Source organism: Sorangium sp. So ce185 (assembly GCF_051526825.1).
Lineage (GTDB): Bacteria > Myxococcota_A > Polyangia > Polyangiales > Polyangiaceae > Sorangium > Sorangium cellulosum_D.
Genome location: NZ_CP150316.1, coordinates 3,394,715 through 3,452,385, shown reverse-complemented (window position 1 = coordinate 3,452,385; position 57,671 = coordinate 3,394,715). Strand labels below are relative to the sequence as shown.

The following is a 57,671-nucleotide window of genomic DNA, read 5'->3' as shown; positions in this document are numbered from 1 at the left end:
TCTACAGGTCGTGGCAGCACTCGAACCAGCCGATCGCCGTCGCCTTCACGGCGCGGGGCCGTCTGGTCGTCCAGTTCCGCGAGTCGGCGAGGATCGAGGTGCGCGATCTCGACACGCTCGATCGCGTGGGCATCGACCTCCCCGGCGACAGCGTGAGGGACCCGGGACACGCGCTGTTCCACAAGCCGCCGCTCGGCTCCCGCGGCATCGCGTGCGCCTCCTGCCATCCGGAAGCGCACGAGGACGGTCACACGTGGCGCTTCGACAAGCTCGGCCTCCGGCGAACCCAGACGGTCGCGGGCGGCGTGCTCAAGACGGCTCCCTTCCACTGGAGCGGCGATCAGAGCGACCTCACCCACCTCATGCGGGAGGTCTTCGTCTCGCGCATGGGCGGCTCATGGCCCGGGAATTGGAATGTCGAGCAACTCGAACGCTTCCTCGACAGCGTGCCGGCGTTCCCCGCCTCGCCCCCCGACGACCTGGCCGCCGTCCGGCGAGGAGAGGCCCTGTTCCATGACGCGCAGGTAGGCTGCGCGAAATGCCACGCGGGGCCGATGCTCACGAACAACCTCAACGAGGATGTCGGTTTCGGCGAGGCATTCCAGGTGCCCTCGCTGATCGGCCTCTCCGCGCGAGCGCCGTTCATGCACGACGGCTGCGCGAGGACGCTCCGCGACCGGTTCGACCCGGCCTGCGGCGGCGACCGCCACGGCGACGTCTCCGCCCTCGCCCCGGCGCAGCTCGACGATCTCGTGGCGTACCTCGGGTCGCTCTGACGCCACGGAGGACGCTCCGCCGCTCAGGCCGAACGCCGCTCCCTGCGCGTCGTCATTGGAGCATGCGCTGGTGGAGTGCTACGGTATCCAGATGATCTGGACCGGCATGGATCGCAGCACCTACCTCCGTGAGGATTTGTGGCGGGGCGATTACTTCGAGCTGGCGCTCGAGATCGGGCCAGCAGGAGATGACCGTCGTGCCAAGCGCGCGCTCGAAGCGCTATGGCAGCACCCGGCGCTGCGCGGGCCATGGGAGCGCGAAGACGCGTTCGGCTCTGATCCGATCGTGCCTGTGCTTCACCAGTCGACTCTCCTGGGGTGCTTGAGGTTCGACGATGTGGAGCTCGGCAGCATGTCGTGGCTCATCCGGGAAGAAGCGGGCTCCGATTGGATTGACCTCTCGATTCCCACCGGGATGCTCGAGGCTGCATTCGGGGCTTCGTACCCTCTCGATCCGCAGAAGGATCCCTGGCTCGTGCGCCTGGAGCGTTTCCTCGCGACGATTGGCGCGCGCATCTTCGAGGTGGAGCCCTTCCAGCTAGGTCTGCTGGGGGAAGAGGCGTCTGGTGTGAGCAGCGCGTCCGACCTCACTGTCGAGGAGTGTGAGCAGGGCGGGATCTTGGTCCCGCTGCAGCTCTGGGAGTCACGTGGATCCAGGCGGGCTTCGGAGCTGATCGGGCCCGGTCTGGTGTTCGTATCGCTCTTCGGCCCGCACATCGCGTCCGGCGGCTGATCAGCGCTTGCTGCGGACGATCCTGCGCTCGCCGCCGAAGCGCCGGTACCTCAGGCTCACAGCGCGAACCCCGAGCCCCCGCGGAGTCTGGCCGCCACGTCTTTGCTGGCGTGAGACCCGTGCGGCGCGGCTCGCTGCGACCGGCCAGGCCGCGCCTTGCGGTCGCCACGCGGGTCCCTGTCGCCTTCGGTGTGCCTCGTCGCGGGGCTTGTGGGGGCGCGAGCGCATCACTCGGTTGATTCGTCCATCGTCGACGCCGAGGCCCGAGGTGGATCCCGGTCGAGCGATGCAGTTCACGCGCGCGGCGCGCTGTCCGGATCGCGCGTAGTGAGCTGACGCCAGACGACGCCCGCGGAGGATTCGGCGGAGCTGTCGGTCACGGCGACGATCGCACCGGAGGCCAGCCGGTGCCGTATTGAAATCTCCAGGGCCGTGCTCTAGGTCCAAACGGCAGCATGTGGAGCGCACCCGCCAGGGACCGGCGGCAAAGAAACGAGGGCTGTCATGAGTAGCCGCGCACAGGTGCTGTTTCAGGTGGGCGCGTGGGCGTGGGTCGTCACCGGGATCGGGCACCTCGCGATCACCGCGCTGCTGCTCGGTCGCCCCGCGGCGCCCGCCGCGGAGACCACGAGCTCCCCTCCGCCGACCCCGCCCAGCTCTCCGCCTTCGCCGCCCCCTCTCCCGAGGCCCGCCTCGTCGCCCGCGGGGCGCGCTCCTCAACGACGCCGCCCGCGTGGCGCGGTACTTCGGCCCGAGGCTCGCCTCCCTGGTCCACGAGGAGCTCTGGATCGCCGCGCTCGACGCCAACGGCCGCGTCCGCGAGACGCGCCTGCTCGCCCGCGGTTCCGACGACGCCCTCCACGTCGGCCGCTCCACCGTCCTGCGCACGGCGCTGGACATGGCCGCCGTCAGCTTCGTCCTCGCCCACAACCACCCCAGCGGCGACCCCACGCCGACCCCCGAGGACGAAGCGATGACCCTGGAGCTGCGCCACCTCGGCTCGGAGCTGGAAGTCCCGCTCACCGCCCACGTCATCGTCACGCCCAGCGGCCGCTACGGCGCCGTCCACGAGTACGCCCTCGCGAGGCGCAGCACCCCGCCCCGTCGCCGGCGCGCGGCGCCGCTGCGGTGGTGCGCCCCCCGCCCCCGCGCATCCAGCCGAAAGCCTCCCGCGCACCGCCCCAGCCGGCAGCCCCGCCGCGCGTTCGCTCTCGTCATCGCGGCTGGCCGGGGAGGAGCCGGGGGGCTCCTCGTGCTAGGCTCGACGGCGAAGCGGGCTCGCCTCCCGCGTCCACCCCAGCGCGATGTCGACCGCCACCGTCACCCTCGCTCTCCTCGAAGCGCTCTACCAGCGCTCAAGGGGACTGTGCTCGCGACCCGACAGCCGCTCGAAGCCGTGATGCTGCGGGCGCTGAGCCTCGGCAGCCCTCCCGCCTGGGAAGACGCGCCCCCGGAGTTCCAGGTCGACCTCGCCTGCCTGGACAAGATGGACGACCAGGCGCTCTGGCAGATCGCAAAGAGCCACAGGTCCGAAGCAGAGCTCGCGCGCTACGACGAGCTGCTCGAACGGAACACCCAGGGGCTCCTCACGCCGGCCGAGCGCATCGAGCTCGAGCGTCTTCGCCACGAGAGCGACCTGTTCATGCTCCGCAAGGCGCACGCTGCGGCGCTCCTGCGATGGCGCGGGCACGCCGTCGCTTCTCCGTAGCGCGCGCCCTCCACGAAAAGGAAGACGGACTGCGGTGTCAACCTACGTCTCCGAGCTGCTCCGTTCGTCTCCGAGCTGCTCCGTTCTCGTATCGAGGAGGCCGACCGGCGCCGCTGTCAATACTGCCTGACAAGCGAGGCCAATAGCGGAATTCCCCTGACTTACGATCACATCACGCCGATCTCGAAGGGCGGGCCGACCTCGTTCGAGAACGTATGCCTCGCATGCCGCCCAGGCAACGAGTTCAAGGCAGGCGCCACAGAGTCGGTCGACCCGCTGACGGGAGAAGTCGTGCCGCTCTTCAATCCGCGCCTCCATCGCTGGAGCGATCACTTCACGTGGAGCATCGACGCGACCAGGGTAGAGGGCGTGACGCCGTCCGGTAGAGCAACGGTCATCGCGCTCCGAATGAACCGCCCGACGATCGTCGCCGCACGTCGGCGCTGGGCCGAGGTGGGCTGGCACCCGTCAGCGTAGAGCTGGCGACCCCTTCATCGCTCGGCGGAGCTGCACGTCCCGCTCACCGCCGACGTCATCGTCACGCCCAGCGGCCGATACGCCACCCTGCGCCGGCCCCAAGCCTCGCCTCTCGATAAATCCCATATCGATCATCAACGGAAACATCGCCGAAACGCAGCCACGTCTACATTCCGTGGCACGTCGAGGGAGCTCGATCGCTCCGGCACACGCCGGGGGATCCGCTCGCGCTGCCGCCCAGGCCGCGCCGGCCAGCGCGGCGCGGCCGGCCAGGGGCGGGCGCGCCAAGCTCGAGCCCTCTCGCCGTCACGTCTTCACGGAGGAAAGCCAAGCTTATGTCCTATTTGGCGCCGACAGAATTTGTCACCAAGATGGTCGACGCGGGCGAATCCAAGGTCTTCATGTCGACCCGGGACACGTTGATCCGAGCCTACATGGCCGGCGCGCTGCTCGCGCTCGCCGCCGTCTTCGCGGTGATGGTCACCCAGCAGACGGGCTACCCGATCATCGGCGCGATGCTGTTCCCGGTCGGCTTCTGCATGCTGTACCTGCTGGGCTTCGATCTGCTCACGGGCGTGTTCGTGCTGGCGCCGCTCGCGCTGATCGATCGCCGCAAGGGCGTCACCCTGGGCGGCGTCCTGCGCAACTGGGGCCTGGTCTTCGCGGGCAACTTCGCCGGCGCCTTCACCGTCGCCGTAATGATGGCGATCGTCTTCACCTTCGGCTTCTCCACGGAGCCGAGCGCCGTCGGCAAGGCCATCTCCGGCATCGGCGAGGCGCGCACGCTCGGCTACAAGGAGTACGGCGCCGCCGGCATGCTGACGCTCTTCGTGCGCGGCGTGCTCTGCAACTGGATGGTCTCGACCGGCGTGGTCGGCGCGATGATCTCCAACACCGTCGGCGGCAAGGTGACGGCGATGTGGATGCCCATCATGCTGTTCTTCGCGATGACGTTCGAGCACTCCGTGGTGAACATGTTCCTGTTCCCGTCGGCCATGCTCATGGGCGGCAAATTCTCGATCATGGACTACATCGTGTGGAACGAGATCCCGACCGTCGTCGGCAACATGCTCGGCGGCATCACCTTCACGGGCCTCACCCTGTACGCCACCCACCTCAAGACCGCCCCCAAGCTCGTCCCCGCCGCCAGGGCGCGCGAGCTCCCCGCCGAGCCGCTCCGCGCCTCCGCCAGCTCCGCCTCCTGACACGCCCGCAAGCAAGCGGCCCGCCCCGGGCGCTGCGCACCTCCAGAAGCCACGTCCGCAGCCCCTGGCAGCACAGGCCGTGCGTCCGACGGCGGCTGGGCCCCGGCGGCAAAGCCCATCACCACACGTCGCTTCCGCGCGCGGATGTGCAGCGGATCAAGCAGGCGCGACGCCGCGGGCAGCGCCGGCGACGATGGGGAGCCCGGCGCACCAGTCGAGCACCTCGGAGAACCGGCGAGCGACGAGGACGCCGAAGAGCGGATGGCGCGCGAGCTTGGCCTGCGTGGTCGCCGGGCTCGAGAGGCCGCAGAGGAAGCGCGCCGCCTGGCGAGGGTGACCCAGGGCGGCCCCGTGCGCCGCGCGCAGCGCCGTGAACGCGGCGACGTCGAGCCCCGCCGGCATCGGCGGCGCGCGCGGCGGCTCCGGCAGCCTCAGGGCGACCCGCGTGCGGCAGAAGGTGCAACGCCCGCACGCGGCGTCGAGGCGCTCGCCGAAGTACTCGGCGAGCGCGGCGGCGTGACAGCGCTCCGCGGTGAACAGCTCGATCACCTGCCGCACGCGCGCGATCTCCGCGTCCTCGCGCCGCGCGAACCGCGCGAGGAGCTCGCCGACGAGGGCGGGCGCGTCGTCCGGCGGCGCGACGCGCACGAAGCGGTGCCGCAGGTCCGACGCCTTGAGCTCCGCGAGCCCCTGCCGCTCGAGGTACTCGAGCGCGCGCACCACCCGCTCGCGCGGCTGGTCCAGCGCGGCGGCGGCGGCCGCCGGATCGATCGCGTACAGGACTCGCCCCTTCTTCGCATGGCCGAAGAGCGCCTCGAGGAACCGCGCCGGCTCGCCCTTCACCGTCGCGACGACCTCCTCGAGCTTGCGGTGGAGCCGCACCTCGTAGCCGGCGTAGAACGGCGTGAGCTGCCGGACCGCGCCCATCAGCTCGAGGTAGGTCAGCGCGGTGCGGAGCACGAGCGGCCGGACGTCGTGGCGCGCCGACAGCGCGTGCAGGCCGATCTCCACCTGGGGCGCGTCGAGCACGGCGCCGACCACCCCGTGGAGCGCCTCCGCGGTCGGCGTATCGCCGTAAGCGAAGTTCTCGAGGACCGGCAGATCGTCGCCGCACACGAAGAGCTCGACCGCCGAGGGCGCCTGATCCCTGCCCGCGCGGCCGATCTCCTGGCTGTAGCTCTCGAGGCTCTTCGGGAGATTGTAATGGTCGACATACCGCACGTCGGCCTTGTCGATCCCCATCCCGAACGCGATGGTGGCGACCACGACGCCGCGGTCGCTCTGCATCCAGTCGTCCTGCACGCGCGCGCGCTCCTCCGCGTCCATCCCGGCGTGGTAGGCGCGCGCCAGAAGCCCCGCCGAAGCGAGCTGCTCGGCCACGTGCTCGGCGGTCTTCTGGAGCGTGACGTAGACGATGGTGGAGCCGGGCGGCCGGGATCTCAGGCGCTCGATCAGGATCCGGTCGCGCGCGGGCGCGCTCACCGCCGTCGCGCGGATCTCGAGGTTCGGCCGGTAGAAGCCGGTGATGACCGCGTGCTCCTCGCGGATGCCGAACGTGGCGCAGACGTCGCGCACGACCCCGGGCGTCGCGGTGGCCGTCAGCGCGAGCACGCGCGGCACGCCGAGCGCCCGGGCGGTGTCCGCGAGCCTCAAGTAATCGGGGCGGAAGTTGTGCCCCCATTCCGAGATGCAGTGGGCCTCGTCCACCGCGAACAGGGCGATTTTCAGCTCTTTCAGCAGCGCCATGAAGCGCTCGCTCACGAACCGCTCGGGGGCGACATAGAGCAGCTTCGTCTTGCCCGAGCGCAGATCCCTGTGCGCCTCCGCCGCGTCGTCGGCCGACAGCGACGAGTCGAGCCGGACCGCGGCGATGCCGCGCGCCGTGAGGAAATCGATCTGATCCTTCATCAGCGCGATCAGCGGAGAGATGACGATCGTGACCCCGTCGAGGAGCAGCGCGGGGAGCTGGTAGCAGAGCGATTTGCCGCCGCCCGTCGGGAAGACCGCGAGCGCGCTGTGGCCCGAGAGCAGGGCATCCATGACCGCGCGCTGGCCTGGGCGGAGATCGCGGAACCCGAACCGCGCCTCGAGCACGTCGAGAAGATCCGGGCGGGGGGGCGTCGGCTGGTCCAAGGGGCGCATCCTACACACCCTGCGCGCCGAGGGGGGCTGCCCCGCTTCCGTGGACACCCCCGGAGGCACCGGGAGGCAGGGATGGGACGGAGAAACAGGAGGGCGCCCGAGCCCGGCGGCGGCGGGCGGACGACCCGATCGGGGATCGGTGTAGACTGCGAGGCCGGAGCTGGGCGATGGGCGGCAAGCTGTTCAACCTACCGAGGATGCCCCGAGGCGAGTACCTGGCGATCGAGGCCGAGGTGCGGCGCTACCTCGACGTCAAGCTGCCGGGACAGTACCGCATCCCGCGCTACTACGGCGACAAGCCGGACTTCGGCGACATGGATGTGATCGTCGCGTCGCGGCCGGACTGGGGCGAGGTGCGCGCCGAGATCGCGCGCGACCTCGGGGTCACGCAGACCAAGGCCGTGGGGCACGTGTTCTCGACGGTGTGCCGCGGGCTGCAGACCGATTTCTTCCCGGTGCCGGAGCGCTACCTCGACATCGCGTACAGCTTCATGTGCTTCAACGACGTGGGGAACTTCATCGGGCGGATCTGCCGGCGTTTCGACCTCAAGTACGGGGAGCGCGGGCTCGCCTACGTGTACCGGCGCGAGGGGGGCAATTACCGGGCAGACCTGGAGGTGACGCGGGATTTCGAGCGGATCTGCGGCTTCCTCGGGCTCGATCACGGGGCGTGGCAGGCGGGGTTCGCGTCGCTGCCGGCGGTGTTCGACTGGGTGATCGCGAGCCCTTATTTCTCGGTGGCGCCCTACCTCGACGATGGCGAGAGCCCGCTGCGGGAGCGCGCCGGCGTGCGGTCGACCGTGGCGCGGTTCATCGACTACCTGCGCGCCCGGGGGATCGACAAGCGGCCCACCCTCGGGGACCGGCGGTCGTACCTGCCCATGATCCTCGCCGCGTTCCCGGAGGCCGATCTCGGCGGGCAGATCGAGCGCGAGCGTGCGGCCGAGGCGCGGCGGGCGCAGATCGACGCGAAGTTCAGCGGGAAGCGGGTGATGCGGCTCGTGCCGGGGCTGGAGGGGAAGGCCCTCGGGGAGCTCATCACGCGGTTCAAGGGATCGTTCGACGACTTCGAGGGATGGGTGCTGGCGACGCCGGAGGAGGAGATCGACCGTCGCATCACCGAGCTCGCCGCGCTGCTTGATGCGGAGCTGCATCGTCCCGGCTCCTGAGCGGCCCCGCCGCGCGAGCTCGGGTAGTGCTCCAATTTACCCGGAGAGAGCTCACATGAAGGCGGGAAGGCGGGAAGATCATTGATCTTTTCTTCCCGCCTTCCCGCCTTCATGTTCAATTTCGAGCTCGCCGGGCCGCCTCAGGCCCTCGCGCGCAGCAGCCGCCCGTGGCCGCGGCGCGTCCCCACCTCGGGCAGCACCTGCCCGTCCTGCACCGCGAGGCGGCCATTCACCAGCACCGCGCGCACCGCGCGATCGTTCCTGCGCACCAGCCGCACGACGCCATCGAAGCCCTCGACCGGCGCCTCCGCGACCCGATCCACCTCGCCGTCGATGCCCTCGGGATCGAGCACCACCACGTCCGCCCGCCCGCCGACCTCCAGCCTGCCCGCGTCGATCCCGAGCCAGTCGCCGATCTCCGCGGTGAGGCGCTGGATCGCGCGCTCGATGGGCATGATCGCGCGGCCCTCGCGGGCGGCGTCCTTGACCAGCCGGAGCATGCGCAGCGGGAAATTGTAATGCGCCATCTGGCGGAGGTGCGCCCCGGCGTCGGAGAAACCGATGAGCGCGTCGGGGTGCCGGACGATCTCCTCCAGCGGCCCGGGCCGATCGTTGCCCATGACGGTGTACCAGCGGAGCGCCGGGCCGTGCTGCGCCACGAGGTCGAGGAAGACATCGACGACATCGCGCCCCTCCTCCTCGGCGACACGGGCAAACGACTTGCCCACGAGGCGCTCGTCCGGACAGCGCAGGATCTCCGACTGGTTGAAGTCGCGATGAAATAGCTTGGGCAGGAGCCTCGACCGCCACTGTGCCCGGAACCGCGCCCGGTACGCGGGGTCGCGGAGCAGCCGGGCGCGGGCCGCGGGGTCGTCGAGGTGCAGCGCCGCCGCGCCGGCGCCGAACTCCTCGAACACGACGAGATCGATGCCGTCGGCCCAGAGGTCGAACACCTCGGGCAGCGCCTGGAGCCGGAAGTCGGCGCCGAGCCAGGTGTTCGCGATCCGCGCGGCGAGGCCGACGAGGCGGTAGACCAGCCGGTCCGCGCGCAGGTCGATGAGGGAGATGATCGTCGTCTTGAGCGGGGCGCGCACCAGGCCGGCGCTCTCCAGCAGAAAACGGAGGATGTTCACCTTGGTCGCCGCGTCGGGCACGCCCTGGAAGACGCGCCCGCGCTCGCGCAGCAGGCCGCAGAGCCTGTGGACCTCCGACCAGCGCGCGTAGGTGGACGGCAGCGGGCGGCTACGGATCGGCCGGCTGCCGCCGATCTTGTCCCATTTGAGCGTCATCACGCTCATGCCGAGGTAACCCGCGTCGAGCGCCTCCCGCAGGATACCCTCCATCCGCGCGAGCTCGCCCTCCGTCGGCCGCGCGGTCCGGTCGAGCGAGCGCTCGATGCCCATCACGTGCGCTCGCATCGCCGAGTGCCCGAGGAAGGAGCTCACGTTGGGCCCAAGAGGCAGGGTGTCGAGGTGCTCGAAGTACTCGGCGACCGTGCTCCAGGTCTTCCGCTGCTCGAGCATCCGCCGGACCACGTCGTACGGGATCGCCTCGACACGGCAGAACTGGTCCGCGAGATCCTCCGGCGTGCCGATCGCGAGGCTCAGGCTGCAGCTGCCGAAGACCACGGTGGTGACGCCGTGGCGCAGCGACTCGGAGAGGGACGGCGCGAGCTCGACCTCGGCGTCGTAATGGGTGTGCAGATCGATGAACCCCGGGGTCACCCAGCACCCCGCGGCGTCGAGCACCCGAGTCCCGGGCCCGCGCGGCAGGGGCGCCTCGCTGATGGCGACCACCCGCCCGCCGCGGACGCCGAGGTGCCGCGGCGCGGGCGGGGAGCCCGTCCCGTCGAAGAAGAGGCCATTCTCGATCGTCACGTCGAAAGGCGCGCTCATCCGATCGAGGCTATCACGGAGCGCGCCGGCGCCGCGGCGGGAGGGGCGCGCCGCGCTCCGGTTCGATCATCCTGCAGGTCACAAGCCAGCACCGCACGTATCGTGCAGCGAGAACATAACGAAACCTGCTTGCCAGAGCGAAGCCTGCTTGTGACGCCCTCTCGCCAAGGCACGACGGCTCGCGCGCCCTCGGTGGTGCCGCGAGCCACCACCAGACATGGAGGCGCGTCCCTCCAGCCCGCGTCCCGCGCGCCGCGCCCCTCCCAGGATCTCAACTGAACCAGCCTCGCCGCTCGACCCGCTCCCCTCGTGGGCCCTGGTACGCCTCATGCAGTGTCCGCCGGGTCTCCGCACGAAGGAAGCCGCCCGCGAGACTTGCTGCAACGATCAAGGAGAGACGATGCTGCCCACGAACACGACCCACAAGACCCGCTCCCTCGTCCTGACGCTCACGATGGCCGCCGGCCTGGCCGTTACAGCGTCCACGTCCCCTGCGGCGGCCGGGCCGCTGCCGACGCTCTCCGGATGGGGCGTGCGCGGCCATGCCAGCTTCATGGGCTCGGTGAGCCAGCAGGTCGACGGCTCGCTCCGAGGGCATTTCACGATCGTCATTCACAATCCCGGCGAAGACCCCGTCACCTGCCGCTACCTGCGCTTCCGTCCCCATACCGTGAGCGGCGGGAGCTGGAGCTTCGATGGCCATGGCACGTGCTGGACCTCGGGCGGCACGTTCGCTGCGGCGAACCGCTTCACCTTCTCTGACCTGGGCAGCCCAGGCGCGGGCGTCGACGCCGTCGACGTGAACTACTACGGCTCGGTCGGCGTCTCGATTCCCGGCGGCTTCTTCGATGAGGGCGACATCGTCTACACGCCTTGAGGCCAGCCGCGATCCGGCGAGCGTGTCAGGCTGCGCTGGCGCTCGCGCCGCTGCGTCGGCCGCGCGATCCGGATGATCGGGCGCCCGGCGCCGGCGGCGCGACGCTCAGCGCCCTCGCCCCGCGGCGCGCGGCTCACGCCGCCGTCGCCTCGAACTCGCCGAGGATGAAGGTCGCGGCGACCGCCGGCTCGAAGAGCTCGGCGCGCACGGCGAGGTACTGCGCGTCGGCGAAGAACCGCTCCCGCGCCGCGCGGTCGGGGAACAGGAGGGTGAAGACGCGGTTGATGCCCGCTTCCCCCTTCAGCACCCGCGCCACGACGAAATCGTGGCCGAAGGCGCCGCCGTGGGACGACAGGATCGGCATCATGCCGGCGCGGTAGCGGGCGTAGGACGCCTCGTCCGCGATCTGGAGCCCCACCAGGAGCACGTGCTGTCGGCCGTCAGCGCCCATGGGAGTAGCCTCCATCGACGTCGAGCGTCGTGCCTGTCACGAAGCCGGCCCTGGCCAGGAACAGCGCCGCTTCCGTCGTGTCCCGCACCTCGCCGACGCGCTGCAGCGGGTGGATCGAGGCCAGCGAGTCCGCACCCTCGCCGATGAGCGGCGTGCGGATGACGCCGGGCGCCAGCGTGTTCACGCGGATGTTGTGGCCGGCGAGCTCGGCGGCCAGCGAGACGGTGAGCGCGTGGACGCCGCCTTTGCTGGCCATGGCGGCCGAGGCCGGCATCCGCGCCATGGCCTGCTGGACGAGCACCGTGCCGACATTGATGATCGAGCCCCCGCCGCCCTCGATCATCAGCGGCACCGCCGCCTGCGTCATCAGGAACGTCCCCTTCACGTTGGTGGCGAAGAACCGCTCCAGGTCGTCCTCCGTGCTCTCGAGGAACGGCTTCACGCCGAAGATCCCGGCGTTGTTGATCAGCACGTCGACGCCGCCGAAGCGCTCGCGCGCGGCGGCGGCGACGGCCCGCGCCGTGGCCCGATCGCTCACGTCGCCCGGCACGGCCACGGCGCGCGCGCCCCCGTCGAGGCTCCGCGACGCCCGCTCGAGCTTCTCCGGGTCGCGCCCGTTCAAGACGACGCTCGACCCCTCGGCCAGGAAGCGCCTTGCGAGGTCGAGGCCGATACCGCTGCTGGCGCCGGTGATGATGACGCGATCGATTCTGGTGGACATGGAGTGTCGCTCCTTTCGCGTCGACAACCTAGGACCGCCCCTCGAACCAAGAAAGTGGTATGTTTCTATGGACTCCATAACTCCAGGTTCTGATCCTGCCGGGCCGCCATGACCTACGATCAGCTCGTCGCCTTCCTCGCCGTCGCGGACGAGGGCACGTTCAGCGCCGCCTCCACGCGGCTGCACAAGTCCCAGCCGGCCGTGAGCAAGCTGGTGCGCAACCTCGAGCGCGAGCTGGGGGTCGAGCTGTTCGACCGCCGGGAGTACCGCGCCACGCTCACCGACGCCGGCCGCCTGTTCCACGAGCGCGCCGCGGCCGTCATCGAGGGCACCGAGGCGCTGCGCAGCTTCGGCATGCGCCTCTCGGGCAAGGCGGAGCCGATCGTGCGGCTCGCCGTCGACGCGGTGACGCCGCTCGGCCCCATCATGGACATCTTCCGGCGAGCGCAGGCGCGTCATCCCCTGGTGCGCATCGAGCTCGGCACCGAGCGGCTGGCGGGCACCGCCGACGCGCTGCGCGAGGACCGCGCCGATCTCGCCGTCGCCACGAGGCTCGGGATCGACGCGTCCGCGGTGGAGATCGCGCGCTTCTGCGACGTGCGGGTGATCCCGGTGGCGCGCTTCGATCACCCCCTGGCGACCTGCGGCGCGCCGATCCCGCCCGCGCTGCTGCGGGCGCACGCGCAGATCATCCTGCGCGACAGCGCCAGGGGGAGCGCCTCGCCGTCCCTGAACGTGCTGGGGGGCGGCCTGCGCTGGACGGTCACCGACGTCGCCGCGAAGAAGGAGATCATCCTCGCGGGCATGGGCTGGGGCGGGCTGCCCGAGCACGTGGCCGCCGGCGCGCTGGCGACGGGCGAGCTCGTGGCGCTGCAGGTCCCCGAGTTCGAGGCCGACACCATGGAGCTGTTCGTGATCCGCCGCCGCGACCGCCCGCACGGCGTCGTCGCGCAGGCGCTCTGGGAAGAGCTGCGGCGCTGCGGCCCCGGCGCCGGGGCGGCGGCGCCGGCGGGAAAGGCCCCGCGCCACCGGAGGAAGGCGTGAGGGTCTATCGACGCGATCGGTGTCCTAGCGTTGCAGGAAGACGAAAGCGCCCTTCTTGTTCGAGATGACGATGTCCGGCCGACCGTCTCCGTTACCGTCCGCGACCGTGAGCTGGGTGCCTACCCCCGAATCGTCGTCGATGAGAACGGGCTGGAAGTCGATGCGTTCCGCCGCTCGCGCCTGCTCGAACCAGTAGAGCCGGGCCGGCGCGTCGAAGTCCGGCATGCCGGCAGGCACATGACCCCAGAAGCGCTCGCCGCTCACGAGGTCCTCGAGCCGGTCACCGTCGATGTCGGCGTGAGCGAGCGCGTGCGGCTCGTGCATGAACACGCTCGACGCGGCGTCGGGCGTGGTCCCCGGAACGACGACGTGCTCCACGAACGCGGCGCCGGCCACGTTTGGGACCTGCTCGAACCAGGAGAGCCCGTAGCCGTGAGCGGCCAGCGTGGTCGCGATGTCCGCGTCGCCGTCGCCGTCCACGTCGACCACAAGCATCTGCGCTCCCCCGGCGCCGAACGGCTGCTCGACGCGCGTGAACGGCAAGCCGTCGGGCGACCCTGGGCTCTGCGTGAAGTAGCCGCTCGCCTCGACCAAGTCGCTCGCGCCGTCCCCGTTGACGTCGCCTGCGCCGAGGCCGTGCGTGAACGCGCGGTACCCCCGATCCTCGGTGAGCGCCCGGAAGACCCACGGCGCGGTCGGGTCCACGCCGGGCGACGACATCCCGAGCGCGCCCCCCGACATGTGCACGAGCTCGGGCACGCCGTCGCCGGTGATGTCGGCGAACAGGGGCGCCTCGTTGTCGATCGGCCACGGCAACGTGTCGTGACGAGCCCAGAGCGCGTCGCCGTCGCCGGGGTTCTGGTACCAAGCCGCGGGCATCCCCGGAAAGCCGACGACGAGGACGTCGGTGAACCCGTCGTGGTCGAAGTCGTAGGGGAACTCGAAAAAGCAATCCGAGTAGCCGTGCGGATCGAAGGCTTCCCTCGGCCACACGGGATGGCTCGCGCCATACCCCGGACCCTCGTACCAATCCGGGCCCGCGATGACGTCCGTCACCCCGTCGCGATTGAAGTCCGCAAAGCTCGCCCCCTCGCAGGTGAACTCGCGGTGCAGCGTGATCTTCACGAAGCGTGTGTCGAGGGCGGCCTCACGCGGGAGCGGTGGGGGCGCGGTGACGGTGCCCGCGGGCGGCGCGTCGGTGCCCGCGTCGACGGGCGCGGGCGAGGATTCGTCCGCGCAGGCGATCATCAAGGCGAGCGGTGTGCAGCACAATAACGCCATTCCCGAAGCCATCTCCGAGCGCTTAGCACGTCGTGGCCTCCTCAACATCCCGGTCGGAAGGACCGGATTGGCGCCGCTCGCCTCAAACGCCCGCCGCGAACGCTCGCACCCGGTCCCGGAACCAGGTGAGCGCCGGGTGCCTGGCTGTCCTGTCGTGCCACACCATGGCGATGGCAAAGCCCGACACCGGGACGGGGGGCGTGAGGATCTGGAGCCGGCCGGCGCGGTCGCGCGCCACGCGCTCGGGGACGAGCGCCGCCATGTCCGAGCGCGCGACGATCTCCGGCACCACGAGGAACGAGGGCACGGACAGGACCACGCGCCGCTCGCGCCCGTGCGCGGCGAGCGCGGCGTCGGTCGCGCCCGCGAAGCCGCCGCCGCGCGGGCTCACCACCACGTGGTCGAGCGCGCAGAGCTGGTCGAGGCTGATGGCGCGCGACACGAGCGGGTGCTTGCGGCGGACGATGACGACATAGCGCTCGTCGAGCACCTTCCTGCTGCGCAGGCGCTCGGGCGCGGTCTCGGGCGTCATGAAGGCGAGGTCCACCTCGCCGCGCTCCGCCTGGTCCGCGAGCTGGGCGCCGTCGAGGGCCCGCCACGCGAGCCGCACGCCCGGCGCCTCGCGCCGGAGCTGAAACGCGAGCGGCATCAGCAGCGCGTACTGCACATAATCGGACGCGGCGACCGCGACGGTCATTTCGGCGGTCTCCGGGTCGAAGCCGACCCCGGCGGCGAGCACGGCGCGCACGCCCTCCAGCGCCTCGTGCAGCGGGGCTTGCAGCTCCAGCGCGCGCCGCGTGGGCGTCATGCCGCGCTGCGCGGGGAGCAGCAGCGGGTCGCCGACGATCTCGCGCAGCCGCTGGAGCTGCGCGGACAGCGCCGGCTGGCTGAGGTTGAGCCGCCTGGCGGCCCTCGTCACGTTGCGCTCGGCGAGCAGCACGTCGAGCGCGACGAGCAGGTTCAGGTCGAGGCGGCTGCTATCCACCCGGGTGATAGCAGCACAGAAGAACCGCGTTTTCAACGATGCCGGGGAGAGGCGTAGTGTTCGAGGCGTCGACCCGGCCGCGCCGCGGAGGCCCGGAGCTCCGCCGCGCGAGCCGACGAACACGCCTCGGAAAGGACATGCCATGAACATCCTCATCGTCTACGCGCATCCCGAGCCGCGCTCGCTCAACGGCGCGCTCCGCGACCGGATGGTCGCCACGCTCACCGCCGCCGGGCACGAGGTGCTCGTCTCCGACCTCTATGCCCAACGCTGGAAGGCGGCGCTCGACAGCGCCGATTTCCCGGCCGAGGTTGAAGGCGCCCGCCTGCGCCTCATCGACGCCTCCCACCGCGCGTTCGCCGAGGGGACGCAGACACCGGACGTTGTCGAGGAGCAGCGGCGCCTCCTCTGGGCGGACGCCGTCATCCTCCAGTTCCCGCTCTGGTGGTTCTCCATGCCGGCGATCCTGAAGGGCTGGGTCGAGCGCGTGTTCGCGCACGGCTTCGCCTACGGCGTCGGCGAGCACTCGGACCGGCGCTGGGGCGACCGCTACGGCGAGGGCGTGTTCGCCGGCAAGCGCGCCATGCTCGTGCTCACCGCCGGCGGCTGGGCCGATCACTACGCGGAGCGCGGCATCAACGGGCCGATCGACGACCTCTTGTTCCCGATCCAGCACGGGATCCTCTTCTACCCCGGCTTCTCGGTGCTGGATCCGTTCGTCGTCTACCGCGCCGAGCGGGTGGACGAGGCGCGCTTCCGGACGATCGCGGCCGACCTCGACCGGCGCCTCGCGGGGCTGTTCACCGATCGGCCGATCGCCTACCGGCCGCAGAATCACGGCGACTACGAGATCCCGTCGATGAGGCTGAAGGACGGGCTCGGGGCGGGACAGCAGGGCCTCCGGCTGCACCGGGCCTGAGGGAATCGTCGTGGGAACACGGTAGGAGTATCGCCGCCTGCTGCCGGCCGTGCGCGGCGTGCCTGGCGCGCGAGGTGCGCGTATCCAAGGATGGACGCTTCGGCTAGTCTCCGGGCCGAGGTGACGTGATGAACGAACGGCGACTCATCTGTATCGCGCTGTTACCGGCTGCGTTCTCGGCCGCGGCCTGCGCCGCTGCGGAGCCGGATGAGCGCCCGACCGCGACCGCGCGCGCGGCGCTCGACGTCGCGGAGGATCAGCGGCTCGCCGAGCCGGCTCCGGGCGCTCAGCACCTCTTCGGCCATTCCGTTGCAGGGAGCGGGAGCACGGTGCTGATCGGGGCGCCGGACGAGAGCGGCCTGACCCGAGGCGCGGTGCACGTGTACACCGTGGCCGGGGGGGCCGCGACATTCTCCACCACCCTCGTGCCGAGCGATGGCGATGACGGCATGCGGTTTGGCCGCCAGGTCGCGATCGACGGCGACACCGCCGCGATCATGGCTGGCGCCGACTACGAGGCGAGCGCGATCGAGGAGCGCATCTATGTGCTCGTCCGGGGCGACGATGGCTGGTCCGAAGAGGCGCTGCTGACCATCCCGGAGGTCATCACGGGCGGCCTGTCGACCATGGCCGTGGCCGTGGACGGCGATACCGTCGTGGCGAGCGATGTATGCGAGGATATCGACGTGGCCGTGGGCCGGGCGTTCGCGTTCACGAGGACGGGCGGCGTCTGGTCGCTGCGCGCGGAGCTCGTGCCGCAGGACAGCCCTCGCGGCCTCGGCTGGTCGGTCGCGGTCTCGGGCGACACCGCGCTGGTGGGCGCGGCGCAGGACGACCCCGACGGGCGCTACAGCGCCGGCTCCGCGTACGTGTTCGTGCGCGAAGGCGGCGCGTGGACGCAGCAGGCCAAGCTCGTGCCGCCCGACAGCAGCGTGAACCTGGCCTTCGGCACGTCGGTCGCGATCGAGGGCGACACCGCGGCGATCGGGGCCAGGGACGCCGTGTACATCTATGCGCGCGAAGGCGCCGCGTGGACGCAGCGAGCGAAGCTCGTCCCGGCGCTGACCGGGGCGGCGGCGACCGGGGTACAGTTCCTGGGCACAGCGGTGCTGGCGGGGTTCGTCGGCGTGAGCGATCAGAAGGGCGTCGCCTCGGTGTTCTACGGCGGCGGATCTGCCTGGACGGAGGCGCGCACGCTGGTCGCGTCGGACGGTCAGCCGTTCGATTTCTTCGGCTGGAGCACCGGAGTTGCCGGAGGGAGCGCGATCGTCGGGGCCCCGTACCTCGGCAATGCGCCGACCCGCACCGGCGCGGCGTACGTCTACGCATTGCCGTCCCTCGATGGTGCGAGCTGCGCTGTAGATGCGGATTGCCTGAGCGGCTCCTGCCAGACGGGCGAGTGCGTCCCTCCCGACGGCAGCGGCGCTGGCGGCAGCGGCGGCGGTGGCGGCGGCAGCGGCGGTGACGGCGGCAGCGGCGGCGACGGCGGCAGCGGCGGCGACGGCGGCAGCGGCGGCGACGGCGGCAGCGGCGGCGACGGCGGCAGCGGCGGCGACGGCGGCAGCGGCGCCGCCGCGAGCAGCGGCGCCACCAGCGACAGCGTAACGGCTGCGGGCTCAGGCGGTGGAGACAGCGAGCCCGGCGGCGGCAACGGATGTCAGATGGGCAGATCGGATCCGCCGGCGCGGCGCGCTCCGGCGTTCGCCGTCGCCCTCTTCGCGCTGGCCGCCGTGTCAGCGAGGCGATCTCGCCTCGCTCACCGGATCGCGAGTGGAATCCCGGGCGAGCCGGACGCGCCCCGGAGGGGCAGCGGGCTGTAGACGTAGAAGAACTCGTACGGGCTCTTGTGGCCGTGCGTCCGGTCCTTGAGCTCCGCGGCCAGATCCGCGGCCAGCTCCGAGAGCACCATCGCCTCCTGCATGAAGATTCCGCTCTTCACCAGCAGGTGATGGTGCACCGGGAAGACCACCCCCGGCGCGACCGGAGGCTTCGGCGGGGTGACCTCGATGCCGAAGTTGTCCGACCCGACGCAGGCGATCCCCTTCGAGGAGAGCCACTTCGCGACCTCGAGCCCGATCCCCGGCTGGGCCATCCCCACGCCCGGCTGCGTGTAAAACCCCTCGGTGCCGAGCTCCCAGTTCTCCTCCCAGCCCGTGAAGATCAGCACGACGTCGCCGACGCCGATGTCGCGCGCGTCCATCTTCTGCGCGCGCAGCGTCTTCATCACCATGGAGAGCGTGATCTCCTGGCCCCACGCGAGCGTCTCCCCGCCGTTCGCGTAGCGCTTGACGTCGAGGAGCACGCCGCGCGTGACGAGGGGTTTCACGTTCTCGACGCCGAGGTGCGCGAGCCCGTCTTCGGTCATGACCTCGGCGCCCGTGAACTGGTTGTAGAACAGCGCGTCGTCGGGGTCCGAGCTCCCGGGCGGGATGTAGCCGAAGTGCCCGAGCGCGTCGAACTGCGTCCCCATCTGGCCGAACTCCCCGTGCATCACCTCGGAGTTCGTGACCTGCTGCGCTATCAGCGACATCGGCCCGGCGTCCAGGGAGAGCCCCTGGTTGCCGGGGAATGTCGCCATGCCCGGCTCGTAGACGTGCCCCAGGCGATAGACCTTGCCCTCCTTGATCAGGCGCTTGCCTTCGAGGACCTTGTCGTCCGTCTGCGTGTTGGAGGCGCCCGCCTCGTCGTCAGGGCCCCACGGCGAGGGGCCAGGGATCGGATCATAACCAGCCAGCGCCAGCGTTGGCACGCCGCGGGCCAGCGCCGCGCCTCCGATCAGGCTGACGGCCACGGTCGCCACGAACGCGCCCCGTAACGGCATCACTCCAGGCTTCATCGACAACCTCCTGGGCTACATCGCACGTTGTCCCGACAGCGCCCCGCGCTCCGGTACGGGCGCGGACGCATGTCCTCCACATCGTACACGGTTAAGGGCGCTGGAGAACCGCTCTTCGGCGGCGCTCGCGCGCTCCGCCGACGCCGTGGAGGCTTTGCGCGCACGCGCGACCACCCGGCCTCACGGTGGGAGCGCGCTCGGTCAAGAGCGGCGCCGGGCGCGGAGCGCGTAGGCGATGCCGCTCTCCAGGGTCCCTTTGGTCACGATGCCGCTCAGATCCGCGCCCGTCATCGTGAGCGTCTGCGCGACCTGCGGCTTGATCCCGGTGAGCACGACCCGGGTGCCGAGCAGCCCCGCGGCCCGCGCCGCGCCGACGAGGGACTGCGCCACGTGCGCGTCGACGTCCTTCACGCCGGTGATGTCGAGGATCGCGATCCGGGCCTTCCGGGCGGCGATCCCTTCGAGCAGCGTCATCAGGATCTGCTGGGCGCGCGCGGGGTCGACGGTCCCGACGATCGGCATCGCGACGACGCCGCGCGCCAGGGGCAAGAGCGGCGTGATGAGCTCCTGGATCGTCGCCTGCTGCATCTCGATGAGCCGCCGCTGCATCTCCGCGCGCTCGGCCTCGGCCTGCTTGGTCCGGCTGATGTCCACCGACACCGTCCCGACCGCGTAGAGCTTCCCCTCGGCGTCGCGGATGGGGAACTTTGTCGACAGGTAGTTGCGCGGACCGTCGGGATAGACGAGCACGTGCTCGGAGGCGCCCGGCTGCCCCGCGGCTGCGACCTCGTCATTGGCCTTTCGTATCGAGGCGGACGCCGCCGGCGGGAGGAGGTCGTAGACGACCTTCCCGAGCAGCTCCTCGCGGCTCATCCCGTAATAGGCCTCGATCTCGTGGTTCAAGAGGAGGAGCCGGCCCTCGACGTCCACCGCGACCATCATCGACGGTGTGTATTCGAGGAACGCGTGGAGCAGGCTCTCGCTCCGCTCGAGCATCTGCTCGGTGTGCTTGCGCGCGGTGATGTCGTGCGCCGACCCCAGCATCCGGCGCCCCGGGCCCTCCGTACCGCGGCCGAGCGCGACGCCTCGCTCGAAGAACCAGCGAAAGGCCCCGTCGCGGCCGCGCGCGCGGTACTCCACGGTCGCCGGCTCCCCGCTCTCCGAGGCGGCGACGCGAGCCCGGTACTCCTCGATACGGCCGATATCGTCCGGATGGAACATCGAGGAAAGGCCGTCGCCGCGGAGCGGGCCCGCCGCGGCGCCGATGCCCTCTCCGGCGAGCTCGGCGAGCTCCCGGTTCACGTAGACGTACCGCCGCTCCTCGAGATCGAGGACGTAAACGAGGCTGGGCAGCGCGTCGAGCAAGCGCCCAGGGAGGCTGCGATCCGCCTCCAGCTCGGCGTTGCGGGCGCGCAAGCGCTGCACTTCCTTCCTCAACGCGTCCAGCTCCGCCTCGAGCGCCACGGTCTCCTGCTGCTCGCTCATCGCCTCCCGGGGGATTTTACCCCAGATCCATGCTGAGATGGATCACAATCTTCCTCGACGTACATAGTTTCGAGGGCAGCCCTGGCGTGCATGGCGCACAGTCTGGGGAAATTCAATCGTTGCGGAGACATCGATCACATCGATCGCATCGATCACGTCGATCACGTCGATCACGTCGATCACGTCGATCACGTCGATCACGTCGATCACGTCGATCACGTCGATCACGTCGATCACGTCGATCACGTCGATGACGTCGATTCCCACCTGCGTGACCTGCCCCCGGCTGGCAGAGCCTATTTCGGATCGAGGAAGTCGCACGCGGTGAGATTGCGCCCGTGGGTCCAGCGAAAGCTCTCCATCCATCCGTCGAGCACGCCGCGCGCGTAGGGGTCGCCGTAGGCCTGGACGAACACGATCGACCCCGTGCCGGCGCAGATGGGGACGAGCACGAGCCGGAGCTCCACCCAGGTACCGCTGACCCGCCATCTCCGCTCGATGCCCGCGCCGAGCGCCGTCGCCACCGGGCCGCCGCCGAGCGCCTCGACGCGCATGGAGTGCGCGGCGACCTCGCGGGCGAACGACGCCTGCACCTCGCCGAAGGTCTTCTCGTTCTCGACATCGCTGGTGATGCGCGTGGACACCGACATTCCGCCGTGCGCCAGCGTGCCGGGCCGCTCGATCACGAACTCGACATCGCCGCCCAGGCGGCCGAGCATCCCCGGCGGCACCCGGCCGACGACATCGAGCCACTCGTTGCGGTACACGTCGCCGTCGAGGCGGCCCGGCTCCGGCTCGGGGAGGCGGACGCGCGGCGGGATCGGGAGATCGGCGAGCGGGGTGGGGACCGGCTCCGGTCCGGCGAGCGTGAAGAGGTGCGACGCGAGCGAGGCCTCGGCGCGCGCGGGGAAGCCGCGCACGAACGCGACGAGCTTGCCCCGGCGGTGGACGGCGATGTTGGCGCCGATCGTGTAGTCGCCGCGCTCGAGGCCGAGCGCGTTCTCCCGCCAGCAGGCCGCGCTCTGGCCGAGCGCGGCCTCGAGCTCCTCCGCGTCCTTCTCGGTGTCCCACGCGCTGATCCACGCCGTCGCGAGGCGCCGATCCGGCCCGACGAACACGCCGAAGCGGTCGCCCGCCCAGCCGGCGGCCGCGCGCTCGGCGACGTCCGCGTCGGCGCAGCGCTCGAGGAGGACGCGCGTGCCGAGCTCGCCGAGCGTGTCGGCGGTGGACAGCGCGTACCCCGGAGGCGGCCTCGGATCGGAGAAGGGCCGCGGGGGCTCGCCCGCGAGGTATTTCTCGGGGTGCAGCACCTGCTCGGTGCTGCGCGGGAAGCGCGCGTACATCTTGTCGACGAGCGGAAACCCGCCGGCGCGATACACGTCGGTGACCAGCAGCATCCCGTCGCGGTAGGGGAACTCGAGGCGCTTGCGCGTCACGTCGAGCGCCCTGTCGAGCTTGCTGCTCGCCTCGCCGCGCGTGACGCTCGCGAGCGGGACGCGCTTCGTCACCTCCACGATCCGCCGCAGCGTGCGCCCGACCGGCGCGCCGGCCTCGGCGCCGAGCCACGCGCCCATCGCCACCATCGCGTCGCCCTCGATGAGCGCGAGCTGCGCGATGGCCTCGTCCGCGCTCGTCGCCTCGGGCGGGCGGGAAAAGCGCTGCGCCTGGAGCGCGTGCTGCACCTCGTGCGCGAGCACCGCTCGCTGCTCGAGCAGCTCGTCCTCGGACGCGAGGGGCACGTCGGGGATGAAGACCTTGTCGGTCGCGCGGCTGTAGAAGCCGACGACCTGCTCCTCCAGCACCTCGTCGACGGTGGAGAGCCCGCCGCGCTCTCCAGGCTGCGGGAGGAAGTCGAAGCCGAGCAGAAACGCGGCCTCGGAGCTGAGCGCGTCGCCCGGCGAGGGCTCCGCGTCGCGGCTGCCGAGCAGGCGCTCCACGAAGCGCGCGCGGTCGAGCCGCTCGACGGCGACCGGCCTCCGCGGCGCGAGCTGCCGCGCGGCGCTCACCGCGCGCACGACGTCCTCGATGGCGCCGTCGTCGAGCTTGAACGTCCTTCGCGGCGCCGACGCCGCGGGCTGCTCGGGGCTGCGCGGGGCGCTGGCGGGCGTCGCGGCGTGGCTGCAGCCCGCGCCGAGCGCGAGCGCGACGAGCGCGCGGAGCCGGCGCGGGCGCATCAGAACTCGCCCAGCCAGTAGCGCGGCTTGACCCGCGCCGCCTTGCCAGCCGGCTTCTCACCGTGCTGCTCGAGCGTGACCGATGTGCCCGACGTCGCCCACAGCACGATGCCGCCGGCGAGCGCTGCGCCGCCGCCGATGAGCGAGACGATGCCCACGGTCTTGAGAGCTCCGCCCCCGTCGTCGTTCGAGGGGTCCGAGTCGACGTCCGTGCCGACGCTGCTCACAAACCACAGGGTGCCGCCCGTGACCGCGGCGGTAAGGCCCAGAATGTTCAGCCAGGACGCGGCGGTGCGGCGCCCGTAGCTGCCGGGGTCCACGTGAAGGGTGACGTCGCCCGTCATCTGCGCGAACGTGAACGGGTCCGGCGGCGGCATATCCTCCGGAGAGAGCGAGAACTTGCGCCCGTCGCTGCCGTCGATCACCTTGTCGCACGGCGAGACGCAGACGGGCCGGATCTTCTTGACGGCAAAGCCGTAGCCGCCGTAGGCGCCGTACGTCGTGGAGGCTTCCTCGAGCACCCGCACGGGCGTCGGGCTGTCGACATGCAGCCGCACCACGCCGGGCGCGCCGAGCGTCGGCTCAGGGGCCGGGACCGGCTGCGGCGGCGGTGCGGCGCCGTAGCCCGGCCCCGCAGCGCCGGGCTGCGCGGCGCTCTTCGGCGCGAACTTTCCGCGCTCCACGTCCGACACCTGGGACCAGGGGATGACGCGCACCTCCTTCTCGCCCAGCTCGATGATCTTCACGCTCTCCCCGGGCTCGGACGCGACGACGGTGCCCCGGATCGTGCCGCCGTTCTTGAGCGTGACTTCGTCCTCTCCGTCGGCGGCGCGGGCGCTCGCGGTGAGCAGCAGCGAAACGGCGGTCAACGTCGCGATGATCGGGAACCGATGGCGCATGAAGGCTCCTGTAGCGTAGTTTACGCAAAGGTCGCCGAATCCAGGATCCGTCGTCAAGCGCGAAGGCGCGTCACGAACGTGCGCAGCGCGCGCGGCGCTCGCCGGCACCGGCTGACGTGCGCGCGGGCCGCACCCCCGCGGCCCGCGGGCGCGCGACACGGCGCCTTCCCTATGCAGGGCACTCCGCGCCGCTGGCACAGGAGCCGTAGTCACTCCCTATCGGGGCTATCGTGATCGCCATGAATCTCTCCGGAAGCGCCGATATCCAGCTCGTGCCGATGACCAGACGTGGACGGCGTTGCCCCAGTCGGCGCGCGCATCATAAAGATGCAGCTCGACGCGAACAGCGCGATGCTGCGTTGTTCCACGCCTCGAACGCGGCCGTTCCAGATCGCCGCCTGGCATCGCTCCGGGTGACGCGGCATGCTCCGGACGTGATGAATGATGTGGAGGCAGGATGAAGAAAAGGGAACTTGGCCATCAAATTGGTATCGTGGTCTGCGCGGGCGCCGCGCTCGGCCTCTCCTCGGCTTGCTCGATGGAAGGCGCGTCGGACGAGCCGCTCGAGGCGCTGGAGTCGCACTCGTCCGCCATCATCGGCGACGAGGTGGTGCTCTACGAGCACTCGGACTTCTCCGGCGCCTCGCAGGGCTTCGGGATCGGGCGCTACGACGTCGAGGACCTGACGATCATCGGCAATGACCGCGCGAGCTCGATCAGGGTCCCCGCCGGGCTCCGGGCCACGGTCTTCTTCAACGCCAACTTCGAGGAGGGGGCGTACGTCTTCACCTCGGACACGAACCTCGCCGCGGGCACGAACGGTGTGTCCGTGAGCGCGGACGAGATCATCTCGAGCATCGTCGTCGCGCACGCCTCGGACCCGCAGCTGGACGTGGTGACCTTCTACGAGAACGCCAACTTCACGGGCCAATCGTTCGTGTACAGCGTCGGCGGCAACTTCTTCTTCAACGGCCCATGGGACTTTCGGGTCAGCTCCGTCCGCGTCCCCCCCGGCTTCAAGCTGACGCTCTACGACGGGTACTTCTGGACTTCGCCGGAGTCACGCGTCTTCACGGCAGACGCGAACCTGGCTCCCCACGGCTTCGACGACAAGACCCGCAGCTTCATCATCGAGCGCCTGTAGGAGCGAGCGCGCGGCGCACGGCAGCGCGCCTCACCCCGCGCGCGCCGTCGCGCTCTCGCGGCCGCCGGCAGCCGCACCCTCGCCGCGGCGGGCGCCGAGCCCAACCCAGGCTGGCCACGCGAGGCGAGCTCGCCGCGCTCCCGCGGTCCTTTGCGCAGCAGCCCCCTTCGCCTCGAGCCCCGACATGTGCGGGCCCACCGCCGCCGCCGTCACGCTTAGGATCACGTCCAGGGTGTGCGAAGATGCCCGCGGCGGCGCCAGGCGGCGCCCCGGAATGGCCGCGTTCGAGGAGTGGAACATTGAGGGAGCCCGATGATCTGTCAGGTCTGTCGATGTTCGTGCGCATCGTCGAGGAAGGCTCGCTCAGCGCAGCCGGCCGGGCGCTCGGCCTGCCCAAGGCGACCATCAGCCGCAACCTCGCGCTGCTCGAGAAGCGGCTCGGCGCGCCGCTGCTGATCCGCTCCACGCGCGCGCTCAGCCTGACGGATACGGGCAGGCGGTTCTTCGACAGGGTCCAGCCCATCGTTCGAGACGCGCAGCTGGCGACCGCCGAGGTCAAGCGCCGCCACGCGGCCCCCTCCGGGCTGCTGCGCGTCACGGCGTCCGTCGCCTATGGCCAGGCGGCGATCGCGCCCCGCGTGTTCGCGTTCATGAGGCGTTATCCGGCGGTCCGCGTCGACCTGCGCCTCGATGATGGGCGCGTCAACCTGGTCAACGACGGCTACGACCTGGCCATCCGCATGGGGGCGATCCAGGACAGCGCGCTGATCAGCCACAAGCTGGCCGACATCTCGATGGTCATCGTCGCCTCGCCGAGCTGGCTGGAGCAGCACGACATGCCCCGGAGGCCCGCCGACCTCGCCCGGCACGCCGTCGTCGTCCCGCGGCCCGACATCATCCAGTGGAAGATCGGCGGGGAGACCGTGCGCGTCCCCTGGCGCATGAGCACCAGCAACATGATCGTCACGCGGGACGCGGCGAGGGCCGGGCTGGGCATCGCCCTCGTCCCCGAGTTCCTCGCGTCGCGTGACCTGGAGCGAGGGTCGCTGGTACGCCTGCTCCCCGACGTCGAGATGCCGGTGATTCAAGCGACCGCCCTGTATACCCGGGCCGCCCGCCAATCGCTGGCGCTGCGCGCCTTGCTGGACGACCTCCTGGCCAGCCGACCCATCGAGGTCGATGCCGCGCCGTCGTGACCCATTTCGACACGTCCCATCATAAAGATGCAGCTCGACGCGAAGAGCGTGATGCCGCCTCGTTCCACGCCTCGAACGCGGCCGTTCCAGATCGCCGCCTGGCGCCGCTCCGGGTAGCGAGGCATACTCTGGACGTGATTCTCGAGCGGTCGCGGGCGGATTTCGTACGCCTGCCGCCGGGCCTCCCGCTCCGGTGGTCCCTCCACCGTACTGGGCCCGGCGCGTCGTCGCCGAGCCGGGCGTGCCGTCATCACGGGCCCTGTCGCTCTGCTCGCTGACGAATCGCTGACGAACGCTGGCTTGACCTCGTTGGCGCTGACAGCCGCCCGGCGGAGGCGGACTCTCTCGGCGCGAACGATCGTCTGAACATCATCATCATCATCATGATGTAGAGGTAGAATGAAGAAGAGAGAACTTGGTCATCAGCTTGGTCTCGCGGCGTGCGCAGGCGCCGCGCTCGCCCTCTCCGCGGGTTGCGCGATGGATGGCGCGTCGGACGAGCCGCTCGAGGCGCTCGAGTCGCAGTCGTCCGAGATCGTCGGCGGCGAGGTCGCCGAGGCGAGCCCCTGGGCCGTCCAGGTCTTCGACGTGCGCGGGAGCACGGGCGACTTCTTCCAGTGCACGGGCACGCTCGTCGCGCCGCGCTGGGTGCTCACCGCGCAGCACTGCGTCGCGGACGAGGGCGAGACGTCGGCGGTGCGCGTCGGCAGCAACACGTACCTCCAGGGCCAGCGCATCGCGGTCGACGCCGTCGAGGTGCCCTCGGCCAGGGCCGACATCGTGCTGCTCCACCTGACCGAGGCCGCCGCTGGACCGTTCGTCCAGCTGGCCGAGGCGACGTCGGTCGCGACCGGCAATGACGCGACGGCCTACGGCTGGGGGAGCGAGGGCACGCCGCTGGTGATGGCGCCGTCGCTCAAGAAGGCGACCCTCCACATCGACAGCTGGTACTCCGACGAGGAGCTCCTGGCGACCGGCGTGACGGGCTCGGGCTGGAACGGCGACTCCGGCGGCCCGTGGTTCGTCGACGGGCGTCAGGTCGCCGTGTTCTCGGCCGTGAACGGGCAGGACGGCACGAACCTGCACGCGAGGCAGCTCGGCGTCGACGTCGCGCGCCACCGCGCGTGGATCGACGCCACGATCGCCGGCGGCCCCACCGTCCACCCCAGCGGCCAGGTGGTGCTCTACGATCTCTCGAACTTCTCCGGCATCTCGCAGGGCTTCGGGCTCGGCCGCCACGACCTCACGGACGCGACGATCATCGGAGACAACCGCGCGAGCGCCATCAAGGTCCCCGCCGGGCTCCGGGTCACGGCCTTCCTCAACCCCGACGCCGGGGGCGAGGCGCGCGTCTTCACCTCGGACACGAATCTCGTGGCCGCGGGCTTCGACAACACCATCTCGAGCATCGTCGTCGCGAACGCCTCGGACCCGCAGCTCGACGTGGTCACCCTGTACGAGAACGCCAATTTCTCGGGCGGCTCGGTCGTGTACGGCATCGGCAACTCCCTCTTGTACAGCACCCCATGGGACCAGAGGGTCAGCTCCGTCCGCGTCCCCTCCGGCTTCAAGGTGACGCTCTACGACGGGCTCTGGCGATACTCGGCCGAGTCGCGCGTCTTCACGACGGACGTGACGAACCTCGCCACCCACACCTTCGACAACAAGACCCGGAGCTTCCTCATCGAGCGCTTGTAGGAGCGAGCGCGCGGAGCGGCCAGCGCGTCTCGCCACGGGCGCGCCGTCGCGCGCGCGGCCGACGGCAGCCGCGCCTTCGCCGCGGCGCGCGCGGCGGGATGCCCCCGGCGGTCGGTTCTGGGCTACCGTGTTCGCCATGAACCTCGCCGGAATCGCCCATATCCAGCTCTCGGTCACCGACTTCCCGCGCAGCCGCGCGTTCTACCGCGCGCTGTGCGAGCACTTCGAGATGCAGTGTCAGTACGACGACCCGGGCAACGAGACCGAGAGGCCCATGCTCTATTACATCGGCGGAAAGACCGGCCTGTTGATCCGCCCCGTGAACCCGGAGCACGCGGGCGCCCGCTTTCACCAGTACAAGCCCGGCCTGCACCACCTGTGCTTCCGCGCCCGCAGCCGCGAGGACATCGACGCGTTCCACCGGTTCTTCGAGGGCACGCTGGCCGCGCTCGGCGGCACGCTCGTGCACGCGCCCGAGGAGGGCGCGTGGGCGTCCGGCTACTACTCGATCCTGTTCGAGGATCCGGACGGCATCCGGCTCGAGATCAACCACGTCCCCGGCAAGGGCAACCTGTCCGAGGGCGTCACGCTGCCGCTGCCTCCCGTCCGGGGAGGCGTGCCCGAGCAGGCGTGACGAGGCCCGCGACCTCGCTCCCCTCCCCCGCTCACGCCTGCAGCACCCGCAGCGACCCCCGCACGACTCCATAGCTGCCCTCGACCCGCTGACCGCACCCGCAGCCCGCGGGCCCGTGGCACGGCGCCTTCTCCGTGCAGGGGCCGAGGCCGGAGCTCCCTCACCAGCTCCGTTCCCCGCTCGACGCGGACCTCGCGCGCGCCGGCCGTCGTCGCGCGTCAGTTTTCGATTGACGCCCGCCATGTGAACGTTCACAAAAGCTGGGTTCGGCTTGGATGACATCAGGGCGCGCTCCACGTGCGGAACGTCTGGCAACCACCTAGGCTCGATCGCCAGCCCCGCGAGCGAATGAGGCCATTCGCCCACGGGGTCAACCTACTCGGCGGCTGCCCGGAATGACGGCGTACGCGTGACGGCGATGAAGAGATCACGGATCATGTTCGTGCGCGCCGCTCCTGCGGCAGCAGTTTCGAAGCTGGCGCGGAGTTCCGGAGTCAGAAGAACGAGTCATCAAAGAACCGGATCGCCGAGGGCCTCCTGTCCATCAAGTACTGCGCACGATAACAGCCGAGCTGACCGCGGGATGCAAGGTGGCGAGGATACCGCGGGCTCGGCGGGACCGGCGCGAGCTGCCCGGTAGGGGTGGTGAAGGGTTTATGGACCCCTACCGTAATTTTTCGATACGTGACACGGCCGGATATGGAGGGTAATGTATCCATATGAAGTCCATCAGTGCTTTCACGGGTGTGCGCCTTGCGTCGCTGTCGCTGATGTCATCGATGCTGATGTCATCGATAGCGATAGCAGTTTGTATGCCCATCGCGGCGTGCGGCGACCAGGCGAGCGGTCAAGGCGGCTCAGGGCAAGGCAGCGCCGGTTCGACCGGCGCGGGCGGCGATCTCGGCGTTACCACCGGGAGCGGCGCGGGGAGCGGAAGCGGCTCGGGGAGCGGAAGCGGCTCGGGGAGTGGCGGCGGCGCAGGAGGGATGAGCGGCGGCGCAGGAGGGATGGGCGGCGGTGCAGGAGGGATGAGCGGCGAGGCAGGAGGCGGCGGCGCAGGAGGGATGGGCGGTCCCACCCTGCCGCCGATCGCCGATTACTCGGACGAGGGCCCCTTCGATACAGTCGTGGAGCGGAACGTGGGGCCGAACGGAGCCTATACGGTGTTTAGGCCCGAACCCCTGGGTACGGACGGCTTCTTGCACGCTCCGATCATTTTCGGCCCCGGCATCGGCCAGCAGGTGGCGGTGCACACGACCATGCTGACGAACTTTGCTTCTCACGGTTTCGTGGTCGTCGGGTCCCCCGTCCTCAATGGCGGCCCCGGCGACGAGGGCAATCGCAAGAAGATGGAGGATGGTCTCAACTGGATCCTGGAGCAGAACGACGCGCCAGGCAAATACCAGGGCAAGCTCTACGTCGATCACGCGGTCTCGATGGGCTTCTCGGTCGGCGGCACCTCGGCCGTGCAACTCGGCGGTCACGAGGCGGTGGCCACTGTCGTCTCGATCCACGGCCACAGGGCCTCGGCCGACCTCCACGGCACGATGCTGCAGACGACTGGCACCCAAGATACTGTCGGCATGCCCCTCCAGCAGGCCACCTACGACATGTCCGAAGTGCCGACATTCCTGGCAACGCTGACGGGCGCGCCTCATCAATACATCGAGAGGGACGGCGGCGGCGAAGAGCGACCCGCGATCGTCGCGTGGATGCGCTACTGGATCTACAACGACATGGGCGCGCGAGACCATTTCTTCGGCGATGATTGCGTGTTGTGCAAGCAGCCTTGGGAGAAGCCCCAGCGCAAGAACTGGGAATGACCTCGCGTTGAAGGTGCTGGGGCGCCCGCTCCCCTGCCATCCAAGTCACCCCCTCCCCCGCTCACGCCTGCAGCACCCGCAGCGACCCCCGCACGACTCCATAGCTGCCCTCGACCCGCAGCCCGCGCGCGACCTCCGCGGGCGCCACCTCCCCGGCGAGCAGCCGCCGGTACGCCTCCACCACCCGCCGCGCCCCCTCCGCGTCCTCGCGCACGAGCTCGATCCGGAACCGCCGCACGCCGCCCTTCGCGAGCTTCGGCACGAGGTGCGCCGCGCTCTGGGGCGCCGCGTGAAACACCGTGTTCCGACACCCCACGTCCGCCTCGAGCGGGTGATCCATCCCCGCCCGATCCCGCAGCGACAGCGCGTGCTCCTCGCACGGCCTCCCGCAGGTGCGATGATCCTTCCCCTCCGAGAGCGCGGCCGCGATCACGCAGTGCTCCATGTGGAACAGCGGCATCGGGTGGTGCACCACCACCTCGGCGAACGGCGCGAACGGCGAGTCGAGCAGCGCCACGAGCTGCGCGGCGTCGAGGTCGAACGACGGCGTGAACGCCGCGAGCCCGCGCGAGAGGACCTCGCGCGCGGCCAGCTTGTTCGTGACGTTCAGCGAGAAATCGCCGATCCGCGGCGCGCCCGCCGGGGCGTCGAGCAGCGCGCCGAGGCTGCGGACCAGGATCGCCGCCGGCCCGAGCGAGAGGAGGTACCGGTCGATCTTCTCCTCGCCCGGCTTGCGGATCCGCGGCGGCGCGACCGCCACCCAGGCCCCCGCCGCGATGAGCTCGCGCGCCGCGGCGCCGAGGCCGACCATCTCCAGGAAATCGAGGTAGACGCCGCTCGCGCCGGCGTCGAGCGCCGCGCGCGCCTGGCGCGCGTTGCGGCACAGCACGAACAGGCCGGGCGGCGGCGGCTCGATCGCCGGGGGGACGGCGCCGGCGAGCAGCCCGTCGTCCGGCGGCGGAGCGCACGCGTGCGGGCGGTGCGACGCCTCGAGGAGCGCCGCGACGAGCGCCCGGCGGGCGCGGTTCAGCGCCGACGGCGGCACGAGCGCCGGCCCGTCGAGCGACAGCGCGACGCCGCGCAGGACGAACGGCGTGTCGCCCAGCCGATCGAGCTGCCGGCGCAGCGTGGCCTCGTCGAGCGGCGACCGATCGGCGCGGCCGAGCGGGGCGTCGACCTCGACGGCGGCCGACGCGCCGCCCTCGGCCGCCGCCGAGAGCCGCGGGCGCTCGCCGAGGCGGCCCTCCAGGCGGACGTCGATCGCCACGCGGCGCGGGGCGCGCTCGAGCGCCTCGCGGACCGCGCGCGCGCCGGCAGGGTCGCTCGTGCGGAAGACCCGACGCCCGCGCAGCGTCCGCGCGCCGCGCAGCACGTCGTCGGGCAGGCGCTTGTCCGGGCCGAGCCACACCTCGACGTCGCCGCCCGCCGGCGCGCGCTCGACCTCGCGGCCGTCGGCCCACAGGCCCCAGATGCGGCCGCCGATCTCGCCCTCGCCGGCGAAGCCGCCCTCCACGAGGATCCCCTCGCCGCGCGCGAGCGGTCGGGCGGCGCGCACGACCACGACCTCGTGGCCGCGCCGGCGCGAGGCGCCGCGCGCCTCGCCGACCTCGATGCCGCGGTGATCGCAGGTGCGGCCGTCGACGAGGCGCTGGTGGTCGACGCCGCGCAGGAAGCCGGGCCCCGAGCCGCGCGAGAACGCCTGGAGCGCCGCCTCCCGGTCGAGCGCGCCGGGGCCGGGCCCCTCGCCGAGCGCGGCGTCGATGGCGGCGCGGTACAGCCGCGCGGTGGCGCCCACGTACTCCGGGCCCTTGAGGCGCCCCTCGATCTTCACCGAGGCGACGCCGAGCGCGACGAGGTCCGGGATGACGTCGGTGGCGTCGAGATCCTCCGGCGAGAGCAGGTAGGCCGCGTCGCCGAGGTCGCGGAGCGCGCCGTCGACGACGAGGCGGTACGGCAGGCGGCAGGCCTGGGCGCAGGCGCCGCGGTTGGCGCTGCGGCCGCCGATGGCCTCGCTCGTCAGGCACTGCCCCGAGTAGGCGATGCAGAGCGCCCCGTGCACGAAGACCTCGAGCTCGACGTCGGTCGCCAGGCGGATGGCGGCGATGTCGTCGAGCGAGAGCTCCCGCGCCAGGATGACCCGCGCGGCGCCGAGCGATCGCGCGAGCTCGACGCCGGCCGCGTCGGTGCAGGTCATCTGCGTGGAGGCGTGGATCGGGAGGCCGGGCGCGAGCGCGCGCACGAGGCGCATCACCCCGAGGTCCTGGACGATGACCGCGTCGACGCCGGCCGCGGCGCACGCCTCGATCGCGCCGCGGACCGCCGGGAGCTCGTCGTCGAACACGAGCGTGTTCAGGGTGACGTAGCCCTTCACGCCGTGGGCGTGGAGGAAGCGCATCGTCTCCGCGAGCTCCGCCGCGTCGAAGTTCGCGGCGCGGGCGCGGGCGTTGAAGGGCGAGGCCGCGCCGCCGCCCGCGGCGCCCCCCCGGAGGCCGAAGTAGACGGCATCGGCCCCGCCGCGCACGGCGGCTTCGAGGGCGGCGCGATCGCCGGCCGGGGCGAGGACTTCAGGGCGCGCAGGCCGCATCATCCGCGGCGTTCTAGCAAGGGGCGGCGCGGTTGTCCCTCTCGCACGAGCGGCCGCCCGAAGAACCGATGAGCCGGCTCGCCGGCGCGCGCGCGACGGCGAAGAGAGCAGGAAAGCGCCTTCTCCGGCGGGCTCGGGCGCGCCGGAGCGCCTTGACCTGCCTTCCCGAGGTGGGGCACGATCGGCCAGGACACCGAACGGGTTGAAACCCCGAGAGAATGAACCACAGAGGCACAGAGGACACAGAGGAAGAGAGAACTCAGAATCTTTTCTTCATCCTTGCATTTCCCGCCCGCCCATGCGCCAGGGCAGCGCATGCCGCAGAGGGATGCCGATGACCAGAGACGGATTTCGCTTCGGGTACGCGCTCTCGCGGGCCGTGCTCTGGCTGCCAGCCGCGCTCCTCGCGGCGACCTCCGCGTGCGCCGGCGACGTGAGCCCGCCGGCGGCCCTCTGCGATGCTCCGTATTTTGCCTGCGACGGGGTCTGCGTGGCGCTGCGGTCCGACCGCTCGAACTGCGGCGCGTGCGGCGTGGCGTGCTCGGTCGATGAGGCCTGCGTGGCCGGCGCGTGCGAGGCCCGGGGCGACGGCGGCGGGGGCTCAGGCAGCGGCTCCGCGGGCGTGGGCGGCAGCGGGCCGGCGTGCGGCGGCGACCGCGCCATGCAGCGCTGCGACGGGGAATGCGTCGACACGCGCACCGACCCGAGCCATTGCGGCCAATGCGGCTCGGCCTGCGAGCCGGGCCGGGCGTGCGTCGACGCCCTGTGCCGGCGGACCTGCCTGGAGGGCCTCACCGACTGCGCCGGCGCCTGCGTCGACCTCACCGCGGATCCGCTGCATTGCGGCCAGTGCGATCGCGCCTGCGACCCCGGCCGGCCGTGCGAGGGCGGCGCCTGCGGGTGCAGCGCCGAGCCGTCCCAGGACATCGGCTCCGCGGTCCCCCAGCGGGTGAGCGGCACCACGCTCGGCGCCGACGACAGCCGCTCGCTGAGCTGCGCGGGGTCGGGCGCGGCCGATCAGACGTTCCTGTTCACCGCGCCGCGCACGGGGACCTACCTGTTCGACACCTTCGAGGCCTCGCACGACACCGCGCTCGGGGCGCTGCGGGCAGACACGTGCGTCGAGCTGGCCTGCAACGACGACGCGGGGAGCGTCCAGTCGCAGATCGCCGTCGATCTCGCCGAGGGCGAGCCCATCCTCGTGGTGGTGAGCGGCGCGGAGGGCGACTTCACGCTGCGCGTGGGCGAGCCGGGGCCGGTCCAGTGCACGCCGACCGCGCTCGATCCGATCGTCCCGCAGACGGTGGTGGGCTCGACGGTGGGGCTCGAGGACTCGGTGCTCGCCACCTGCGACTACACCTCGAGCCTGGACGCCACCTACACCTTCACGGCCCCCGAGACGGGCCTGTACGTCTTCAGCGCGCGCGCCGCCGTGTCCGAGCTGCTCGTCGAGGTCCTCGACGGCGGCACCTGCACCGGCGATTCGCTCCAATGCCAGTTCGGCTTCGGCGAGTCGGTCGCGGTCGCGGAGCTCGAGGCTGGGAAGACGGTGCTCGTCGCCGTGGCGAGCCCGGTCACCGCCATGCGCGAGTTCACGCTGGACGTGTTCGAGGCCCCGGCGTGCCCGGGGGTGGATCTCGGCTCGATGGTCCCGCAGACGGTGACCGGGAACAACGAGGAGCTCCCCAACGTGCTCGCGCCGTGCTTCTCGGCCCCGAGCGGCGGCGAGGCGACGTTCGGCTTCACCGCGCCGCACGACGGCGTGTACATGTTCGACGCGACGGGCTCGAGCTTCCCCGCCCTCCTGGAGGTGCGCCGCGACGGGTGCGCGGGCGAGGTCGTCACGTGCCTCGACGGCACGTCCCAGCCCGCGCGGGCCGCGGTCCCGCTCGCGTCCGGCGACACCGCGGTCATCCTGCTCGACAGCTATGGAGAGGTGGGCGACTACGCCCTCGAGATCACCGAGCTCGCGTGTCCCATCATCGATCTCGGCGCGACGGCGCCGCAGACGGTCACGGGCACGACCGCCGACTTCAGCGATATCCTCGCGCCCGGATGCGGCTACTTCGGGGGCCCCGAGGCGACCTACCTGTTCACCGCCCCGGCCTACGCTCTCTATACCTTCGATACGGAGGGCTCGACGTTCGACACGCTCCTCGACGTGCGGGACGGCTCGTGCGCCGGCCCCTCGCTCAAGTGCAACGACAACGCCGATCCCACGGGGGTCCTCACCCACTCGCGGCTGAGCGTGCTCCTCAACGCCGGTCAGTCGGTGGTCGTGTCCGTGGACAGCTACGAGGCGAGCGGCGAGTACACGCTGAGCGTCACCCAGCAGGAGGCGCCGCCCTGCCCGCTCTTCGATCTCGGCGACTCGGTCCCTCAGACGGTCACGGGCAACATCGAGGGCTATGCCGATATCCTGACGCCCGCGTGCGGCGCCGGCGCCGGCGGCGAGGCGACGTACGCCTTCACCGCGCCGGCGGCGGGGTATTACGACATCGACACCGCCGGCTCCACGGTCGAGACGGTCCTGTCCGTGCGCGACGGCGGGTGCGGGGGCGACGAGATCGCCTGTGAGAGCGCCGGGCGGAGCTCGAGCGCCATCGTGCGGCTCGACGCCGGCCAGACGATCTTGATCAGCGTCGAGGCGAGCGGCGAGGGCGGCGACTACACGCTCACCGTGAGCCAGTTCGACGGCCCCGGCACGTGCGCGGCGCCCGCCGCGCTGGAGCCCTCCGTCCCCCTGAGCGCGGCGGGGACGACCGACGGGGGCCACGACGTCGCGTCGGCGAGCTGCGGCGGCTCGGACGCGCCCGACGTGGCCTATTCGTTCACCGCGCCCGAGGCGGGGACCTACACGATCGACACCTTCGGCTCGGAGTTCGACACGGTCCTCGCCGTCTTCGACGGGAGCTGCGGGGGCGAGGAGCTCGCCTGCAACGACGACGTGGCGAGCGAGGACTGGTTCGAGCCCGTGTCGGAGCTCGAGGTGTCGCTCGAAGCAGGGCAGACCGTCGTCATCGTGATCGACGGATACATGGAATACGGGCATTACGAGCTCAACATAGAGCGTTGATCCGCGCAGCGCCGCGCGGCGGCGGTCACCTCCTCGCCCGCTCCAGCTCGGCCTCCGCGGCAAGGAACACGGGGGATCGCAGGAGCGCGCCCATCAGCCGCAGCGCCTCGCGGGGGTGAGCCGCGGAGACGTCCACCTCGTCCGGATCCGGGGCGGCGAGATCGTACAGCTCGGGCGCGCCCCACTCGAACGGCAAGACGAGCTTGTAGCGCCCATCGAGGATGCCCACGCGCGCGATCTGCTGGTCCGAGACCGCCGTCGCGAGCAACGGCAGCCGGCGCGGGGGGGGCTCGGGATCGAGGAAACCGAGCAGATCCTCGCCGTGGTATCCGTTCATGGGCGGATCGGGGATGAGCAGCCGGGCGATGGTCGGCGCCACGTCGATGAGCGAGACGCGCTCCTCGACGACCATGGGTGGGATGCCGGGGACGCGCAGGACCAGCGGCACCCGCAAGAGCGACTCCCACAGGAAGGTCGAGTGCGGCCAGAACCCGCGGTAACCGAGCGCCTCGCCGTGGTCCGACACGAAGAGCACGAGGGTGCGGTCGGCGAGATCGAGCTCCTCCAGGCCGCGGAGCAGCCGCCCGAGGTGCTCGTCCAGGCTCCGCGCCACCACCCGGTAGCGCCAGTTCCAGCGGCCCTCGGCGGGCACGTGGTAGCGCTCGGCGGCGCCCTCGACGTACGTGCCATCGAGCTCGTGCCAGTTGTGGACATCGAAGTTGAAGAGCCACGCGAAGAACCGCCGCGAGCCGCGCTGGGCGAGCCAGGACAGGGTCTGGTCCACCATCGACCCCGCCGTCGGCTGGTCGGCGCCGTAGCCCCAGACCCCCCCGCGGGCGTGGTCGGGCAGGCGATACGTCTCATCGAACGCGAACGTCGGCAGGAGCAGGGAGATGAAGTCGGCCGCCGAGGCGGGGATGAACAGGGTGGTCGGGATCTCCAGGCGATTGGCCAGGTCCAGCAGGCTGCCCGGGCTGCGCGCCAGGCCGTCGTAGCTGCCGCCGAGCAGCCCGGGCAGCGCGCGCAGCGTGTCGGAGCCCGTCGAGTACGCGCGCTCGAATCGGACCGCCTGGCGCGACAGCGCGGCGGCGTTCGGCATCACCTCCTCGTCGTAAGCGACGTCGCTGCGGAGGCTGTCCACGTAATAGACGAGGACGTTGAAGTCGGCCGCGAGCGCGCGTCCCCCCGAGCCGGCCGCGCCCGCGCCCGGCCGATCGCTCCAGCCCGCGTCCCAGCGGGGGTCGCGCGTCGGCTGGTCGACGTCGTACCGCTCGCGCAGCGCCTCCACACGGCTGGCGCGCATCCCGGCGACGTCCTCGCCACGCAGGATGGCCTGCGCCAGCTCGATGCGGCGCAGCATCCTCCCGACGTAGACGGGGTCTCGGCCCGTGTGCGCCAGCACCTCCTGATGCCAGCCTCGCAGCCTGGGCGACGACGCGAGGAAGAGCACCCACACCGCGGCGGCCACGGCGACCGCCCGGATCGCGGCCCGCGCCCGCGCGCGCCGCGCGGCGAGCGTCAGCCCGGCGAAGCAGGCGCACCCGAGCAGCGCCGCCCCGCAAAGCTCGAGGGCCGTGTGCACGCGCCTGTAGATGGCCACGAGCACGGTGAGGTCCACGATCACGAGCGCGCCCCCGAGGATCGCGAGCGCGGCCGCCGTCGCCGCCGCCACCGCGGACCCGCCCGCGCGCTCGGCGTCCGCCGCGCGCAGGGCGCGGCGGTGGACGAGCGCGATCGTGGACGCGGCCAGGCCGACGGCGGTCAGCGCGAGGTAGGGGCCGAGGGTGCCCAGCGCGCCGGCGTGCGCGAGGCGCCCGGAGAACACCCAGAAGACGGTGCTCGAGAGCGCCGCGACCGCGATCGACCCGTAGGCCGCCGCCCGCGCGACCTCGGCGGCCCGCGGCGCCCGCCGCTCGAGCGGCGTCGCGAGCAGGCGCACGAGGGTGACGAGCGCCCAAGCGGCCAGCCCCAGGCCCGCGCCGACGGCGACGTAGAGGCCCACGGCGGCCCTGAGGTGCCCAGCCAGCGCGACGCTGGCGATGTCGTGGCGCACGGCGGTATCGGCCGCCACCGCGCCGAGCCCGACCGCGACGCCCGCCGACACGCACCGCGCGAGCTCGTCGCGCGATCGCCTGCGCCCCGCGGGAACCCGGGCGAGCCGCAGAATCCAGCGCTGAGCGGCGTGTAGTGATGTCCGAGGCACGCCGTCGCGAGCGTAGGAAACGGCGCCGGGTTCATCAAGCGGCGTCGCCTCGTGGGGCCGCGCGCGCTCTCCCTGCTCTCCACGGTGCCGCCCGGTCGCCCGGCGGTCGCGCGCGCCGCGCTGCGCTGTTCGGCGCGCCCCCGGTCCGCCGCGCGCCGAGGTCAGCGCGCGACCCAGTAAGCCTGCGTCCAGGCGCGCGACCCGTCCGGCGCCGTCAGGCGCGCGCGCACGTACTGTTCGGGGCCGCGGAGCCGATAGCTCGCGCGGTAGGCCGCGCCTGACATCTCGGCCTCGGCAGCCGCCGGCGTGGCCTCGAGCAGCACGCCCCACCGATCGAGGAACTCGACCATGACGTCGGGGGGCTCGACCCAGAGCGTGAACGTGTCCGACGCGACGACGAGGCGCGTGAGCCTGGGCCCCGACGAGGCGTAGAGCCGACCCGCGCCCAGGGCAGCGCAGATCGCCGCCTGCGACGTCTCCTCGGCGAACACCTCGACCCACCCGGTGCCAGGCCCCACCTGAGGCACGTGCTTGTCCGCGCCGGTGAGCGAGTGCATGTCGTCGACCGCGACCGCGGCGATCGGCTGGCCAGACGACAGCGCCTGCTCCCACTTCTCTTCCGCGGAGGTGCGGGTGGCGTCGCCGTCGCTCCGCACGTGCGGATGACCGCTGAAGATCTCGACGAGCTGGGCGCCCTCGGCCCCCGCGATGTCTTCGGCCTCGACGGCCCAGTGGAAGTTCGGGTGATTCACGAGCGCCACGCCGCCCTGCGCCAGGATCTCCGACGTCGCCCAGGCGAGCGCGGCCCGCGCGGTGCGGAAGGTCCCGCCGCCGATCCGCCGCTTCGTGCAGAGCGCGTTGACGTGCACCGGCTGCCCGGCGGCGGCCATCGTCACCTCCTCGCCGGGGATGACCAGGAAATCCTGCACCTGCGAGGCAGGAGGGCGCGTCACGTCGAGGTAGTTGTTGTGATCCGTCAGCGCGAGAAACTGGTAGCCGTGGTCGCGATACCAGGCGAACACGAGCTGCGCCGGGCTGTCACCGTCGGAACGGGCGGAGTGCGCATGGAGGTTGCCGCGCTGGAAGACGCTGACGTCCAGCTGCTGGACGAAGCGCGGCGCCCGCGAGGGCAACGGCTCCCGCGAGATGTCGAGCGCTCCCGTCGGAGCCACGTCCTGGCTCGTCCCCGCGCGCCCGAGCACCGCCGCGAGCGCGGCCGCGACCGTCGCCACCGCGGCCCATCGCGCGCATCGCTTCACCGTGGCGGGCTTCACCACCAGGTCGGCCATCCTCGGCGTCGGGTCGGAGCCGCGCGACATTGGGCCTCATTGTAGCACGCGTCGCGCAGCGTGGCCCATGCGGAGGCAGCGACGTATCCATGCCGCGAGTCAGTCAGGTCAGCCAGGTCAGCCAGGTCAGCCAGGTCAGCCAGGCCGCGCGAGCCGCCGCGAAGCGGCGCCGGAGCTCGGCCATCCCTGGCCGGGCTCCGGTCGGGGCGGAGCTAGAACGAAACGAAGTCGTGATCGCCCGTGGCGTGCAGCGCGCGCCCGTTGCTCGATGCGCCGCCGCCCGGGCGGCCCTTCTGCGGCGGCCTCCACAGCGCCTTACCGCCGTGGCGGTCCGAGTGACGCCCCGGCGCCGACGGCTTGTGGCCCGGGTCGCCGTCGCTCTCCTGCGAGAGGCGGAACGACGCCATCACGTTCTGGAGCTGCTCTGCCTGCGCCGAGAGCTCGGCTGCCGTGCTGGCGAGTTCCTCGGCGATCGCCGCGTTGCGCTGCGTGGCCTGCTCTATCAGCTCCACCGCCCCGCTGATCTGGGCCACGCCGTTCGACTGCTCCTTCGAGGCCACGGCGACGCCCTGCACCAGCTCCGCGGTCTCCCGGATCGACGGGACGAGCTCCGCGATGAGCTGCCCCGAGCGCTCCGCGACCATGATGCTCGACGCGGCGAACGAGCCGATCTCCTTCGCCGCGTCCCGGCTCCGCTCGGCGAGCCGCCGCACCTCCGTGGCGACCACGGCGAAGCCCTTGCCGTGCTCGCCCGCGCGCGCCGCCTCGATCGCGGCGTTCAGCGCGAGCAGGTTCGTCTGATACGCGATCTCCTCGATGATCACGATCCGCTGGGTGATCGCCTTCATCGCCTCGACCGTCTCCCGGACCGCCTGGCCGCTCTGCTCCGCGTCCCTCGTCCTCCGGTGCGCCGTCTCCTCGACCTGCTTGCAGTTGGCGGCGTTCTTCGCGATCGTGCCGCTCAGCTGCTGCAGGCTGGTCATCGTCTCCTCCACGGACGCCGCCTGCTCGCTGGTGCCCTGCGACAGGCTCTGCGCTGTCGCCGAGAGCTGCACCGAGACCGAGGAGACCGAGACCGCGCCGCCCCGGACCTCGCCGATGAGGCCCGCCAGACGCTCCGACATGGCCTTCACGGCGCCGAGCATCTGGCCGAACTCGTCGGAGCTCTTCACCGTGACCTCGCCGGTGAAGTCGCCCCCGGCGATGCGCTGGTGGAGCGACACCGCCTGGTTGAGCGGCAGCAGGACCATCCGGCTGAAGATGATGGCGAGCACGACGGCGACGACGAGCGCGAGCAGACCTCCTATCTGCAGCGTCACGTACATCGTCGCGACGAGCGCGTTCGTCGCCGCCTGCCGCTGGGCGAGGAGGGCGAGCTCCTCGTCGTCGATCTCCTTGAGCGTCGCCCGCATCTGGTCCATGAGGCCCTTCCCGCGCCCCTGCCTGACGTCCTCGGCGGCGCGATCCGGCGGCACCTTCGCCTCGTCCGCGCTGCGGCGGTGCTGGATGGTCGGCTCCAGCACGGAGGAGAGCCACTCGTCGTGGTCCTTGTCGACCTTGTCGAGGCGCATCTGCTGGCGCGGGTTGTCCCTGGTGAGCTCCCGGACGCGGATCAGGGCCTTGTCGAACCGGTCGCGCCCGTTGCGGTACGGCTCCAGGAAGGACTCCACCCCGGTGATGACGAAGCCGCGCTCCCCTGTCTCGGTGTCGAGCAGCGACTCCATGATCTCGCTCGTCGCGAGCATCACCTCATACGTGTGCTGGTCCCATGAGCGGGCCTCGTCGAGCTCCGCGAACCTCTTGTAGGCAATGCCCGCCAGTCCGAGGACGATGACGACCATGGCGGCGAAGCCGAGGTAGAGCTTCCGGCCTACTCCGATGTGCGCAAGCATGATGCATGCTCCGGGCTATGTGTGTTGCGGCTTCGTTCGAGCCCCGCCGGGGGCTGGAGCCGATAAACGGATGGCGCGACGCATCGCACGCGGTGGTCCGCCCCGTGGAGGCCCTCGGCGTGTCCGAGAAACAGGTATCCTGACGGCGCGAGGCTGGCGATGAGCCTCGCCACGATCGACGCCTTCGTCGCGGCGTCGAAGTAGATGAGGACGTTCCGGCAGAAGATCAGGTCGAACAGACCGAACCGCTTGGGCGCCGCGTCGAGCAGGTTGAAGCGCCGGAAGGTGACGAGCCCGCGCAGCTCGGGCCGGGCCTTCATGAGGCCCGCGCTCGCGCCCGTCCCGCGGAGCATGTAGGTGCGCAGGCGCTCCTCCGGGATCTCCGAGGCCCGCTCGATCGGCCACACCGCGCGTTGCGCCTGGTCGAGCGCGCGGGAGGACAGGTCCGTCGCGAGGATGGAGATCCCCGGAGCGCCCGTCGACGCGGCGCCTGCCCGCGGCGGCGTCCGTCCCGCCACGTCGCGGCGATCCCGGGAGGGCAGGCTGTCGAGCAGCGCCATCGCTATCGAGTAGGGCTCTTCCCCGGTCGAGCAGGCCGCGCTCCAGGCGCGCAGCGGGCGGCCGCGCGCGGGGGGCGCTCCGTCGCCCGCGCCCGCGCCCGCGCCCGCGTGCCACGCCGGGAGGATCTCGCGCTCGAGCAGCTCGAACTGCTCGCGTTCCCGGAAGAAATGGGTCTCGTTCGTGCAGATGCAGTCGAGCATGTGCACGAGCTCTCCCTCGCCGCCCGCCGCGGTCACGCGGCGGTAGTACTCGCCGAAGCTGCGGAGCCCGAGCGCGCGGAGCCGGGGCCCGAGGCGGCAGAGCAGGAGCGGCTTCTTCTGCGGGCCCAGCGCGATGCCCGAGAGGCGCTTGACGAGCTTCTGGAACAGCGCGAACTCCTCGTCGCTGAGCGTGCGCGGGCTCGGCTCGGCGATCGAGATCATGGCCTGTCCCCATCGCCGGCCGGCGCCCCGTGGCTGCCTGGGAGCGCCGGCGGGGCCCCGGGGGCCGAGGCACCGAGCGCCGTCGAGGCCAAGAGCTCCGCCGGCGAGAGGATGCGGTCGATGTCGAGCAGCAGCACGAGCTTCTGGCCTACCTTCGCCAGCCCGAGCAGCTGATCCGCGCGCGCCTGCGCGCCGAAGGCCGGCGCGGGCTCGATCTCGTCCGCGGAGAGCGTGAGCACGTCGCCCACGCCGTCGATGAGCAGGCCGAGGCGGGTGTTCTCGCCGTCGAGCTCGGCCTCGACGATGAGCACGCAGGTCCACCGGCTCACCCTCGTCGGCGGCAGCCCGAGCTGGACCGCGAGATCGATGACCGGCACGACGCGGCCCCGGAGGTTCATGACGCCGACGACGCACGCCGGCATCATCGGGACCCGCGATGTGCGGCTGTGCTCGACGATCTCCCGCGCCCGGACGATGTTCAGCGCGTACTCGTCCCCCGCGATGATGAAGGAGATATATTGCGACACGGGGCTCGATGCGTCGGACATCATGACGCCTCCAGGGAGAGAGAGGGGAAACGGGCGCCCTGCGCGCCGGGGCGCCCGATCATGCTGGGGCGCCTCCGGCGGCCGATGGCGCTGCCCTGCGCTCGTCGAGGGCGTCGGCCTGGCCCACGTCCCGGAGGACGCCGCCGAGCAGCGCGTCGACGTCGAGGATCATCGCCACGCTGCCGTCGCCGAGGATGGTCGAGCCGGAGATGCCCGGAACGCGGCGAAAGAGCTGGCCGAGCGGCTTGACCACCGTGCGCCCCTCGCCGTCGAGGGCGTCGACCACGAGGCCGGCCTCGGAGCCGCCGTGCGCGACGATGACGACGCGCTCCTCCGGCGGGGGAGCTCCGCCGAGCCCGAAGAGCGCCCGGAGGCGGACGCACGGCAGCGCGCGTCCGCTCCGGACCATGAGCCCCTGCGCGCCGCCGTGCGCGAGCGAGCCGCGCGGCAGATCGCAGCAGGCGAGCACCGCGCGGAGCGGGACCACGTACCGCTCGTCGCCGATCCCCACCGAGAGCCCCTCGATGGTGGCCAGCGTGAGCGGGAGCTGGACCAGCAGCGACGTGCCGTGCCCTTCGCGGCTCTCGATCCGGATCGTGCCCTGGATCGACTCCACGCTGCGCCGCACGACATCCATGCCCATGCCGCGCCCCGCCAGGTGGGACGACTCCGCCGCCGTCGAGAACCCGGGCTCGAACACGAGGCTGAAGAGCTCGTGATCGGGGAGCGCGTCGGGCGCGGGGTGCCTCCCCAGCGCCCGGACCCGAGCGGCGATGCGCTCGCGGCTCATGCCGGCGCCGTCGTCGGAGATCCGGAGCGCGATACCGCCCCGCTCGTGCGCGGCGTGCAGGGTGATGGTGCCGCAGGGGTCCTTGCCCGCGGCGCGCCGCGCCTCGGGCGCCTCGATGCCGTGACAGATGGCGTTGCGCAGGAGGTGCGTGAGGGCGTCGCGGAACCGCTCGACCACGGCCGTATCCACCTCGACGTCGCCGTGCAGGACGACGAGGCGCGCCAGCCTGCCCTGCGCGTGGGCGAGATCGCGCACCGTGCGCTCGTAGTGCCGGAACCAGGGGCCGACCGGCACCATGCGCGCCGCGCGCACCGCCTCCTCCAGCTCCCTGCAAAGCCGATCTTGCTCCTCCATCTGGTCGCGCAGCGCGGCGCCTGCCTCCCCGCGGACCGCGCGGAGCGTCCGCGCGAGCCTGTTCCGACCGAGGGTGAGCTCTCCGATGAGATCCGCCATGCGATCCAGCTTCTCGACGGCGACGCGGATGCTCTTGAGGGTGGTCGCTCCCTCCGCGTCGTCCTCGGTCGCGCGGCGCGCGCCCGTCGCCCACGCGCCCTGCAGCGCCTCTGGCCCTCTGCGCCGCGCCTCCTGGAGGCGCGCGATGACCTCTTCGTGCGAGTTGCTGCGCTCGACCTGTCCCCTCTCGATCTCGGCGACGAGCCGTCGGGCGGCGTCCACCGTCTCGAGCAGCAGCGAGACGACAGGCGTGGTGAGGGGGAGGTCGCCGCGGCAGAGCGCCTCGATGACGTCCTCCGCGGCGTGCCCGAGATCGCTCAGGCAGCCGAGGCCCACCGAGCCGGCGCTCCCCTTGAGCGTATGGGTGGCGCGGAAGACGCGCTGGAGCACGTCGTGGACGTCGGGTCCGGTCTCGAGCTGCAGCAGCGCGCGCTCGATCTCGTCGAGGATCTCGTGCGCCTCCGCCATGAACGTGTGGAGCAGCTCGTCGCGCTCCCTATCCATGCTGCTCACAGGGGCCATGCGGCTCACAGGGCCTGGATGGAGATGGCGCCGTCGTGCGTCCGGAAGACGATCTTGCGCCCCCGGTTGCCGCCCGTATCCAGCTGGGCGATCCGGATCCCCGCCGCGCGCAGGAACCCGAGGCCGGCATCGACGTTCTGGGCGCCGAGGTGGGTGCCGCGCTCCCGGAACGCGGAGATGAGGCAGGCGCCCCCGACGACGCGCGCTTGCAGCGCCCGGCTGGAGGCCCCGAGATCCATGAGCTGCTCGAGCAGACGCTGGCATGCGATATCGGCGAAGCGGACCGACGCCATCGCCGGGCTCGGGCACCCCGGAAGCACGTAATGGTTCATCCCGCCGACGCCGGTGGTCGGGTCCCAGAGGCAGATCGCCACGCATGACCCAACGATGGTGGTCACCGAGGTCGGCTCGGGCGAGACGAACAGCTGGCCCGGCATGACGTGGTGCGACTTTGTCGGCAGCGAGCGCCAGCTGGGCGGCCCGATGGATAGAGACTGTGTCGTGGAGTCAGGCGGCCTCGTCCTGTCCTCTCCGCCGACATCGTCGTGGGTAGACCCGGCTCGATCGGCGTCGCCGGAAGGCGCGCGGTGCGCGTCCTCGGATGCCCTGGCCGCTGAGTCAGTCGCCAAGGCAGTTCCTGACCTTTTCCAGGAGCTCCATCGTGTCGATGGGCTTGGTCACGAAATCGGAGCAGCCGCACCGGAATCCCTCTTCCATGTGCGCGACATCGCTCCGGCTCGTGACGAGCAGGATCGGCGTGCTGCGCGTCGCCTCGTCCGCGCGCAGCTGCCTGCATGCGTCGAACCCGTTCACGCGCGGCATGACGACGTCGAGGAGAATGAGATCGGGCCGCTGCTCCATGGCCACGGCGACGCCCTGGCCGCCGTCGTTCGCCGTGATGAGGTCGTAGTGCTCGCGCAGCGCCATCTGTTCGATGCGCAGGATGGTCTGAGAATCGTCGACCAGCAGGATCTTCTTCCGAGGCACCGTTGCACCCCCCTCGAGCGGATTCAGCGGCAGCGGCCGCGGCCGTGCCCTCACGCAGGGTAAGGAGACTCCCCCTCCTCCGCCTGCGTAAAGCACCTGCGCACAGGGCGTTCCCCCCCTGAGCAGCAACACCTTACCACGAGGGTTTGTAGAAGCTCCACCCAGAATTTTCAACATGTACGCATCTGGTCGCTGTCGGTCGCGCTGATTTGCCGACGCGCCGGAGCCTCCATGAGGTCCGAGACCTCGCTTCCCGTGACCTTCAAGCGGGCAGGCACAGGAGCTGGTCGACCCGCAGCTGGAGCGCGCAAGCGCGATCGGATACGCCGTCTCCGCGGCGACGGCGCGTGTGCGCGGAACCGGCGCACGAGCTCCGCAATAGGGAGCTCATGGAGGTCGAAGACAGGGGAAAGGGAGGCAGTAGGGAGAGAGGTGGCAGGGAGGCGAGGGATGTGCGCCCGAGCGCGCAGCCTGCCTGCAGGAGCGATCCGCGGGAGCATCCGGGCGTCGAGCTGAGGGCAGATCATCGTCCACCTGGTCGACCGCTCCCCGCGTCGCCGGGGCGGCGGACACGGGGGAGAGGACGAAGACTCTCTGCGTCCTCTGACTCTGCACCTCGATGGCGCAGATCCTGTGTGTTCGAATTCTCCCCATCACGGAGCCAGGGGCGAGCTTGATGAAGGCCCTATTGGGTTCTGCCGACGGCCGTCAAGCGCCCGGGGCGCGCGCGGGAGGGAGACGGAAGCAGCTCCGTTCGAGCTCGGCCGATGGTCCGGCCGCTCGAGAAGCGGGTGAGGCAGAACCTGCAGCGGCTCGCCGCGCGCTCGCGTACACTCCGGGCGCTCGGCATGGATCGGCCCGTCCACGGGGACAGCAGGGCGCAGCAGGCAGACGTCGCCGGCGCGCTCGCGGATCGCGCCTTCGGTGCGCTCGGCGTCCTGCTCCGCGGCTTCGAGGAGGCGGCCGAGCGCGACGGGCCGGACGCGCTCGAGGGCGCGCTCGCCCGCGGCCCGGAGCACCTCTACGGCGGGCTGCTCACCGCGATCCTCCGGCTCGCGTTCCTGCTCCACGCCGAGGCGCGCGGGCTGCTGCCGGTCGACGACCCGCGCTACGCGGCGCACCTCGGCGTGCACGCGCTGTTCCGGGAGCTCGCGGCGGAGCACGCCGCGCGCCCGGCCGCGATGCGGCGGCGCTCCGGCGCGTGGGCGCGGCTCGTCGCGCTGTTCCGCGCCGTCTTTCACGGGCTCGGCCGCCCCGAGCTGACCCTGCCGGCGCGGCGCGGGCAGCTCTTCGACCCCGAGCGCTACCCGTTCCTGGAGCGGGCGGGGCCCGGCGCGCCGCCTCTGGACGACGCCGCGGTGCACGCGGTGCTCGAGCGGCTCCTCGTGCTCGACGGGCGGCCGCTGTCGTACCGGTCGCTCGACGTCGAGCAGCTCGGCGGCCTCTACGAGGCGCTCATGGGCTACCAGGTCGAGCGCGCCGCCGGGCCGACGGTGTGCCTCCGGCCCGAGCGGGTCTGGGTGAGCGCGGCCGAGGCGCTCGCGCAGCCGAGGGCGCGGCGGGCGGCGTGGCTCGCCGAGCGGGCGGGGCTCTCGCGGCGCGAGGCGAAGCGGCTCGGCGAGGCGCTCGTCGCCGCCGGGACCGAGGCCGAGGCCCTCGGGGCGCTGGGACCGCTGCGCGCCAGGGACACCGAGGTGCTCGCGGCGGGGCGGCTCTTCCTCCAGCCCGGCGCCGAGCGGCGGCGGACGAGCTCCCATTACACCCCGAGGAGCCTGTCCGCGCCCATCGTCGCCCGGACGCTCGAGCCCCTGCTCCGGCGGCTGGGCGAGGAGCCGCCGTCGGCGCGGCTCCTCGAGCTCGCGATCTGCGACCCGGCGATGGGGTCGGGCGCCTTTCTCCTGGAGGCGTGCCGGTACCTGGCCGACCAGGTGGTGGCCGCCTGGGCCCGCGAGGCGGCGGCCGGCGACGCGGCCGCGGCGGAGCGGCTCGCCCGCGGGCGAGAGGACGCCGTGGGCGAGGCGCGGCGGCTCGTGGCGCGGCGCTGCCTGTACGGCGCGGACAAGAACCCCTTCGCCGTGAGCCTGGCGCGGCTGTCGCTCTGGCTCGTGGCGCGCGCGCGGGACGAGCCGTTCACGTTCGCCGATCACGCCCTCCGCCACGGCGACTCGCTGGTCGGGCTCGATCTCGCCCAGCTGCGCGGCTTCCACTGGAAGCCCGCCGCGCCGGAGCCGCCGCTCTGCGACGCGATCGACGCCGCGCTGGAGCGGACGCTCGCGCTGCGGCGAGCGCTCGCCGCGCCGCCGCCGGGCGGGGATGGCGGCGCCGCGCGCGGGCGAGAGCGGCTCGCGCGGGAGGCGGACGAGGCGATCGGCCGGGCGCGGCTCCTCGGCGACCTCGTGGTGGGGGCGTTCTTCGCGCACGAGAAGGACCGGGACCGGCTGAGGGAGCGCGACCGGCGGGCGCGGCTCGCGATCGCGTGGCTGCGCGGCGGGGGGCCGCCCCCGGAGGAGCTCCTGGCCATGCAGCGGGCGCTCCGGGAGGGCGCGCCGGGCGGGGCGCCGCCGCTGCCGGCGTTCCACTGGGCGCTGGAGTTCCCCGAGGTGTTCCAGGACGCGCGCCCGGGCGGGCCGGGCGGCGAGCGCGCGCCGGGGCCGGCGCGGCTCGACGCGTTCGTCGGGAACCCGCCGTTCCTCGGGGGAAAACGGATCTCGACGGATCACGGGGACGTGTACGCCGCGTGGCTCGAGCAGCTGCACGGCGCCACGAAGAACACCGACCTCGCCGCCCATTTCTTCCGCCGCGCGGCCGCGCTGCTCGGGGGCCGCGGCACGGTGGGGCTCATCGCCACGAACACGATCGCTCAGGGCGACACCCGGCGATCCGGCCTGCAGCCGCTCGTCGAGGCGGGGCGGGCGGTCATCTACCACGCGGTGCGCAGCGTCCCGTGGCCCGGGGACGCGGCCGTCCACGTCGCCGTCGTCCACCTCGCCGTGGGCATGTCGCCGGCCGACGGGGTCCCGCCGCCCCGGCTCGACGGCGTCCCTGTCCGCCACATCAACTCCCACCTTCGCGCGATGCCCGAGCGGCCCGACCCGAGGCCGCTTCAGGCCAGCCGGGATCTCTGCTTCATCGGCTGCTTCCTCCGCGGCGACGGCTTCGTCCTCACCGACGGCGAGGCGCGGGCGCTGTCTGCGGGCGACCCGGCGGCCGGCGAGGTGCTCCGCCCTTTCCTCGGCGGCGAGGAGGTCAACTCGTCGCCTTCGCACAGCCCGCACCGCCACGTCATCGACTTCGGCGAGCGCGGGCTCGATGACGCGGCGCGGTGGCCGGCGCTCCTGTCGATCGTGCGGAGCCGGGTCAAGCCGGCGCGGGATCGCCTGAAGCTCACCGGGATCGACGCGGGCCACCGGGCGCGATGGTGGCAGTTCGCCAACCCCCGGCCGGAGCTCCGGCGCAGGGTCGCGCCGCTCGCGCGGTGCCTCGTCGCGGCGCGGGTGACGAAGCACCTGTGCTTCGCGTTCCAGCCCGCGGGGCGGACGTTCTCCGACCAGCTGTGCGTGTTCGCCATCGACGATTACGCGCGCTTCGCGGTCCTCCAGTCGCGAGCGCACGAGTCGTGGGCGCGCCTGCTCTCCTCGACGATGGGAGAGGGCCTGCGGTACGCGCCGTCGGACTGCGTGGAGACGTTCCCCTTCCCTCGCCCGGAGCACCTCGCGGCGGGCGGGCCCCTCGACACCGCCGGCGAGCGCCTTTACACGGCGCGCGCCCGGCTGATGGTCGAGCTGGGAGAGGGCCTGACCGCGATGTACAACCTCCTCAAGGACCCTGCGTGCGCGCGGCCTGGCGTCGTCGAGCTCCGCCGGCTCCACGAGGAGATGGACCGCGCCGTGCTCGCCGCGTACGGGTTCGACGACATCGAGGTGCCGCCGTACGCCGCGCCGGCCACGCCCGGCGAGCGGAGCGCGGCGGGCGCCTTCGAAGATCGGGTGATCGACCGGCTCTTCGCGCTGAACGAGGCGCGGGCCGACGAGGAGGAGCGGCGGCGCGGAGAGGCCGAGCGGCGCGGCCCGGGGCCCGGCAAGCGGCCGCGGGCGTCGGGGCAGAAGGCCCCCGATGGGGGGTAGTTACGCGCGGCCGTCGATCGTCACGATCGAGCCGTCCGGCCGGTGGGTGAGCTCCACGACCTTCACGCTGCGCAGGGGCGTCTTGCCGCCGGAGAGCTCGCAGTCGTGATAGAAGAGCCACCACTTGCCGCCGAAGTTCACGATGGAGTGGTGCGTCGTCCACCCCAGCACCGGGGTGAGCACGACGCCCTGGTAGGTGAAGGGGCCGTACGGATTGTCGCCCGTGGCGTACACGAGGAGGTGCGTGTCGCCGGTGGAGTACGACAGATAGTATTTGCCGTCGTGCTTGTGCATCCACGCCGCCTCGAAGAAGCGGCGCGCGTGGTCCGTTTGCAGGAGGGGCTCGCCCCTCGCGTCCAGGATGCGGATCTCGCGCGGCGTCTCGCCGAACTGGAGCATGTCGTCGCCGAGGCGCGCCACGCGCGGGCCGATGGCGGGCTTCGCCTCCGTGGGCTCGGGCGGCACGGTGGGGTCGTACTTCCCGCTCTGCCAGCGCTGCAGCTGCCCGCCCCAGAGGCCGCCGAAGTACATGTAGTGCGCGCCGTCGTCGTCCTGGAACGTGGAGCAGTCGATGCTGTAGCTGCCCCGCATCGGCTCAGGCTCCGGCTTGAACGGCCCCTCCGGCCGCTTGCTGGTGGCCACCCCGATGCGGAAGATGCCGTCCCGGTCCTTGATCGGGAAGTACAGATAGTAGGTGCCGTCCTTGTGCGCCGCGTCGCCGGACCACAGCTGTCGCCCCGCCCAGGGAATGTCCTTGAGGTCGAGCGCCACCCCGTGGTCCGTCACCTCGCCGGGGATGCTCGCCATGGAGAGGACGTGGTAGTCCCGCATGTCGAAGTGATCCCCGTTGTCGTTCTCGGGGATGCCGCTGTCGACGTCGTGCGACGGGTAGATGTACACGCGGCCCTCGAAGACGTGGGCGCGCGGGTCCGCGGTGTAGATGTGGGAGACCAGGGGCTTCGGTCGCGACATGCCGCTCCGTGGGGTGGTGAGGGGCTCAGCTCAGCCGCGCCGGTCGTGGGACGGCGCCGCGGCGTGCGTCTCGAGCGCGTCGAGCAGCGTGGCGCGCCCCGCGAACGCGGGCTTGAGCTGAGTGGGCTCGCCCCTCTACCATCGCATCAGAAATTCCGCCAGGGATCATCGAGCCGGCGCCCGCCCGGGCCCGGCGCCGCCAGGCCTCGCCACAGGTAGGCCCGCGTCTCCTCGGCGAGGCGCGCGGGCGTCGCGATGCCGTCGACCCGCGTCCAGCGCCCCTCGGACGCGCGGCCGATGAGCGTGATCGGGGTGTGCTGCTCCTTGACGGGCGCGCGCCCGCCGAGCGCGTCGAGCACCCGGCTCACGCGCTCGCGCTTGCCGGTCAGGAACACCCAGCCCGGCCGCCGGCCGAATTTCTCCGCGTATCCCTTCAGCCGCTCCGGCGTGTCCGTGGCGGGGTCGAGCGAGATGGAGACGAGCCGCACGTCGCGCTCCAGCGCGTCGCCGAGCTCGGCCTGGAGCCGGCCGAAGATGGCCGTCATCGGCGAGCAGATCGTCGTGCAGGTGGTGAAGACGAAGTTCACCACGAGCACGCGATCCTTCGCGAGATCGCGGAGGCGGACCGGCGCGCCGTCCTGATCGACGAGCTCCTCGTCCGGCACCACGACCCCCGGCGCCGGGGCCGTCCGCACCGCCGCGGCGCCCTGCGCCGGGAGCGACGGATCCCGATCGGCGCCCGCGCCCACCGGATCGCTCGCGCGACCGCACGAGGCGGCGGCGAGCGCGCCGGCGAGGAGCAAGGCGTTCGGCACGGAGAGCGAGAGAGATCGCATATCGGCCTCACTGCGGGCATCGCCCCGTCGGGGCCCGCGAGGGGGCGCTCGCGCCGAGCGCCCGGGGTGTTCGTGCGCCGTCGCTCGACGAGCGAAGAGCGGGCGCGCCGCGGCGGCGGCGCCCCTCCTCGATGACCGCTCGATGGGCGATCGACGGCGGGTCAGCGGACAACGCACTTTGTCGCGCGATCCCCGGAGGTCAAGAGTCTTCGCCGGCGGGCGCGCGCGCTCGCGTCGGCGAGGCGAGGCCACGACGCCCCGGCCGTCAAAAATCGACGCAGACGGGCTCGTCGATCCGCAGCACGGACTCCTGATCGAAGCGCGCCTTGTACTCCTCGCGGATGGCCTCGATGCTGTCCGAGGCGGCCTGGCTGCCGTCGTGGAGGAGCATGATCAGCCGGCTGTCCTCGCGGATCAGCTCCTCCGTCGTCGCGAGGTACTGACCGTCGACGTCGAACTGCGTGAGCCCGTCCCGGAAGCGCGGGGTCACGACCGTATCGACGAACTGCTGCCATTCCTCCTGCGTGACGTCGGGCGCGTCGAACCGATCCATCCCGAAGAAGAGCTCGGTGCGGATCATCGGCGCCCCGGTGTCGCAGGTCGCCTCGGGCGCCGGCGGCGGGCTGTCCTCCGCCGCGGCGCTGCCGCAGCCGGCGGTGGCGAGGAGCACGGCGAGGAGGGCGCGCGGGATCGATCGGTCGGGCATGGATGCTTCCTCCGAGGTGAGGGCGTGCGACCCGCACGCTACCACGTCCGCTGTCACGGCCGGCGCGGCGGATTAGCTGAGGTTGTACGCGACCATCGCGATGCCCGCCGCGATGAGGACGATGCCGCCGATCTGCACCGCCGTGAGGGTCTCGCGCAGGTAGTAGACGGAGAAGACCGAGATGATCAGGAAGCCGCCCGAGGACATGATCGGATAGGCGACCGACAGGTTGATGCGCTTCAGCGCCAGGACGTAGAACAGGATGTTCGACGCGAAGAGCACGAGCCCGAGCACGAGGTGGTAGTTCGTCGCGAGCGCGAGCGCCTTGTCGACGAGCGACAGGCCCTCCATCGGCGGGACGCGCCGCGAGGCGAGCTTCATGAGGATGTTCGCGGTCGCGTTGAAGACGAGGGCGATGATGAGGAAGAGGTAACCTTGAGCCATGTCTCTGGTGCGGCGAGCGCCGGCGGCCCGCCATTCCCGGGAGACCTCTGGCGCAGCGGCCGGCATGGATCAACCGTGAAGCGCGCAAGCCTTCATCGCCCAAGGTTCGGTGAGCCCTCAGGCGGCTCCTGACGGCGAAATCGACGTGGTCGGTCGCCTGCCTCGGTGCGAGACTGCCGCCCGCCATGAGCTCCGAACGCCTGGAGATGCCGTTCGCGCCGACGATCGCCGCGGTCGGGACGGCGCTGCCGCCGCACTACGCAACGCAGGACGAGACGTGCGCGGGGCTGCGCCGGCTCTGGGCGGGCAAGGGCGACGCGCTCGCGCTCGTCGAGCGGGTCCGGCGGTCGATCGAGGTGCGGGGGCGGCACCTCGCGCTGCCGATCGACGCCTATTACGCGCCCTCGACGTTCGCCGAGCAGAACGGCCGGTGGAGCGCGTGCGCGGTGGAGCTCGGCGAGCGCGCCTGTCGCGCCGCGCTCGATCGGGCGGGCCTCCGGCCCGAGGACGTCGATCACATCATGTTCGTCTCGGTCACGGGCATCTCGGCGCCCAGCCTCGACGCCCGGCTCGTCAACCGGCTCGGCTTCCGGCGCGACATCAAGCGCACGCCCGTCTTCGGCCTCGGGTGCGTGGCCGGCGTGGCCGGCGTCGGGCGCGTCACCGACACGCTGCGCGCCTTCCCGGGGCAGACGTCGCTGCTCCTGTCGGTCGAGCTCTGCTCGCTCACGCTGCAGCGCGACGACACCTCGGCGGCGAACGTCATCGCCGCGCAGCTCTTCGCCGACGGCGCCGCCGCCGTCGTGGCGCGCGGCGCGCAGGCGGCTCGAAAGAGCGGCCGGACCGGCGGCGCGGCGGTGCTCGACGCGCAGGCCGTCTTCTACCCGGAGACCGAGCACATCATGGGGTGGGACGTCGTGGACACCGGCTTCCGGGTCGTCCTCTCCGCCGGCGTCCCGGCGCTCGTGCGCGAGCACGTGCGGCGCGACGTCGACGCGTTCCTCGCGCGGCACCGCCTGTCGCGGGGCGACGTCCGCCACTGGATCGTCCACACCGGCGGGCCGAAGGTGCTCGAGGCGATCACCGAGACGCTCGAGCTGCCCGAGGACGCGCTCGCCCGCTCGTGGCGCTCGCTGCGCGAGATCGGCAACGTCTCCTCCGCCTCGGTGCTGTTCGTGCTGCGCGACGTCCTCGAAGAGGCGGACGTCCGGCCCGGCGACTACGGCGTGATGATGGCCTTCGGCCCCGGCTTCTGCTCGGAGATCGCGCTGCTGCGATGGTGACCTCGGCGCAGCTCTACCTCGCCTTCCTCGGCGCCGTGGCCGTCGAGCGGCTCGCCGAGCTCATCATCTCGCGCCGCAACGCGCGGCGCGCCTTCGCGAAGGGCGGCGTCGAGGTCGGGCAGGCGCACTTCCGGGTGATGGCGCTGATGCACACCGCCTTCCTCGCGGCGTGCGCGCTCGAGGTCGACGCGCTCGACCGGCCGTTCCCCGGGCTCGTCGGGTTCGCGGCGCTCGCGGCCGCGCTGCTCGCGCAGGCGATGCGGTACTGGGTCATCGCCACGCTGGGCGAGCAGTGGAACGTCCGGATCATCGTCGTGCCCGGCGCGGCGCCGGTCTCCGGCGGCCCGTACCGCTACCTGCGCCACCCGAACTACGCCGCCGTGATCGTCGAGATGGTCGCGATCCCGATGATCCACGGCGCGTGGCTGACCGCGCTCGTCTTCAGCGCCCTCAACGCGCTCGTGCTCTCGGTGCGCATCCGCGCCGAGGAGGCGGCGCTCGGGCCGTCGTACGCGGCGGAGATGGGCGGCCTGCCGCGGCTCGTGCCGGGCCGCCGCCCCGCGCCGGAGCGCCCCCCGGCGCCGTGAGCGCGCGGTCCGACATCGCCGACATCGCCGTGGTCGGCGGGGGGCCGGCGGGCCTCGCCGTCGCGATCGGCTGCGCGCAGCGGGGGCACGACGTGATCGTCCTGGATCAGGCCGCGTGGCCGATCGACAAGGCGTGCGGCGAGGGCGTGATGCCCGAGGGCTGCCGCGCGCTCGAGGCGCTCGGCGTCCTGTCCGAGCTCGATCCGGCCGAGCGGGCGCCGATCGAGGGCATCCGCTACCTGCGGCCGGACGGGCTGCGCGTCGAGGCGCCGCTGCCGGCGCCCGGGGGGCTCGGCGTGCGCCGCACCGCGCTGTCGGCGGCGCTCTCGGCGCGGGCGCGCGCGGCCGGCGCGCGGCTCGCGGCGGGCGAGTCGCTGGTCGCGGTCGAGCGGACGCCCGCCGGCGCGCGGCTGGTCACGCGGCGGCGCGCCGTCGAGGCGCGGTACGTGGTCGGCGCGGACGGGCTCGGCTCGCGCGTGCGCCGCGCGCTCGGCTGGGACGCGCCGCCCGCCGGGCCGCGGCGGCTCGGCCTGCGCCAGCATTTCCGGTGCGCGCCGTGGTCGTCGTTCGTCGAGGTGCACCTCGGCGACGGGGTCGAGGCGTACGTGACGCCCGCGGGCCCGCAGCGCGTCGGCGTCGCGTTCCTGTGGGACGGCGATCGCCTCGAGGGGCGCGCGTCGACCGAGCGCCTCGTGCGCCGCTTCCCGGCGCTGGCCGAGCGGCTCGCGGGCGCGCCGGTCGACTCGACGGCGCGGGGCAGCGGCCCGCTCGAGCGCGCGTCGTCGCGGCTCCACGACGACCGCTTCGTGCTGGTCGGCGACGCGGCGGGCTACATCGACGCCATCACCGGCGAGGGGATCTCGCTCGCGCTCGTCGGCGCGGCCGCGCTGTCGACCGCGCTCGACGCGGCCCTGCGCGGCGGCGGCGCGGCCCCGCTCGCGGCCTATGCCCGCGTGTTCCGGCAGGCCTTCCTGCGCTACGCGGTGGCGACGCGCGCGGTGCTCTTCATCGCGCGGCGCCCGCGCCTCCGCGACGGGCTCCTGTCCGCGCTCGCGCTCGCGCCCGGGCTCTTCCGGCACGCGGTCGGCGCGGTGCTGCGCCCGCGCTGAGCCTGGCGGCGCTCGGAGGCGTCGCACGGGTCGGCCCCGGCGCGCTCCAGCACAGCAATCACAGCGGAACATTTCACCAACACCGCATCCATCGACGAGCGCGCGCACCGGGCCGCGAGGCGAAGGCCCTATGTACGATCATGGCATAACGAGCGCGCATGCTGACCATCGCTCGCGCGCGCTGCCGCTGTTCGAGAATGGCTCGTCGTGCGCCCACCACATATCTGCTCAAAGAAGGTTGTGAACAACCTGTGCGCCGGTTGCGCGCCGCTGCTCCGGCTGATAGCCTGGAATTGAATACACCGCATACCATCTTGGCGAGTGACGACAAAGAGGAGCGACGGCCGTTGGACGGCACGCGTGCTCGATGTTCGGCGCCATGCAGCAGCATCTCCCACCGAGGAGCGACGGGCGGCGGACGGCGCATACCGCATGAAGCCGCGCTCTCCTGCGTGCAGCGGCCGGCTTCGATCGGGTAGATACGGCTCTCGATCTCGCCCTGATGGGTTGCCCGTGCCTCTCGATCCTCGAGTGGCCACCATCCCGCCGACCAGCGCAGCGGCGTCGTCCGCGATGGTGGCCTCTGAGGATCCGTGCAAAGGAGCCTTGAATGCATCGTTCACCCGCGAGATGGGCGCCCATCGCCTTCGCTGTCACGGCCGCATGTCTGCTCGGAAGCCGAGCGTCCGCGCACGAGCCGGAGTGTGCGGGAGATCCGCCGAACAGAGACGCGGTCCTCGACTGGAACGCCGTCGCTCTGGACGCGGTCGCCAGAGACTACAGCGACCCCTCCAGGAGGCCGCCGGAGCAGGAAGGGCCCACGCGCGCCTCACGGGCGCTCGCGATCGTCCACGCGGCGATCTACGACGCCGTGAACTCGGTTGTGCCGCGGTACGAGCCGTACATCGTCTATACCCGCGCGCCGGACGCGTCCGTCGACGCGGCGGTGGCCACGGCGGCCCACCGCACGCTGACGGCGCTCTACCCGCGTCAGACGGCCGCGCTCGACGCCGCGCTCGACGCGTACCTGGCGGAGATCCCGGCGAGCGACGCCAAGGACGACGGCATCGTGCTTGGCAACGAGGTCGCCGAAGACATCCTCGCGGCGCGGGCGCGCGACGGGGCAGACGCCCCGATGCCTTACACCCCACGCTATGCGCCCGGCGACCATCGCGTCGATCCTCTCCACCCCGATCAGGGATACCTGACCCCCAAATGGGGGGAGGTGACGCCGTTCGCCATCGAGAGCGGCGACCAGTTCCGCGCTCCGCCCCCGCCGTCGCTGCGGAGCCTCTCGTATGCGTTGAGCTTCTACGAGCTCTTCGCGCTGGGCGGCGATGGCGAGAGCACCCCGACCCTGCGGACTCCGGAGCAGACCGTCATCGGGATCTTCTGGTCGTACGACGAGGCCCCGCGCATCGGGGTGGTGCCGCGGCTCTTCGGCCAGATCGCGCGGGTCGTCGCGGTGCAGGAGCACAACTCGGAGATAGAGAACGCCCGTTACTTCGCGCTGGTCCACTTCGCCCTGGCCGACGCCGCCATCGCCACATGGGACACGAAGTACCACTACAACCACTGGCGGCCGATCATCGGGATCCGTCTGGCCAACATCGATGGAAACCCGCTCACGGTACCGGACAAGCATTGGACGCCCCTCGCGTCCCCCGGCAGCAACGGAGGCCCGCTGCACGAGACCCCGGCGTTCCCGTCGTACGTCTCCGGACACGCGAGCCTCGGGGCTGCCACGTTCCAGGTGCTGGCCCGTTATTATGGTACGAACCATGTCCCCTTCTGCGTCGTATCCGACGAGTACAACGGAAGAACGACGGACGCGCGGGGCGACGTCCGCCCCAGGCTCCGGCGCTGCTATTCCGGCTTCCGCGAGGCGACTCAGGAGGTCGCGATCAGCCGCATCTACCTCGGTGTCCACTGGAGGTTCGACGCGATGAACGGGATGCGCCTGGGCAGGAACGTCGGAGACGCGGTCTTCGACGGGGCCCTCCAGCCGCTC

Annotated in this window: 44 protein-coding genes and 1 pseudogene (2 of these 45 running past the window's edge); 21 read left to right on the top strand and 24 right to left on the bottom strand. The window is 71.9% G+C overall.

Features of this window, described 5'->3' with window-relative positions:
• The 5 genes and pseudogenes from WMF26_RS12840 to WMF26_RS12820 form a co-directional block, all read left to right on the top strand.
• Positions 1–776 carry the end of a cytochrome-c peroxidase gene (locus WMF26_RS12840; protein ID WP_438000556.1) on the top strand. 1,030 nt of this gene lie to the left of the window's left edge, so 776 of the gene's 1,806 nt are visible here — the last part of the coding sequence; its start codon lies off the left edge, out of view; its stop codon occupies positions 774–776.
• A gap of 70 nt (positions 777–846) precedes the next feature.
• Positions 847–1,509: a hypothetical protein gene (locus WMF26_RS12835; RefSeq protein ID WP_438000555.1), complete on the top strand. Its 663-nt coding sequence runs from the start codon at positions 847–849 to the stop codon at positions 1,507–1,509.
• Between the two features lie 694 nt (positions 1,510–2,203).
• Positions 2,204–2,581, top strand: a pseudogene (locus WMF26_RS12830) (JAB domain-containing protein); the annotation flags it as partial.
• 711 nt (positions 2,582–3,292) lie between these two features.
• Positions 3,293–3,694, top strand: a complete 402-nt coding sequence (locus WMF26_RS12825; protein ID WP_438002401.1) for an HNH endonuclease — start codon at positions 3,293–3,295, stop codon at positions 3,692–3,694.
• Positions 3,695–4,029: 335 nt separating this feature from the next.
• The gene (locus WMF26_RS12820; RefSeq protein ID WP_438000554.1) at positions 4,030–4,899 is read left to right on the top strand and encodes a formate/nitrite transporter family protein; all 870 of its coding nucleotides are present in this window, start codon (positions 4,030–4,032) and stop codon (positions 4,897–4,899) included.
• A gap of 156 nt (positions 4,900–5,055) precedes the next feature.
• On the opposite strand, the gene WMF26_RS12815 is transcribed toward WMF26_RS12820, so the two are convergent.
• On the bottom strand, positions 5,056–7,032 hold the full coding sequence (locus WMF26_RS12815) for a RecQ family ATP-dependent DNA helicase (protein ID WP_438000553.1): 1,977 nt from the start codon (positions 7,030–7,032) through the stop codon (positions 5,056–5,058).
• 176 nt (positions 7,033–7,208) lie between these two features.
• Here WMF26_RS12815 and WMF26_RS12810 point away from each other — a divergent pair, with 176 nt between their 5' ends.
• The gene (locus WMF26_RS12810) at positions 7,209–8,210 is read left to right on the top strand and encodes a hypothetical protein (RefSeq protein WP_438000552.1); all 1,002 of its coding nucleotides are present in this window, start codon (positions 7,209–7,211) and stop codon (positions 8,208–8,210) included.
• 140 nt (positions 8,211–8,350) lie between these two features.
• On the opposite strand, the gene WMF26_RS12805 is transcribed toward WMF26_RS12810, so the two are convergent.
• Entirely contained in the window at positions 8,351–10,105 is a 1,755-nt protein-coding gene (locus tag WMF26_RS12805; RefSeq protein ID WP_438000551.1) for an N-acyl-D-amino-acid deacylase family protein, read from the bottom strand.
• Between the two features lie 400 nt (positions 10,106–10,505).
• On the opposite strand from WMF26_RS12805, the gene WMF26_RS12800 reads away from it, so the two are divergent.
• A complete protein-coding gene (locus WMF26_RS12800; protein ID WP_438000550.1) occupies positions 10,506–10,982 on the top strand; it encodes a hypothetical protein in 477 nt (158 codons plus the stop codon).
• Between the two features lie 133 nt (positions 10,983–11,115).
• On the opposite strand, the gene WMF26_RS12795 is transcribed toward WMF26_RS12800, so the two are convergent.
• Together WMF26_RS12795 and WMF26_RS12790 are read right to left on the bottom strand one after the other, a co-directional pair.
• Entirely contained in the window at positions 11,116–11,433 is a 318-nt protein-coding gene (locus WMF26_RS12795) for a DUF1330 domain-containing protein (RefSeq protein ID WP_438000549.1), read from the bottom strand.
• Positions 11,423–12,154 (bottom strand): SDR family NAD(P)-dependent oxidoreductase, encoded by a 732-nt coding sequence (locus WMF26_RS12790; protein ID WP_438000548.1) that lies wholly within the window; start codon positions 12,152–12,154, stop codon positions 11,423–11,425. Before WMF26_RS12790 ends, WMF26_RS12795 begins: the two co-directional genes overlap by 11 nt.
• A 108-nt stretch (positions 12,155–12,262) precedes the next feature.
• Here WMF26_RS12790 and WMF26_RS12785 point away from each other — a divergent pair, with 108 nt between their 5' ends.
• Positions 12,263–13,198, top strand: a complete 936-nt coding sequence (locus tag WMF26_RS12785) for a LysR family transcriptional regulator (protein ID WP_438000547.1) — start codon at positions 12,263–12,265, stop codon at positions 13,196–13,198.
• 24 nt (positions 13,199–13,222) lie between these two features.
• On the opposite strand, the gene WMF26_RS12780 is transcribed toward WMF26_RS12785, so the two are convergent.
• Together WMF26_RS12780 and WMF26_RS12775 are read right to left on the bottom strand one after the other, a co-directional pair.
• Entirely contained in the window at positions 13,223–14,479 is a 1,257-nt protein-coding gene (locus WMF26_RS12780; RefSeq protein WP_438000546.1) for an FG-GAP repeat domain-containing protein, read from the bottom strand.
• An 82-nt stretch (positions 14,480–14,561) separates the two neighbouring features.
• Positions 14,562–15,464: a LysR family transcriptional regulator gene (locus tag WMF26_RS12775; RefSeq protein ID WP_438000545.1), complete on the bottom strand. Its 903-nt coding sequence runs from the start codon at positions 15,462–15,464 to the stop codon at positions 14,562–14,564.
• A gap of 142 nt (positions 15,465–15,606) precedes the next feature.
• Between WMF26_RS12775 and WMF26_RS12770 the strand changes: the two genes are divergently transcribed.
• Positions 15,607–16,383 (top strand): NAD(P)H-dependent oxidoreductase, encoded by a 777-nt coding sequence (locus WMF26_RS12770; protein WP_438000544.1) that lies wholly within the window; start codon positions 15,607–15,609, stop codon positions 16,381–16,383.
• Between the two features lie 128 nt (positions 16,384–16,511).
• Entirely contained in the window at positions 16,512–18,203 is a 1,692-nt protein-coding gene (locus tag WMF26_RS12765; RefSeq protein WP_438000543.1) for a hypothetical protein, read from the top strand.
• Here the strand turns inward: WMF26_RS12765 and WMF26_RS12760 are convergent.
• The 5 genes from WMF26_RS12760 to WMF26_RS12740 all read right to left on the bottom strand — a co-directional run bounded on the left by WMF26_RS12760 (position 18,140) and on the right by WMF26_RS12740 (position 23,777).
• Positions 18,140–19,219 (bottom strand): cyclase family protein, encoded by a 1,080-nt coding sequence (locus tag WMF26_RS12760; protein ID WP_438000542.1) that lies wholly within the window; start codon positions 19,217–19,219, stop codon positions 18,140–18,142. The genes WMF26_RS12765 and WMF26_RS12760 overlap by 64 nt on opposite strands.
• A 201-nt stretch (positions 19,220–19,420) precedes the next feature.
• On the bottom strand, positions 19,421–20,704 hold the full coding sequence (locus WMF26_RS12755; protein ID WP_438000541.1) for a PAS domain-containing protein: 1,284 nt from the start codon (positions 20,702–20,704) through the stop codon (positions 19,421–19,423).
• A gap of 42 nt (positions 20,705–20,746) precedes the next feature.
• A complete protein-coding gene (locus tag WMF26_RS12750; RefSeq protein WP_438000540.1) occupies positions 20,747–20,971 on the bottom strand; it encodes a hypothetical protein in 225 nt (74 codons plus the stop codon).
• A 29-nt stretch (positions 20,972–21,000) separates the two neighbouring features.
• Positions 21,001–22,878, bottom strand: a complete 1,878-nt coding sequence (locus WMF26_RS12745; RefSeq protein ID WP_438000539.1) for a hypothetical protein — start codon at positions 22,876–22,878, stop codon at positions 21,001–21,003.
• Entirely contained in the window at positions 22,878–23,777 is a 900-nt protein-coding gene (locus WMF26_RS12740; RefSeq protein ID WP_020734528.1) for a hypothetical protein, read from the bottom strand. The genes WMF26_RS12745 and WMF26_RS12740 overlap by 1 nt, the downstream gene beginning before the upstream one ends.
• 457 nt (positions 23,778–24,234) lie before the next feature.
• Here WMF26_RS12740 and WMF26_RS12735 point away from each other — a divergent pair, with 457 nt between their 5' ends.
• The 5 genes from WMF26_RS12735 (at position 24,235) to WMF26_RS12715 (ending at position 30,272) form a co-directional block, all read left to right on the top strand.
• Positions 24,235–24,921 (top strand): hypothetical protein, encoded by a 687-nt coding sequence (locus tag WMF26_RS12735; RefSeq protein ID WP_438000538.1) that lies wholly within the window; start codon positions 24,235–24,237, stop codon positions 24,919–24,921.
• Between the two features lie 299 nt (positions 24,922–25,220).
• Positions 25,221–26,117 carry a LysR family transcriptional regulator gene (locus tag WMF26_RS12730; RefSeq protein WP_437337348.1) on the top strand — a complete coding sequence of 299 codons (897 nt, stop codon included), beginning with the start codon at positions 25,221–25,223 and terminating at the stop codon, positions 26,115–26,117.
• 399 nt (positions 26,118–26,516) lie between these two features.
• Positions 26,517–27,815 (top strand): S1 family peptidase, encoded by a 1,299-nt coding sequence (locus tag WMF26_RS12725; protein WP_438000537.1) that lies wholly within the window; start codon positions 26,517–26,519, stop codon positions 27,813–27,815.
• Positions 27,816–27,951: 136 nt separating this feature from the next.
• A complete protein-coding gene (locus WMF26_RS12720) occupies positions 27,952–28,449 on the top strand; it encodes a VOC family protein (RefSeq protein ID WP_437946390.1) in 498 nt (165 codons plus the stop codon).
• A 719-nt stretch (positions 28,450–29,168) separates the two neighbouring features.
• Positions 29,169–30,272 carry a hypothetical protein gene (locus tag WMF26_RS12715; RefSeq protein WP_438000536.1) on the top strand — a complete coding sequence of 368 codons (1,104 nt, stop codon included), beginning with the start codon at positions 29,169–29,171 and terminating at the stop codon, positions 30,270–30,272.
• Positions 30,273–30,333: 61 nt separating this feature from the next.
• Here the strand turns inward: WMF26_RS12715 and WMF26_RS12710 are convergent, their stop codons facing one another.
• Complete coding sequence (locus WMF26_RS12710) at positions 30,334–32,859, bottom strand: DUF3656 domain-containing U32 family peptidase (RefSeq protein ID WP_438000535.1); 2,526 nt, start codon at positions 32,857–32,859, stop codon at positions 30,334–30,336.
• A gap of 331 nt (positions 32,860–33,190) precedes the next feature.
• Here WMF26_RS12710 and WMF26_RS12705 point away from each other — a divergent pair, with 331 nt between their 5' ends.
• Positions 33,191–35,932 carry an MXAN_6577-like cysteine-rich protein gene (locus tag WMF26_RS12705; protein ID WP_438000534.1) on the top strand — a complete coding sequence of 914 codons (2,742 nt, stop codon included), beginning with the start codon at positions 33,191–33,193 and terminating at the stop codon, positions 35,930–35,932.
• A gap of 25 nt (positions 35,933–35,957) precedes the next feature.
• Here WMF26_RS12705 and WMF26_RS12700 read toward each other — a convergent pair whose 3' ends face one another.
• From WMF26_RS12700 to WMF26_RS12665, 8 genes are all read right to left on the bottom strand, one after another.
• Positions 35,958–38,036 (bottom strand): sulfatase-like hydrolase/transferase, encoded by a 2,079-nt coding sequence (locus WMF26_RS12700; RefSeq protein WP_438000533.1) that lies wholly within the window; start codon positions 38,034–38,036, stop codon positions 35,958–35,960.
• Positions 38,037–38,296: 260 nt separating this feature from the next.
• A complete protein-coding gene (locus tag WMF26_RS12695) occupies positions 38,297–39,454 on the bottom strand; it encodes a CehA/McbA family metallohydrolase (RefSeq protein ID WP_438000532.1) in 1,158 nt (385 codons plus the stop codon).
• A 182-nt stretch (positions 39,455–39,636) separates the two neighbouring features.
• Positions 39,637–41,316 carry a methyl-accepting chemotaxis protein gene (locus WMF26_RS12690; RefSeq protein WP_438000531.1) on the bottom strand — a complete coding sequence of 560 codons (1,680 nt, stop codon included), beginning with the start codon at positions 41,314–41,316 and terminating at the stop codon, positions 39,637–39,639.
• Positions 41,295–42,299, bottom strand: a complete 1,005-nt coding sequence (locus WMF26_RS12685; RefSeq protein WP_438000530.1) for a CheR family methyltransferase — start codon at positions 42,297–42,299, stop codon at positions 41,295–41,297. The genes WMF26_RS12690 and WMF26_RS12685 overlap by 22 nt, the downstream gene beginning before the upstream one ends.
• A complete protein-coding gene (locus WMF26_RS12680; protein ID WP_438000529.1) occupies positions 42,296–42,850 on the bottom strand; it encodes a chemotaxis protein CheW in 555 nt (184 codons plus the stop codon). The genes WMF26_RS12685 and WMF26_RS12680 overlap by 4 nt, the downstream gene beginning before the upstream one ends.
• A gap of 55 nt (positions 42,851–42,905) precedes the next feature.
• Positions 42,906–44,594 (bottom strand): chemotaxis protein CheA, encoded by a 1,689-nt coding sequence (locus WMF26_RS12675; protein WP_438000528.1) that lies wholly within the window; start codon positions 44,592–44,594, stop codon positions 42,906–42,908.
• 23 nt (positions 44,595–44,617) lie between these two features.
• The gene (locus WMF26_RS12670) at positions 44,618–45,049 is read right to left on the bottom strand and encodes a chemotaxis protein CheD (RefSeq protein ID WP_438000527.1); all 432 of its coding nucleotides are present in this window, start codon (positions 45,047–45,049) and stop codon (positions 44,618–44,620) included.
• A 181-nt stretch (positions 45,050–45,230) separates the two neighbouring features.
• Positions 45,231–45,599 carry a response regulator gene (locus WMF26_RS12665; RefSeq protein WP_437337335.1) on the bottom strand — a complete coding sequence of 123 codons (369 nt, stop codon included), beginning with the start codon at positions 45,597–45,599 and terminating at the stop codon, positions 45,231–45,233.
• A gap of 767 nt (positions 45,600–46,366) precedes the next feature.
• Here WMF26_RS12665 and WMF26_RS12660 point away from each other — a divergent pair.
• Positions 46,367–49,723 (top strand): DNA methyltransferase, encoded by a 3,357-nt coding sequence (locus tag WMF26_RS12660; protein WP_438000526.1) that lies wholly within the window; start codon positions 46,367–46,369, stop codon positions 49,721–49,723.
• Here WMF26_RS12660 and WMF26_RS12655 read toward each other — a convergent pair whose 3' ends face one another.
• From WMF26_RS12655 to WMF26_RS12640, 4 genes are all read right to left on the bottom strand, one after another.
• Positions 49,724–50,695: a glycoside hydrolase family 43 protein gene (locus WMF26_RS12655; protein ID WP_061625409.1), complete on the bottom strand. Its 972-nt coding sequence runs from the start codon at positions 50,693–50,695 to the stop codon at positions 49,724–49,726.
• A 146-nt stretch (positions 50,696–50,841) separates the two neighbouring features.
• Positions 50,842–51,531, bottom strand: a complete 690-nt coding sequence (locus WMF26_RS12650) for an SCO family protein (protein WP_437337333.1) — start codon at positions 51,529–51,531, stop codon at positions 50,842–50,844.
• Positions 51,532–51,796: 265 nt separating this feature from the next.
• Positions 51,797–52,237 carry a DUF3574 domain-containing protein gene (locus tag WMF26_RS12645; protein ID WP_438000525.1) on the bottom strand — a complete coding sequence of 147 codons (441 nt, stop codon included), beginning with the start codon at positions 52,235–52,237 and terminating at the stop codon, positions 51,797–51,799.
• A 72-nt stretch (positions 52,238–52,309) separates the two neighbouring features.
• Positions 52,310–52,681 carry a DMT family transporter gene (locus WMF26_RS12640; protein WP_020734501.1) on the bottom strand — a complete coding sequence of 124 codons (372 nt, stop codon included), beginning with the start codon at positions 52,679–52,681 and terminating at the stop codon, positions 52,310–52,312.
• Between the two features lie 185 nt (positions 52,682–52,866).
• Between WMF26_RS12640 and WMF26_RS12635 the strand changes: the two genes are divergently transcribed.
• The 4 genes from WMF26_RS12635 to WMF26_RS12620 form a co-directional block, all read left to right on the top strand.
• Positions 52,867–53,964, top strand: coding sequence for a type III polyketide synthase (locus tag WMF26_RS12635; RefSeq protein ID WP_438000524.1), 1,098 nt, complete (start codon positions 52,867–52,869; stop codon positions 53,962–53,964).
• The gene (locus WMF26_RS12630; RefSeq protein ID WP_438000523.1) at positions 53,958–54,551 is read left to right on the top strand and encodes an isoprenylcysteine carboxyl methyltransferase family protein; all 594 of its coding nucleotides are present in this window, start codon (positions 53,958–53,960) and stop codon (positions 54,549–54,551) included. The genes WMF26_RS12635 and WMF26_RS12630 overlap by 7 nt, the downstream gene beginning before the upstream one ends.
• The gene (locus tag WMF26_RS12625; RefSeq protein WP_438000522.1) at positions 54,548–55,660 is read left to right on the top strand and encodes an NAD(P)/FAD-dependent oxidoreductase; all 1,113 of its coding nucleotides are present in this window, start codon (positions 54,548–54,550) and stop codon (positions 55,658–55,660) included. The genes WMF26_RS12630 and WMF26_RS12625 overlap by 4 nt, the downstream gene beginning before the upstream one ends.
• A gap of 610 nt (positions 55,661–56,270) precedes the next feature.
• Positions 56,271–57,671, top strand: partial view of a phosphatase PAP2 family protein gene (locus WMF26_RS12620; RefSeq protein WP_438000521.1) — the 5' portion only. It continues 6 nt past the right edge of the window; 1,401 of the gene's 1,407 nt are visible here — the first part of the coding sequence; it begins with the start codon at positions 56,271–56,273; the stop codon falls past the right edge of the window.

What these genes read in the sequence shown, in the direction of transcription:
- WMF26_RS12820 (WP_438000554.1), top strand. Translation starts at nt 4,030, where the DNA reads ATGTCCTATTTGGCGCCGACAGAATTTGTCACCAAGATGGTCGACGCG.
- WMF26_RS12810 (WP_438000552.1), top strand. Translation starts at nt 7,209, where the DNA reads ATGGGCGGCAAGCTGTTCAACCTACCGAGGATGCCCCGAGGCGAGTAC.
- WMF26_RS12805 (WP_438000551.1), bottom strand. Translation starts at nt 10,105, where the DNA reads ATGAGCGCGCCTTTCGACGTGACGATCGAGAATGGCCTCTTCTTCGAC.
- WMF26_RS12800 (WP_438000550.1), top strand. Translation starts at nt 10,506, where the DNA reads ATGCTGCCCACGAACACGACCCACAAGACCCGCTCCCTCGTCCTGACG.
- WMF26_RS12795 (WP_438000549.1), bottom strand. Translation starts at nt 11,433, where the DNA reads ATGGGCGCTGACGGCCGACAGCACGTGCTCCTGGTGGGGCTCCAGATC.
- WMF26_RS12790 (WP_438000548.1), bottom strand. Translation starts at nt 12,154, where the DNA reads ATGTCCACCAGAATCGATCGCGTCATCATCACCGGCGCCAGCAGCGGT.
- WMF26_RS12785 (WP_438000547.1), top strand. Translation starts at nt 12,263, where the DNA reads ATGACCTACGATCAGCTCGTCGCCTTCCTCGCCGTCGCGGACGAGGGC.
- WMF26_RS12780 (WP_438000546.1), bottom strand. Translation starts at nt 14,479, where the DNA reads ATGGCGTTATTGTGCTGCACACCGCTCGCCTTGATGATCGCCTGCGCG.
- WMF26_RS12770 (WP_438000544.1), top strand. Translation starts at nt 15,607, where the DNA reads ATGAACATCCTCATCGTCTACGCGCATCCCGAGCCGCGCTCGCTCAAC.
- WMF26_RS12765 (WP_438000543.1), top strand. Translation starts at nt 16,512, where the DNA reads ATGAACGAACGGCGACTCATCTGTATCGCGCTGTTACCGGCTGCGTTC.
- WMF26_RS12760 (WP_438000542.1), bottom strand. Translation starts at nt 19,219, where the DNA reads ATGAAGCCTGGAGTGATGCCGTTACGGGGCGCGTTCGTGGCGACCGTG.
- WMF26_RS12755 (WP_438000541.1), bottom strand. Translation starts at nt 20,704, where the DNA reads ATGAGCGAGCAGCAGGAGACCGTGGCGCTCGAGGCGGAGCTGGACGCG.
- WMF26_RS12745 (WP_438000539.1), bottom strand. Translation starts at nt 22,878, where the DNA reads ATGCGCCCGCGCCGGCTCCGCGCGCTCGTCGCGCTCGCGCTCGGCGCG.
- WMF26_RS12740 (WP_020734528.1), bottom strand. Translation starts at nt 23,777, where the DNA reads ATGCGCCATCGGTTCCCGATCATCGCGACGTTGACCGCCGTTTCGCTG.
- WMF26_RS12735 (WP_438000538.1), top strand. Translation starts at nt 24,235, where the DNA reads ATGAAGAAAAGGGAACTTGGCCATCAAATTGGTATCGTGGTCTGCGCG.
- WMF26_RS12725 (WP_438000537.1), top strand. Translation starts at nt 26,517, where the DNA reads ATGAAGAAGAGAGAACTTGGTCATCAGCTTGGTCTCGCGGCGTGCGCA.
- WMF26_RS12720 (WP_437946390.1), top strand. Translation starts at nt 27,952, where the DNA reads ATGAACCTCGCCGGAATCGCCCATATCCAGCTCTCGGTCACCGACTTC.
- WMF26_RS12715 (WP_438000536.1), top strand. Translation starts at nt 29,169, where the DNA reads ATGAAGTCCATCAGTGCTTTCACGGGTGTGCGCCTTGCGTCGCTGTCG.
- WMF26_RS12710 (WP_438000535.1), bottom strand. Translation starts at nt 32,859, where the DNA reads ATGATGCGGCCTGCGCGCCCTGAAGTCCTCGCCCCGGCCGGCGATCGC.
- WMF26_RS12705 (WP_438000534.1), top strand. Translation starts at nt 33,191, where the DNA reads ATGACCAGAGACGGATTTCGCTTCGGGTACGCGCTCTCGCGGGCCGTG.
- WMF26_RS12695 (WP_438000532.1), bottom strand. Translation starts at nt 39,454, where the DNA reads ATGTCGCGCGGCTCCGACCCGACGCCGAGGATGGCCGACCTGGTGGTG.
- WMF26_RS12690 (WP_438000531.1), bottom strand. Translation starts at nt 41,316, where the DNA reads ATGCTTGCGCACATCGGAGTAGGCCGGAAGCTCTACCTCGGCTTCGCC.
- WMF26_RS12685 (WP_438000530.1), bottom strand. Translation starts at nt 42,299, where the DNA reads ATGATCTCGATCGCCGAGCCGAGCCCGCGCACGCTCAGCGACGAGGAG.
- WMF26_RS12680 (WP_438000529.1), bottom strand. Translation starts at nt 42,850, where the DNA reads ATGATGTCCGACGCATCGAGCCCCGTGTCGCAATATATCTCCTTCATC.
- WMF26_RS12675 (WP_438000528.1), bottom strand. Translation starts at nt 44,594, where the DNA reads ATGGATAGGGAGCGCGACGAGCTGCTCCACACGTTCATGGCGGAGGCG.
- WMF26_RS12670 (WP_438000527.1), bottom strand. Translation starts at nt 45,049, where the DNA reads ATGCCGGGCCAGCTGTTCGTCTCGCCCGAGCCGACCTCGGTGACCACC.
- WMF26_RS12660 (WP_438000526.1), top strand. Translation starts at nt 46,367, where the DNA reads ATGGTCCGGCCGCTCGAGAAGCGGGTGAGGCAGAACCTGCAGCGGCTC.
- WMF26_RS12655 (WP_061625409.1), bottom strand. Translation starts at nt 50,695, where the DNA reads ATGTCGCGACCGAAGCCCCTGGTCTCCCACATCTACACCGCGGACCCG.
- WMF26_RS12650 (WP_437337333.1), bottom strand. Translation starts at nt 51,531, where the DNA reads ATGCGATCTCTCTCGCTCTCCGTGCCGAACGCCTTGCTCCTCGCCGGC.
- WMF26_RS12645 (WP_438000525.1), bottom strand. Translation starts at nt 52,237, where the DNA reads ATGCCCGACCGATCGATCCCGCGCGCCCTCCTCGCCGTGCTCCTCGCC.
- WMF26_RS12640 (WP_020734501.1), bottom strand. Translation starts at nt 52,681, where the DNA reads ATGGCTCAAGGTTACCTCTTCCTCATCATCGCCCTCGTCTTCAACGCG.
- WMF26_RS12635 (WP_438000524.1), top strand. Translation starts at nt 52,867, where the DNA reads ATGAGCTCCGAACGCCTGGAGATGCCGTTCGCGCCGACGATCGCCGCG.
- WMF26_RS12630 (WP_438000523.1), top strand. Translation starts at nt 53,958, where the DNA reads ATGGTGACCTCGGCGCAGCTCTACCTCGCCTTCCTCGGCGCCGTGGCC.